The following is a 57,103-nucleotide window of genomic DNA, read 5'->3' as shown; positions in this document are numbered from 1 at the left end:
AGCTGGATCGGCTTCAACAACCGGCTGTGGGACAGCTTCACGCGCACCCGCCTGCGGCTGCACTGCGACGCCGACCTGCATGCGGATGGCCACTACCTGGTGCTGGCCAACCACCAGAGCTGGGTGGACATCCTGGTGCTGCAGAAGGTGTTCAACCGGCGCATCCCCCTGCTGCGATTCTTCCTCAAGCGCCAGCTGTTCTGGGTGCCGCTGCTGGGGCTGGCGTGGTGGGCGCTGGATTTCCCGTTCATGGGCCGCTACACGCCGCGGCAGGTGGCGAAGAACCCGGCGCTGGCCGGACGCGACATCGAGGCCACGCGGCGCGCCTGCGAGAAATTCCGCGCCATCCCGGTGGCGATCATGAATTTCGTCGAGGGCACCCGCTTCACCGCCGACAAGCACGCCAAGCAGGGCTCGCCGTACCGCCACTTGCTCAAGCCGAAGTCAGGCGGGGTTGCATTCGTGCTGGACGCGATGGGCGACGGGCTGCACGCCATCCTGGACGTCACTATCGCCTATCCGGGCGGACGGCCTTCGCTGATCGACCTGCTGGCCGACCGCGTGCCCGAGGTGCGGGTACGGGTGCGCCAGCGGCGGATCCCGGCAGACCTGGCGGGCGGGGATTACCAGAACGATCGCGAGTTCCGGGTGCGCTTCCAGCAGTGGATGAACGGCTTGTGGCGCGAGAAGGACCAAGACTTGGCCGACATGCTGGCGCCGGACGCGGCTGCGGCGTCGGACGCCGGGCGAAATTGATCGGAGTCAAGATTTCCATGCCCGGTCGGCGCATAGTCCGGTCATCCACTGCAGGAGCTGCGTCATGAACGCCGTCGCCCATCCGCGTTATGCCCCCGTCCTGCGCCGCCTGCACTGGCTGATGGCGCTGCTGATCCTGGCCGCTTACCTGCTGATAGAGCAGCGTGGCCTGTTTCCGCGCGGCAGCGCGGAGCGCGCAGCGATGGTGCAGGGGCATTTCTGGGTCGGCATCAGCGTGTTCCTGCTGGTGTGGTGGCGGCTGGCCGGCCGCGTGCGCAACCCGGCGCCGCCGGTGACGCCGCCGCTGGACCGGTTCAGCGGGCTGGCCTCGAAGCTGATCCACCTGGCGCTGTACGCGTTCTTCATCGTGATGCCGCTGCTGGGCCTGGCCACCGCCTGGAGCGACGGCAAGGCGGTGATGATCCCGCTCACCGGGCTGGCCCTGCCGGCGTTGCTGCCGGAGAACGAGGAACTGGCGCATACGCTCGAAGACCTGCACGGCAGCATCGGCGAGGCGTTCTACTGGGTGATCGGCCTGCACGTGCTGGCGGCGGTGTGGCACCACGCCTTCCGCCGCGACGACACCCTCAAGCGGATGCTGTAACCGCGGCCTGCGGCTTGACCTCCGTCAGGGCAGGCCGCGGCGGCGCGGCGCAGGATGCTCCAATGGCGCCGTGGTCGGCGCGCGGTGGAGACGGGCATGGAGTTCAGGATCCGGCTGGCGGCGGATGCGCCGGACATGGCGGTCATCGACGACGCGCTGCACGAGGTCGATCCTGCGGCGATCGTGGATCGTGACCCTGCCGACGGCGCGCTGCGCGCCACGGTATGGATGAGCGGCGATGAGCTGGCAGCGGTGCTGGCGCAGGCGGGCTATCCGCCTGCGGAGATCGAGCAGCTGGCATCGCTCTGCTGCGGCGACTGCAGCGGCTGAAAGCACGCAGGAACCGCAGGTGCTGCGCTGGCGCCATCGGCCAGGCGTGCGCATGTCGCTAGACTGGCGACCCCCATCGCAGGAGCCGCCCATGCACGCACAGACTTTCCCGCCCATCGGCACCCCTGGCCAGCCCTGGGGCGACGCCGAAAAAGCGCAATGGCGCGCGCGGCAGGCGAAGAAGCGCAGCTACGCCGATGAGGTGTTGCGCCGGGTCGACGGGTTGCGCGAGCACCTCGACGTCGCCCAGTACGGCGAGCTGGACTGCGGCGCCGACGGCCGCTATCCGTTGTTTGTGCTGCGCAGTCGCGGCTGGGACGAAGCGCTGCCGGTGGCGGTGGCGACCGGCGGTGTGCACGGTTACGAGACCAGCGGCGTGCAGGGTGCGCTGCAGTTCGCGGAGCGCCATGCGGCGGACTATGCGGGCCGCGCCAACATACTGGTCGCGCCCTGCGTCAGCCCGTGGGCCTTTGAGCGCATCCAGCGCTGGAACGCGCAGGCGCTGGATCCCAACCGCAACTTCCGCGCCGCCAGCCCGGCCGTCGAATCGGCCGCGCTGTGGGCGCTGCTGCGCTCGCTGGGCGATCGCGTGCTGGTGCACATCGACCTGCACGAAACCACCGACAGCGACGAAACCGAATTCCGCCCGGCGCTGGCCGCGCGCGACGGCCGGCCCTTCGAGCCCGGCACCATCCCCGACGGCTTCTACCTTTGCGCCGACAGCGCGCGCCCGGCGCCGGCCTTCCAGCAGGCGGTCAATGCCGAGGTGGCGAAGGTGACCCACATCGCCCCGGCCGACCCGGACGGCACCATCATTGGTTCTCCGGTGGTCGCGCCGGGCGTGATCGAGTACGACTGCCGGGCGCTCGGGCTGTGCGCCGGCATCACCGACGCGCGCTTCGTCACCACCACCGAGGTCTATCCCGACAGCCCCCGCGCCAACCCGCAGCAGTGCAACGACGCCCAGGCGGCGGCGGTGCGCGCAGCGCTGGACTTCGCGCTGGCGCATCGCTGAGCGCCAGCGCGGAGAGAAGATGTCTCAGGCCGGCATCTCGCGCCGGCTCATCCGCCACAGCATCAGCGCGAACGCGGTGCAGCCGCCGAGGAAGCCCACCGCCAGCGCCAGGTCCGCGCGCGCCGGGTCGCTGGCCAGCTGGTTGACCGGGATCTGCCATGGCATCAGCACGCCGACCTTGGCCGAGGTGGCGATCACGGCGAAGAAGGTGCCGCCGATGCCCAGCGCCAGCGCCGGCACGAAGCTGGCGTGGCGCAGCGCCATCCACAGCTGCACCGCCACCATCAGCCAGGCGGCCAGGAAGATGCGCCCAAGCAGCAGCAGGTAAGCGGCGAAGTCGGGCGCATCGGCCGCCGCGGCGGCGGGCTTGGCCCAGCCAGCCGCCAGCACGGCCAGCGGCGCCAGCACCGCCAGCAGCAGGCTCATCAGCACCACCATGGCCAGCGCGCAGATGGCCTTGGCGGCGTACAGGTGCCAGCGCGGCACCGGCAGCGCGCGCAAATGCTCCCAGGTACGTGGGCCGTGTTCGGCCTGCGCCATCAGCGCGGTCAGCGCGGTGGTGCACATCGGCAGCATGAAGAAGGCCCAGATCGCGGCGGAGGACTGCAGCGCCATCGCCCAGGAGCCGGGTTTGTCGAAGCGGGTGAGGTTGAAGAACATGAACACCGCGATCAGCAGCGGCGCGATCGCGGCCAGCAGCAGCGCCAGCGAGCGGCGCAGCTTGTAGGCCTCGACCGCCAGCGCGGTGCGCAGGCGCGGCGGCGCGAATCCACAGGTGTGGGCGGACATCGGGGTCTCCTTCTCAGGCCAGGGCCGGCTGGGCGGCGTTGCGGTACAGGGTTTCCAGGCTGCACTGGCGCGGGGCGAGCGCATGCACGCGCACGCCGGCGACGCACAGGGCGCGGTTCAGCGCGGCGGTGGCGTCGCGCGGCTCCTGGTCGGCGGCGATGTACACCACCACCGCCTCGTCGGCGCGCTCGACCTCGAAGCCGTGGGCGCTGGCGATGGCCATGGCCCGCTCCGGTGCATCCGTGCCTACTTCCACCGCGGCGGCCAGCCCGGCCTTCAGGTCCGCCAGCGCACCTTCCAGCACCAAGCGGCCCTGGCTGAGGATGCCGACGTGGGTTGCGGTCTGTTCGATCTCGCCCAGCAGGTGGCTGGACAGCAGCACGGTCGCGTTGGCCCGTTCCGGCAGCGCGCGCAGGAACCGGCGCATGTCGGCGATCCCTTCCGGGTCCAGCCCGTTGGTGGGCTCGTCCAGCACCAGCACCGGCGGCGCGCCCAACATCGCCCGCGCCAGTCCCAGCCGCTGGCGCATGCCCAACGAATAATCGCCGACTCGCCGGCGCGCATGCGGCGTCATTTCCACCACCTCCAGCACGCGCTCGACCTCGGTGGCGGGCAGGCCAAGCAGACGCCGGCTCAGGTCCAGGTTCTCGCGGCCATCGAGGTGCGGGTGGAAGCCCTGCGCTTCCAGCAGCGCGCCGACCTTGCGCGCGGCCGCCATGCGGTTGCGGGCCACGTCGATGCCGGCGATCCGTGCCTGGCCGGCATCCGGGCGCAACAGCCCCAGCAGCAGGCGGATGGCGGTGGTCTTGCCGGCGCCGTTGCGGCCGAGGAAGCCGTAGATGCTGCGTTCCGGCACGTGCATGTCAATGCTGTCGACCGCGAGGCGGTCGCCGAAGCGGCGGCTCAGGCCGCGGGTTTCGATGGCAAGGGGCATGGCGGGTGGTCTCCGGCAATTTAACTCTTAGGTAAAAGTTTTTACATGGGGCGGGATTTAAGTCAAGCTTAAATTTCCTTCGTCTGCCGAGAGCCCCGCCGATGGCGCTTCCCGTCCGCTTCCGCCACCAGTGCCGCTGGCTGCGCGCCGCCACCCTGCTGGTTTTCGCCGGGCTGGCCCTGCTGCTGGGGCTGGGGGCCAGCACGCTGCCGTGGACCCGCGATGCCGGCGCCGCCGGCGGCAACCCGGCGTTGCTGATGCTGGTGCGGCTGCTGCCCGGGCTTGGCTATCTGTGGGCGCTGTGGGCCGTGCAGCGGGCGCTGGGCGATCTGGCCGCCGGCCGCCTGTTCCATGCCGCGGTGGCGCGCGCGATCCGCCACATCGGCGTGGGCGTGCTGGCCGGCGCGCTGCTCAGCGTGTTCGCCATCACCAACCTGACGCGGTTGATTGAAGGCGGGAAGGGCGGGCTGGCTTATTTAGACCTGTCCGGGATCGTGCTGGGCGTGGTCGGCGCCGCGCTGGTGCTGCTGGCGCGGGTGGTCGACAGCGCCCGCGCGCTGCAGGCCGAACTGGACGAGATCGTCTGATGCCGGTCCGGATCACGCTGGATTTGATGCTGGCCCGGCGCGGGATGACCGCGCGCGAGCTGGCGGCCACGGTGGGCATCAGCGAAACCCAGATGTCGCTGTTCCGCAGCGGCAAGGTCAAGGGCATCCGCTTCCGCACCCTCGCGCGAGTGTGCGCAGCGCTGGACTGTGCGCCCGGCGACCTGCTCGACTACGACTTCGATCCCGACGACCTGCGTGGCGCCGATGACGAGGCCGAGGGCTGACCCTGCGTTTCGCGGGGGTTGCGCGCCGCGCGGCGCTGGGCCAAGGTGCGCTCCCCGCATCGGAGACTTTCCCATGATCGAACGCATCGACGCCGGCCCGCGCATGTCCGAAGCCTGCATCCACGGTGGTATCGCCTATCTGGCCGGCCAGGTGCCGGAAACCGCCGGCGCCGACATCGAAACCCAGACCCGCGAGGTGCTGGAGGCGATCGACGCGCTGCTGGCGCAGGCCGGCAGCGACAAGACCCGGGTCCTGCGCGCGCAGGTGTACCTGGCCGACATTGCCGATTTCGCCGGCATGAACCGGGCCTGGGACGCGTGGGTGGTGCCCGGCCAGGCGCCGGCCCGCGCCACCGTGGAAGCGCGGCTGGCGAACCCCGACTGGAAGGTGGAGATCGTGGTCACCGCGGTGGTCTGAGCCCCGCCGCAGGCGTCCGCGGCCGGTCGTGCCGGCCCCGGACCGGCGGCGATCAGGCCAACCAAAGACACGCGCGCCCGCTGCGGAGCCGCGTTAACCTCGGGCCTCCTGCCGTCAGAAGACCCTACCGCATGAAGCGTTCCCTGCTTGGCCTCGGCATCGCCGGTGCCCTCGCCGTCGTGGTTTCCTCCGCCACCGCCGCCACCCCCACGGGCAAGGCCCAGCTGGGCAGTTTCGGTGTCGATCTCTCCGCGCGCGACCTGTCGGTCAAGCCGGGCGACGACTTCAACCGCTATGCCAGCGGCCAGTGGATCGACACCTACGTCCTCAAGGACTACGAGACCAACTACGGCTCGTTCAACCAGTTGCGCGACCGCGCCGAGGAGCAGACCCGCGCGCTAATGGAAGAGCTGCTGGCCAGCAAGGATCTCGCCGCGGGCAGCAATGGCCGCAAGCTGCGCGATTACTACGCCAGCTTCATGGACCGCGCCGGGCGCGATGCGGCCGGGATCAAGCCGCTGCAGCCGGTGCTGGACCGGATCGCGAAGATCGATTCGAAGGACAAGCTGATCGCCGCCTTCGGCAACGCCGGCATCGACGGCAGCAGCGCGCCGTTCGGGATGGGCGTGGGCATCGACCGCAAGGACCCGAACCAGTACCAGGTGGGCCTGGGCGTGGGCGGCCTGGGCCTGCCGGACCGCGATTACTACCTCAACCAGGACGCGCGCTTCGTCAAGATCCGCGAAGCCTACCTGGCGCACATCCAGCGCATGCTGGGCTTTGCCGGCGTGACCGGCGCCGATGCGAAGGCGCGCGCCGAGGCGGTGCTGGCGCTTGAGACCGCGCTGGCCAAGCCGCAGTGGGAGCGGGTCAAGCTGCGCGACCGCGACAAGACCTACAACCTGTTCACCTTCGCCGAGCTGCAGCAGAAGTTCCCGGGCTACGACTGGGCCGCGCAGCTGCGCGCGCAGGGACTGCCGCAGCCCGACAAGCTCAACATCACCACCCCGGACGTGATCCAGCCGGTGATCGAGATCGTCAACGCCACCCCGCTGGCGACCTGGCGCGACTACCTGGCCTTCCATGCCGTCGACGGCAACGCCGACCTGCTGAGCAGCGAGATCGATGCCGCTTCGTTCGAGTTCAACGGCAAGGTGCTGGGCGGGCAGAAGGCCCAGCGCGAGGACTGGAAGCGTGCGTTGGCGCTGGTCGGCGGTCGCGGTGGCCTCGGCGAGGCGCTGGGCGAGCTGTACGTGGCGCGCTACTTCAAGCCGGAAGCGAAGGCGGCGATGGACCAGCTGGTCGAGAACCTGCGCAGCGCGCTGCGCAGCAATATCGAGCAGATCGACTGGATGGGCGAGGCGACCAAGGCCGAGGCCTACCGCAAGCTGGCCAGCTTCCGTCCGAAGATCGGCTATCCGTCGAAGTGGAAGGACTATTCCAGCGTCGTCATCAAGGCCGACGACCTGCTGGGCAACGCGGTGGCGATGCGGCAGTTCAACCGCGCCGACCAGAACCGCCGCGTTGGCCAGAAGACCGACCGCGAGGAATGGGGCATGACCCCGCAGACGGTGAACGCCTACTACAACTCGGCGTTCAACGAGATCGTGTTCCCGGCGGCGATCCTGCAGCCGCCGTTCTTCGACGTGCATGCCGACGCAGCGGTGAACTACGGCGGCATCGGCGCGGTGATCGGCCACGAGATGGGCCACGGCTTCGACGACCAGGGCAGCAAGTCGGACGCCGACGGGATCCAGCGCAACTGGTGGACCGACGAGGATCGCGCCCGCTTCGAACAGCTGACCAAGGCGCTGGGCGCGCAGTACGACGCCTATTGCCCGCTGGAAGGGCAGTGCGTCAACGGCGGCTTGACCATGGGCGAGAACATCGGCGACCTGGGCGGCGTGTCCATGGCCTACAAGGCCTACCAGCTGAGCCTGGGCGGCAAGCCCGCGCCGGTGATCGACGGCCTGACCGGCGACCAGCGTTTCTACCTGGCGTGGGCGCAGGTGTGGAAGAGCAAGTATCGCGACGAAGCGCTGTTGCGCATGCTCAAGACGGACCCGCATTCGCCCGGCATGTACCGCGCCAACGGCCCGCTGCGCAACCTGGACGGCTGGTACAAGGCGTTCGAGGTGAAGCAGGGCGACGCCATGTACCTGGCGCCGGAGAAGCGCGTCCAGATCTGGTAAGCGCCGACGCCGGCTGCAGCACCAAACGGGCGGGCCCCAGGGACCGCCCGTTTCCGTTATTGTGCCTCCGGTAAATCCCCGGGGAATGGCGCGGAATGAAGCTGGCGTGCCGCTGCGGCCAGGTGGAGGGGCAGATCGATCCGCGCCGCGTGCATGCGCGCGCGAGCTGTTACTGCCGCGACTGTCGGGCGTTCGCACGCTGGCTGGGCAGCGCGGGGCTGCTGGACAGTGCCGGCGGTACCGACATCCTGGCGATGGCGCCGGACGGGCTTCAGATCACCCGCGGCTTCGAGAAAGTGGCGTGCATGTCGCTGGGCCCGCACGGGCTGCTGCGCTGGTACGCCAGCTGCTGCCGCACGCCGCTGGGCAACGTCCCGCGCGACCCGAAGCTGTACTACCTGGGGGTGCCCGTGCCCGCCATCGCGGCGCCGGCGGATGCCATCGAGGCCGCATTCGGGCCGCGCGGGCGCATCGCGGTCAATGCCGGCTCGGCGATCGTGCCGGTGGCGTCGCCGCGGCTGGCGGGGATCATCGGCACGCTGCGCATCGCCGTCGGCGTGATTGCAGCGCGACTGCGCGGCCGCCGCAATACGCTGCTGTTCGATGCCGATGGCCTGCCCTTGCGCGAGCCGCTGGTGCTGGACAGAGCGCAGCGTGAGGCGCTGTCGGCAGACTCGTGAAATCCAGGTCCACAACAGGAGCAAACCGATGCGCCATCGCCTGCATGGTCTGATGCTTGCCGCCGCCTCTGCCGTCGGTACCGTGCAGGCGGCCGAGCCCGCTGCCCAATCCGCCGCACCGCCCGTTGCTGCCGCCTATGACGCCGTGCTGGCGCAGCGCACCGGCGCCGACGAACGCGGCATGCGCCGCTATGTGCTGGTGATCCTGCGTACCGGGCCCACCCCGGTGAAGGATGCGGCCGCGCGCCAGGCGATGTTCGCCGGCCACATGGCCAACATCCAGCGGCTGGCGAGGGAGGGCAAGTTGGCGCTGGCCGGCCCGTTCGGAGATGCCGGCGGCGACTGGCGCGGCCTGTTCGTGTTCGCCACCGCCGATATCGAGGAAGCGAAGGCGCTGGTGGCCAGCGATCCGGTGATCCAGCAGGGCGAGATGATCGCCGACTACCACAGCTGGTACGGCTCCGCGGCGACGATGCTGATCGGCGAACTGCACGAAAAACTGGTGCGAAGGAGGCCCTGATCCCTGCGGCGCGGCCATCGCCGCGCCGCAGGATCCCGCTTCACTTGCCGGCGCGTTTCGCCTTCAGCGCGGTCACCGCGGCCAGGGTTTCCCGGACGTGCAGGTTCGGATTCATCGAATCGAAGGCGAAGACCACCTTGCCGTCCTTGCCGATCACGTAGGAGGTGCGGCTGGACAGGTCCGGCTTCATCGTCATGGTGGCGTCGTAGGACTTGGCGATCTTCGCACCCTCATCGGCGGCCACCGGGAACTTGCCTGCGCACTTTTCGGTGTCGCGGGAGAATTCCGCCAGCTGCCCGGTGTTGCCCGCGGTCATGCCCACCACACTGGCGCCCTGCGCCTTGAACTTCGCGATGGCCTGGGAGAACGCGGCGGCTTCGGCGTTGCAGCCCGGCGTGAACGCGGCCGGGAAGAAATACAGCACCACCGGGCCCTTCGCCAGCGACGCCTTGAGGTCGAAAGTGTAGGGCTGGCCCGCCAGATAGGCGGGCGCGGTGAAGGCCGGCGCCACGGCGCCGGGCTTGAGCGCGGCGAACACCGGGGTAGCGCAGGCCAGCAGGAGAAGGGAGGCGGCAATGCGGCGCATGGCAGGTTCCTGACGGAGGGGAGAGCGTCACTTTAGCGCCGCTTCGCGTGCCTGCGCGCGTGGCCGCGGCACCCGCCGGCCGCCGGTTGCCGGGCCCGTCCATCCTGCCCCTGCCAGGCAGGCGCCTGTGTGAGCGAGGTGTCGCCGCGGCGCCAGCGGGAGCTGGTGTATCGTCGGCCTTCGACGGCAGCGGAGCGATCGCAGGAGGACGGCATGGCCACCGGTTGGGCAGGCGAGGGCGCGGTGCAGCAGCAGATCGACGCCACGGTGAAGGATGGCATCGCGCGGGCGCGCAGCCGCCTGCCCAGCGGGGCGGGGCTGGAGCGCTGCGAGGCATGCGATGCGCCGATCCCGGAAGGCCGGCGCAAGGCCGTGCCCGGCGTCCGCCTGTGCGTGGCCTGCCAGGAGGCACAGGATGCCGAGGAGGCGGCTTTCACCGGCTACAACCGTCGCGGCAGCAAGGACAGCCAGCTGCGCTGAGCCGGCGCGCTTGCTGCGCTCGCTGCCGCAGGCGGGAAACAGGACGCCCGGCGCGGAGCCGGGCGTCGGGTGTGGCGGAATGCCCGCCGATCAATCGATGCTGAAGGACAGGATCATGCCCAGGATCGCCGGCAGGATGATGGCACTGCCGTTGTCGTAGCGACCGTACTGGTGGCGGCCGTAGTAGCCGTCGCGGTAGCCGCGTTCGAAGCCCTGGCGGAAGTACCAGCGGTAGTCGCTCGGGCTGATGTAACGCCCGGGGTAACCGTAGCTGCCATCGATCCAGCCGTAGTTGTTGCGGTAATCGAACTGCCAGCGATCCATGCGGTCGGCCTGGCCTGCGTACCAGCCTTCGCGGTAGCCGTCGCGCACCGCCTGGCGCAGGATCTCCGCGCCGTAGCTGTTGGTGCTGTGCCAGCGCCCGCCGTAGCTGTAGCGGTAGTTGAACGGAGTATGGAAGAACGGATCGCGGTCGTAGTCGAAGCGATGGTGGTTCCAGCGTGCCTGTGCGGCCAGCCAGCGCCGCCAGTAATCCTGCTGGTAGCGGTACTGGGCGTTGCGGCGCTGACGCTCCAGCTGGTCACGATGGCGGTCATGCTCATGGCGACGACGACCGTCGTCACGCAGCCACTGCGCATGCTGGCGACGTTGTTCCTCGATCCGGTCGCGCTGCTGCTGGCGCGAGACGCGGTCGTCGCGGCCATCGCGCCATGCCTCGCGATCGTCGCGCCAGTCGCGGCGTGCCTCGCGCTCGCGCGCTTCGGCAATCACCTTCGCCTGCGGGCTGCCGGCCTCGGCCAGCTCGCGCTGCCGATCCTCGGACTCCCGCCGACGATCGCGCTGCTCTGCAATCCGCTGCCGTTGCTCCAGTCGGCGGTACTCCGCGGGGGCACGGGTAGGCGCCTGCCGTTCGGCGATGTCCGGTGCCGGCAAAGGCGGCGTTTCGGGTTGGGGCAGCGCCCGTTCGCGCTGCTGCCACGGGCCGCGTGGCTCCTGCGCGGCCTGCCGTTCGCGCTGCCTGCGCGCCATTTCGCCCCAGTCTTCGCGACGCCCGGCTTCGCTCTCGCGCGGCGCGCCGGAGGGCGGGGCGAGACGCTCGAAGCGCTCCATGCGCCGTGGCGGCTCGCCGCGGCTTTCCGGTGCTGCCGGTGGCGTGGCATCGGCGTTGCCCCGGGCCTTCTGCAGGCGGCGTTCCAGCCGTTCCGCCCGGCGCTCATGGCCCTCCTGTGCGGCTGCGGGCTGTGCGGCGCCGATGGCCAGCGCCAGGCCAAGCAGGGCGGCGGTGAGGACGTGCGGCTTGGGAATGCGGTGCATGGTTTCGTCTCCCCGGGCGCGAACCATTCGCCGCCCTCACTTGCAGTTAACGGTTTGCGCGATGAATCGAAGCTGAGGTTTCCCCCTGGCCGAAGGGGACGCCAGCAGGGATTCAGTTTCGCCCCGGCATGACCAAAGACAGGCCCGACGCGGGGCGCGCCGTGCGATGTTAGGCGATCACCCACCGGAGGCCCTGAATGCCTGCCTACGCCCATGGTTCCGTCCTCGTTCTTGCCGTGGCCGCGGCACTCGCGCCGGTGGCCGCGATCGCGCAGCAGCCAGGATTGACGCCGACCACGGCGGCCACCGGCCTGCCGCGCACGCCCGAACAGCTGGCCTCGGTCATCGAGAAGGCCGAGCTGTCTTTCCGCGTCGATCCCGCGAAGAAACGGCTGGAAGGCGATGCCACCCTGCACCTGCGGGTTTCGCAGCAGCTGCAGCGGCTGGTGGTGGACCTGGACCGGAACTACGCCATCGAGCGGGTCGAGATCGACGGTGCACCCGTGGATGCCGGGCACTGGCGCAATCCCGAAGGCCGGATGCAGGTGGACCTGCCGCGTCCGCTGGCGGCCGGTGGCCAGACCACCCTGCGCATCCGCTATGCCGGTCAGCCGCACGAGGCGAAGAAGGCGCCGTGGGACGGCGGCATCGTCTGGGCCAAGGCCCCGACCGGCGAGCCGTGGGTCGCCACCGCGGTGCAGGGCGAGGGCTGCGACCTGCTGTGGCCCTGCATCGACCATCCCATGGGCAAGCCGCTGGAGGTGGTGCAGCACGTCACCGTGCCAAGCCTGCTGGTGGCCGCCGGCAACGGCATCGCCGAGGGCATGGACGAGCAGGACGGCTGGCGCACCTACCACTGGCGCGCGCGGATGCCCGACACCTACGCGATCGCGCTCAATATCGGCCCCTACGAACTGCTGCAGACCGACTACACCTCGCGCTTCGGCAACACCATCCCGCTGCGCTTCTGGTACCTGAAGGGCAACCAGGCCAAGGCCGAGGGGCTGTTCGCTGAGTTCGCGCCGATGCTGGATTTCTTCGAGGAAGTGATCGGCCCGTATCCGTTCGCGGACGAGAAGATGGGCGTGGTCGAAACGCCGCATCTGGGCATGGAACACCAGACCATCAATGCCTACGGCAACGACTACAAAAAGGCCGAAACCGGCTACGACTGGCTGCTGCAGCACGAGTTCGCCCACGAATGGTTCGGCAACCAGCTGACCAACGTCGACTGGGATGATTTCTGGCTGCACGAAGGTTATGGCACCTACATGCAGCCGCTGTACCTGCAGTGGCTGCGCGGCGACATGGAATACATGGCGGCGCTGATGAAGATGCGTTCCACGCTGATGCTGCGCCACCCGATCGTGGCCGGCCGCAGCATGGTCGAGAAGGACGTTGCCAACGCCGAACGCGGGCCCGGCAACGACGTCTATTACAAGGGCGCTCTGATGCTGCACACCCTGCGCGGGCTCATCGGCGATGCAGCGTTCTTCCGCGCCACCCGCGAACTGGTCTACGGCACGGATGCGCCCAGGCCGGGCAACTTCCGGCCGCGCTACGCATCCACTTCGGATTACGTCGCGCTGGTGAACCGCATCACCGGCCGCGACTACGGCTGGTTTTTCGATGTCTACCTGCGCTCCGTGAAGCTGCCGGAACTGGTCGCCACCCGCGACGCCAGTGGCCTTGCGTTGCGCTGGAAGACCGAGGGCGGCAAGCCCTTCCCCATGCCGGTGCAGGTGCGCGCGGGCGATCGCGTCGTGGACGTGCCGATGACGGATGGGCGCGGCCATGTGGCGCTGGCGGCAGGCGAAAGCTTCACGCTGGATCCGCACTCGAAGGTGCTGCGCGAGTTGCCGCACATGGCCGAGTACCAGAAGGATGCGGCGGCGCGGGCGAAAGCGGCGGCTGCGACGAAACGCTGACACGACGCGAAGCCCCTCGCGGGGCGCCCACGCCTGGAGACCATCGGCGACATGGATGTCGCCGATGAGCCTACATGGACGTATTCACGGCGTGTCTCCGGGCGTGGGCGCCCCGCGAGGGGCAACTCGGTGAATCTTGAACCCGGCGCTTGCCTACCAGTGCACCCCGCGCATCAGCGCGGCGAACGCGATCTGTTCCTGGCTGGGCGTCTGGTCGCGCAGCGCCTGCTTGTCGCCCTTGGCCGCGGCCGAGTCCGGGAACAGCTCGAAGGCGGTGCTCATCACCGCCTCGTAGGCCTTCGGCGCCACCGCGTTGACCAGCGCGGCGAAGATGCCGAGGCGCGTGGCGATGCGGCTGGGGCGTTCGATGATGCCCTTCACCACCAGGTCGGCCGCCTCGTCCGGGGTCAACGTCGGCACGCTGTCGTACATCTTGGTCGGCGCGATCATCGGGGTCTTCACCAGCGGCATGTTGATGGTGGTGAAGCTGATGCCCTTGCCCGACAGCTCCCCCTGCGCGCAGCGGCTGAACGCGTCCAGCGCGGCTTTGCTGGCGACATAGGCGGCGAAGCGCGGCGAGTTGGCCAGCACCCCGATCGAGCTGATGTTGATGATGTGGCCCTTGCGGCGCTGGGTCATCGACGGCATCAGGCCCATGATCAACCGGATGCTGCCGAAGTAGTTCAGCTGCATGGTGCGTTCGAAGTCGTGGAAGCGGTCGTAGCTGGCTTCGATCGAACGACGGATCGAGCGTCCGGCGTTGTTGACCAGCACGTCGACTTGGCCGTGCTCCTGCAGGAGCGTCGCCACCAGCCGGTCGCAGTCGGCCATGTCGGAGAGGTCGGCGGTGTAGGCGAACACCTTGCCGCCAGCGGCCTTCATCGCATCGCGCGCCTTGAACAGCTCCTCCTCGCCGCGCGCCACGATCACCGTCACCGCGCCCGCCGCCGCCACCTTCTGCGCGGTGGCCAGGCCGATGCCGGACGAGCCGCCGGTGATCACCACCACCTTGCCCTTGACCTTGCCCTTCAGGCTGCGGTCGATGAACAGGTCCGGGTCCAGGTGGCGCTCCCAGTAATCCCACAGCCGCCAGGCGTAGTCCTCCAGCCGCGGCACCGCGATCCCGCTGCCCTTGAGCGCGCGCTCGGCCTCGCGGTTGTCGAAGCGGGTGGGGTAGGTGATGAACTTCAGGGTTTCCTTCGGGATCTTGAAGTCGCGCAGGAGCATGCCGACGAAGCGGCGGACGGGCGGCAGGCTGCCCACTGCCATGCGCACGCTGCCCGGCAGGAACGCGAACATGCGGGCATCGATACGCATGGTCATCTCTGGCGCGTGGCCGGCGCGGGCGAAGGTGTTCAGCGCCTCGCCGACGCGCAGCGGCTCCGGATCGGTGAGGTGGAAGCAGTGGCCGTCAAGGCGCGGCTTGTGGGCGATGTGGTCCATCGCGTCGGCGACGAAATCCACCGGCACGATGTTGACCCGGCCGCCCTCGATGCCCAGCGTCGGCATCCACGGCGGCAGCGCCTGCCGCAGCTTCTTGAGGAAGGTGAAGAAGTAGTAGGGGCCGTCGATCTTGTCGATCTCGCCGGTCTTCGAGTGGCCCACCACCATGCCGGGGCGGTAGATCCGCCATTTGATCCGCTTCTCCGCCCGCACCAGCCCCTCGGAGTCGTGCTTGGTGCGCAGGTAGGGGTCATCCAGCCCTTCCGCCTCCTCGAACATATCCTCGCGGAACACGCCCGGGTACATGCCGGCGGCGGCGATCGAGCTGGTGTGGTGGAAGCAGCCGGCCTTGAGCGCGGCGGCCAGGTCCAGCGCGTTGCGGGTGCCGTCGATGTTGGCCGCGTGCAGGGCGTCCGGCTTGGCCGCCATGTCGTAGATCGCGGCCAGGTGGAAGAAGTGTTTCACCTTGCTGGTCAGCGCGCGCAGCTGCGCGGCGGACAGCCCGCACTTCGGCGCGGTCATCTCGCCGGCCACTGGCAGTACGCGCTTGCGGTCCCAGCCGCGCTGCTTCGCCAGCGACTCGAACTTCTTCATCGAGTCCTTGCGCACCAGCACGTAGATCGTGCCCTTGCGCCTGAGCAGGTTGTCGATCAGGAAGCGGCCGATGAATCCGGTGCCGCCGGTCACGAAATAAGCCATTGCGCGTCCCCTTCAGGCGTGTGCGGCGCGTTGCGCGCCCGCTGCCGCTACGTTGCCAGAGCCGCGCGCGCGCGACAATTCCCCTCCGTATTGACCGGTGCGGGGGCACATGTTGAGATGGCCGCCTAAACGCGAGGGGAGATCCCGATGTCCGATCTGAAGGCCCTGTTCGAGCAAGCCGCCAAGGACGTGCATGCGCTGGCGGAGCGCCCGGACAACGACACCCTGCTGCGCTTGTATGCGCTGTACAAGCAGGGCTCGGAAGGCGATGTCAGCGGCCCCAAGCCGGGGTTCTTCGATTTCGTGGGCACCGCCAAGTACGAGGCCTGGGCGAAGCTGAAGGGCACCGCGCCGGAGCAGGCGATGCAGAAGTACGTGGACCTGGTGAAGAAGCTCACCGCCTGACGGAGCCCGGCATGGCAAGGCAGACCCGCCAGCGCATCCTCGATGCGTCCCTCTCGATGTTCAATGCGCAGGGCGAGCCGAACGTCACCACCAACCACATCGCCGACGAGCTGGAGATCAGCCCGGGCAACCTGTACTACCACTTCCGCAACAAGGACGACATCATCGAGCAGCTGTTCGCCGGCTACGAGGCCCGGATGGATGCCGCGCTGACCGCGCCGGAAGGCCGCCTGCCCGGGCTGGAGGACGTCTGGCTGCAGCTGCACCTGGTGTTCGAGTGCATCTGGGACTACCGCTTCCTGTACCGCGACCTGGTCGACATCCTCAGCCGCAACCGCCGCCTGCGGCTGCGCTTCGCGCGCATCCTCAAGCGCGCCGACGAGCAGGCGCACACCGTGATGCGCGGACTGGTGCAGGCGGGGGTGATGCGGGCATCCGCGGCGGAACTGGACGCGGCCGCCACCAACGTGCTGGTGATCGCCACGTTCTGGATGAACTACGCGGCCGCGCGCGGCGATAAGGACGAGCAGGCGTCGATCCGCGACGGCATCGTGCAGGTCATGATGCTGATCGCGCCCTTCCTGCGTGATGCCGAGCGCGTCCACCTCAACACCTTGACCAGCGCCTACCTCGACTGACGCCGCGGCCGGTAAGAGCGCACTGCAAGGGCGCGAACGCTTTCGCGAAATCACGTCAAACGCATCGCGCCCTTGCAGTGCGCTCTTACCGGCGTCGCGTGTTCCGGACGGCGCGGCGCGCGGTCGCCAGCAGGCCCAGGGCGGCCAGCCACAGGTGGCGAGGGGTCGGCATGAAGAACACCGCGGGGGCGCGGCGGGAATGCGGCTTCCGGCGGGCTGGCATGGCGTGTCCCTGGGCTGAGGATGTGCGCAGGCTGGGCCGGCGCGCTCGAGCAAACACACTATCGCCCCCTTGCCAGCGGCTGCGGGTGGCGGGATGCTGGCCGCCAGACCTCAACCAGGGCATCGCCGCATGGCCAGCAAGAAATCCGTCGCTTCCACCTGGGCCGCATTTCCCCTCGACGCCAAGGCCTTTGCCTACGCCGGCGATGCGCTGAAGAAGGCCTGGCCGAAGCTGCACGCCGGCGATTGCGAGCCGTTCCCAGACGCCAAGCGCGCCGCCGCCCTGTTGAAGGCGGCCGGCAAGGCGGCGCCGAAGCTCGACGCCGGCGCCCTGGCGGAAGCACTGCAGGAGGCATGGCGCGCCTTCCATCGCGGCGACTTCAAGGCGGCATTCGAGGCGGGCGAGGCGCTGGGGCCGGTGGGCGCCTCGGTGGCGGTGAAGGCCCTCGGCATCCATGCCACGTACCTGGTCGATGACGAAGACGAGAAGCTGAAGCGCTTCGATCGCGCCGCGGACCTGGCGGAGGCCGCCATCGCGGCGCTGCCGGAAGAGGCCAACAGCCATTACCGCCATGCCTTCGCGCTGGGCCGCTACAGCCAGGGTCTGTCGATCGCCAAGGCGCTGCAGCTGGGCATCGCGGGCAAGGTGCGCGCCTCGCTGGATGCCGCGCTGGAGCTGGCGCCCAAGCACGCCGAGGCGCACACCGCGCTGGCGCTCTACCACGCCGAGATCATCGGCAAGATCGGCGCGATGATCGGCGGCCTGACCTACGGCGCCAAGGCCAGCGAGGCCGGGAAGCACATCAAGGAGGCGCTCAAGCTGACGCCGGCCTCGCCGATCGCCCACATCGAGCACGGCAACGTCCTGTTGCTGCTCGACGAGCGCCGCAACGAAGAGGCCGCCGCGGCGGCCTACGAGCAGGCCGCGCAGGCGAAGCCGCTGGACGCGATGGAAGCGCTGGATGCGGCCTACGCGCAGTCGCAGCTGGAGTAGTGCGGGGTGGCCCCGACATTGCGCGGCGCATGATCGCGTAAGCTTTGTCGCGCAGCCCGGATGGCGAAACTGGTAAACGCAAGGGACTTAAAATCCCTCGGCCGCAAGGCCATGTCGGTTCGATCCCGACTCCGGGCACCAGCCTGACGATGAAGGAGCGCCGTGATCCGATATTCCGCCTATCTCGCCAGCATCGCGCTGGCAGCACTGGCCCTGCTGCTGGCTTTCGCCCACCCGCACTGGTGGTGGGGCGTGGCCGGTTTCGGCGCGTTGGTGGCAGTGGGCACGGCCGATCTGCTGCAACGCAAGAGCACGTTGCGCCGCAATTACCCGCTGCTGGCGCACTTCCGCTACGGGCTGGAGACCATCGGCCCGGAAATGCGCCAGTACTTCATCCAGTCCGACACCGCCGAGGTGCCGTTCTCGCGCGAGCAGCGCGCGCTGGTCTACCAGCGCGCCAAGCACGTCAACGACGTGCGTCCGTTCGGCACGCTGCAGGACGTGTACGGCATCGACTACGAATGGATCAACCATTCGCTGGCGCCTACGGCGATTCCCGAGCATGACTTCCGCATCGTCATCGGCGCCGGCTGCGCCCGCCCGTATTCCGCCAGCGTGTTCAACATCTCGGCGATGAGCTTCGGCGCGCTGTCCGCCGCCGCCATCCACGCGCTCAACGCCGGCGCGAAGCTCGGCGGCTTCTACCACGATACCGGGGAAGGCTCGATTTCCCCCTATCACCGCGAGGGCGGCGGCGACCTGGTCTGGGAACTGGGCTCCGGCTACTTCGGCTGCCGCAACGACGACGGCAGCTTCAGCGAGGAGCGTTTCGCCGCGCAGGCCGTCGATCCGCAGGTGAAGATGATCGAGGTGAAGCTGTCGCAGGGCGCCAAGCCCGGCCACGGCGGCATGTTGCCGGCGGCCAAGCTGAGCGCCGAGATCGCGGCCACCCGCGGGGTGCCGATGGGGCAGGACTGCGTGTCGCCGGCGGCGCACTCGGCGTTCTCCACGCCGCTGGGCCTGCTGCAGTTCGTGGCGCGGCTGCGCACGCTGTCGGGCGGCAAGCCGGTGGGCTTCAAGCTGGCCATCGGCCACCCGTGGGAGTGGTTCGGAATCGCCAAGGCCATGCAGGAGCAGGCCGAGGCCAACCCCGAGCTGCTGCCGGACTTCATCGTCGTCGACGGTGCCGAGGGCGGCACGGGCGCGGCGCCGGCGGAGTTTGTCGACCATGTCGGCGTGCCCATGCACGAGGGCCTGATGCTGGTGCACAACACCCTGGTCGGGCTGGGCCTGCGCGACAGGATCAAGATCGGCGCCGCCGGCAAGATCGTCAGCGCCTTCGACATCGCCCGCGCGCTGGCGATGGGCGCAGATTGGTGCAACGCCGCGCGCGGCTACATGTTCGCGCTGGGCTGCATCCAGTCGCTGAGCTGCCACACCAACCGCTGCCCCACCGGCATCGCCACCCAGGACCCGGCGCGCTGGAAGCACCTGGACGTGGCCGACAAATCGGTGCGGGTCGCCACCTTCCATGCCAACACCCTGCGCGCGCTCCGCGACCTGCTGTGCGCGGCCGGCCTGGGGCATCCGGACCAGCTGGGGCCGGAACACATCCTGCGCCGCGTTTCCCAGGTCGAGGTGCGCTCGCTGTCGGCGCTGTACCGCTACCTCCAGCCGGGCGAACTGCTGGGCGGACGCCTGCCGGAACATGCGGTGTTCCGCGAGTTCTGGCAGCAAGCGCGCAGCGATGCCTTCATGCCGCCTGCGAATATCGCGCGGCTCCGGGACAGCAAGGCCAGCTGATACGCTGTGCGCCTTCGTTGACGCAGCAACACAGCCTTGAACGCAGCCTTGTCCCACCTCGACCGGCTGGAAGCCGAAAGCATCCACATCCTCCGCGAAGTCGCCGCCGGGTTCCGCAACCCCGTGTTGCTGTATTCGGTCGGCAAGGACAGTTCGGTGCTGTTGCACCTGCTGCTGAAGGCGTTCCATCCGGCGCGCCCGCCGATCCCGCTGCTGCACGTCGACACCACGTGGAAGTTCCGCGAAATGATCGACTTCCGCGACCGCCGCGCCGCCGAGACCGGCGTCACCCTGCACGTGCACACCAATCCCGACGGGCTGGCACAGGGCATCGGTCCGGTCAGCCACGGCGCCACCGTGCACACCGACGTGATGAAGACGCAGGCGCTGAAGCAGGCGCTGGACCGGTTCGGCTTCGATGCCGCCATCGGCGGTGCCCGCCGCGACGAGGAAAAGTCGCGCGCCAAGGAGCGCATCTTCAGCTTCCGCAACGCGCAGCACCGCTGGGACCCTAAGAACCAGCGCCCGGAGCTGTGGAATCTCTACAACGCGCGCATCCACAGGGGCGAGTCGGTGCGTGCGTTCCCGCTGTCCAACTGGACCGAACTGGACATCTGGCTCTACATCTACCGCGAGAGGATCCCGGTGCCTTCCCTGTATTTCGCCGCCGAGCGTCCCGTGGTGGAGCGCGACGGCGCGCTGATCATGGTTGACGACGAGCGCCTGCCGCTGCGCGAGGGCGAAGTGCCGGCCATGCGGCGCGTGCGCTTCCGCACCCTGGGCTGCTACCCGCTGACCGGCGCGATCGAGTCCGAGGCCGACACGCTGGAGAAGATCATCGCCGAAATGCTGGTGGCCACCACCTCGGAGCGGCAGGGCCGGGTCATCGATCACGACCCGTCCGCCTCGATGGAGAAGAAGAAGCAGGAGGGCTACTTCTGATGCGCATGGACGACGACGCCGCTGCGCAGGTAGCCGCCTACCTGCGGAAGCACGAAACCAAGGACCTGCTGCGTTTCATCACCTGCGGCAGCGTGGACGACGGCAAGAGCACGCTGATCGGGCGGCTGCTCCACGACACCCGGCTGCTGCTGGACGACCAGGTCAGCGCGCTGGAAGCGGACAGCCGCAGGCACGGCACGCAAGGGGACGAAATCGATTTCGCCCTGCTCGTCGATGGCCTGGCCGCGGAGCGCGAACAGGGCATCACCATCGACGTGGCCTACCGCTTCTTCGATACCGAGCGACGCAAGTTCATCGTCGCCGACTGCCCCGGCCACGAGCAGTACACACGCAACATGGCCACCGGCGCCTCCACCGCCGACGTGGCGGTGGTCCTGGTGGACGCCCGCAAGGGCCTGCTCACCCAGACCCGCCGCCACAGCTACATCGTGAAGCTGCTGGGCATCGACCGGGTGCTGCTGGCGGTCAACAAGATGGACCTGGTCGGATTCGACCAGGCCGTGTTCGACCGGATCGCCACTGAGTACCGCGCACTGGCGGCGCAGCTGGGCATCGCCCATGTCGACTGCGTCCCGCTGTCGGCGCTGCGCGGCGACAACATGGTCGCGCGCTCGCGCAACATGCCGTGGCATGGCGGCCCGGCCCTGCTGGAGCTGCTGGAAACGGTGCCGCTGGCGCGCGCAGCCGGCGGATCCGCGCTGCGGATGCCGGTGCAGTGGGTGTGCCGGCCGAACCAGGATTTTCGCGGCTTCGCCGGCACCATCGCGGCGGGCACGGTCAGGCCGGGCGACGACATCGTGGTGCTGCCATCCGGGCGGCGTTCGCGGATCGCGGCCATCGTCACCGCCGACGGCGAGTTGCCGGAAGCGGGTGCAGGGCAGGCGGTCACCCTGACCCTTAGCGACGAGATCGACGTCAGCCGCGGCGACGTGGTCGCCAGCGCCGCCAACCCGCCGGAGGTGGCCGACCAGTTCGCCGCCCACCTGCTGTGGATGGGCGATGCGCGGCTGCTGCCGGGACGTCCGTACCTGCTGCAGATCGGCAGCCGCACCGTCGGCGCCTCGGTCACCGAGATCAAGCACAAGGTGGACGTCAACACCCAGGACCAGCTGGCCGCAAAGCACCTCGAGCTGAACGAGGTCGGCTACTGCAACCTGCACCTGGACCAGCCGGTGCCGTTCGCCGCCTACGCCGAAGACCGCGCGCTGGGTGGCTTCATCCTGATCGACCGGCAGAGCAATGCCACCGTTGCCGCCGGCACGCTGGATTTCGCGCTGCGTCGCGCCGGCAACATCCACTGGCAACACCTCGACGTGGACAAGGCAGCGCGCGCCGCGGTCAAGCACCAGGCGCCGCGCTGCCTGTGGTTCACTGGCCTGTCCGGCGCCGGCAAGTCCACCATCGCCAACCTGGTTGAGAAGAAGCTGCTGGCGCAGGGACGGCACACCTATCTCCTGGACGGCGACAACGTCCGCCATGGCCTCAACAAGGACCTCGGCTTCACCGCCGAGGACCGGGTGGAGAACATCCGCCGCGTCGCCGAGGTGGCCCGGTTGATGACCGATGCCGGACTGATCGTGCTGGTCAGCTTCATCAGTCCGTTCCGCGCCGAACGCGAGATGGCCCGCGCGCTGTTCGAACCCGGCGAGTTCCTGGAGGTGTTCGTCGATACCCCGCTGGCCGAAGCGGAGCGCCGCGACGTCAAGGGCCTGTACGCCAAGGCGCGCCGCGGCGAGCTGCGCAACTTCACCGGCATCGATTCGCCCTACGAGCCTCCGCAGGCGCCGGAACTGCACCTGCATACGCTGGAGGCCGATGTGGCGGCGCTTGCGGACGAGGTCATCGCGGCGCTGGCGCTGGAGCGGTACGACCCGGCGACCTGATCCGGGCGGCCGCCTGCCGGCGATGGCGGGCGCGGTGACACGAAGTTGTCATCGCCCGCTCACAACATTCCCGGCATGTGCGCTGTCCCGCTGCCTGATCTGTCCGATGCGCTGCTCGCCGCCGCCCTGCGGCCAGGTGGGCTGCGCGCCCTGTTCCAGCCCATCGTCAGGCTGGAAGATCGCAAGGTGGTGGCGCACAAGGGCCTGATGCGCCATGCGCAGGCGGAGCTGCCGCCGCTGCGCCTGCTGGACCACGCACGCCGCGCGGGTCGACTGGGCGAACTGGAAACCCACGCCGCCAGCACGCTGGCGCAGGCGTTCGACTTCGCCCGTGGGGGGCGGCTGCTGGTCAACCTGAGCGCGCACGCGATCCTGCAGGGCGACCTGCGTCCGCAGCAGGTCCTGCGCAGCCTGCAGGCGGCCGGGCAGGACCTCAGCCGGTTCGTCATCGAGATCACCGAGCGCGACATCGTCGAGGACGTCGGCCGCCTTGCCGATGCGCTGGGCTACCTGCGTGCGGCCGGCGTGCAGATCGCGTTGGACGATTTCGGCAATGGCCATTCCAACTTCGAGCTTTGGCACGAGTTGGGGCCCGATTACGTCAAGATCGACCGCTATCTCGTGCACGACATCGCCCAGAGCCCCGGCCGCCTCAGCATCGTGCGGGCGCTGGTGCAGGTGGCGGACAGCCTGGGCACTGACCTGATTGCCGAAGGCGTCGAACGCATCCAGGACTTGGCGATCATCCAGGATCTCGGCATCCGTTACGCGCAGGGTTTCCTGCTGGGGCGCCCGCAGCCAACGGTGGCCGAGACCGTGGCCGGGGAGGCGCTGCAGGCCTCCAGCGAAAAATTGCCGGTGTGGCCGGTCAACGGACAGCGCCACGCGTTCCCCCGGGTGACCGCCGCCCACCTGCTGGTCGAAGCGCCTTCTATCAACGAGCAGGCAAGCAATTTCGAAGCCGAGCTGATGTTCCGCCAGCACCCGCACCTGCCGGCGCTTCCGGTCGTCGATCACGATGGCTTCCCGCAGGGCTTGATCAACCGCCGTGTCTTCAACGAGCGGATGGCGATGCCGTTCGCGCGCGAACTGCTGGGCCGCAAGCCCTGCATCCAGCTGATGCATCCCTCGCCGATCATGGCCGACGTTTCGCAGAGCATCGATGCGATGTCGGAGATCCTGCTGGGCGAAGACCAGCGCTACCTGGCCGATGGCTTCATCATCACCCGCGACGGGCGTTATGCCGGGGTGGGCACGGGGGAGGCGCTGGTCCGGCGGGTGACGGAGCTGCGGATCGAGGCCGCCCGGTACGCCAATCCGCTGACCCTGTTGCCCGGCAACATCCCGATCGCCGAACACATCTCCCGATTGCTCGACGCTGGGCAGCCGTTCATGGCAGCGTACTGCGATCTCAACCACTTCAAGCCGTACAGCGACCAGTACGGCTATTTTCGCGGCGACCGCATGATCCGGCTGGTGGCCAACACGCTGGTCCGACATGCGGAGCCGCGCTGGGATTTCGTCGGCCACGTCGGCGGCGACGATTTCGTGGTGCTGTTCCAGAGCGACGACTGGGAGCGCCGCTGCGCCGGCATGGTCGCCGAGTTCAATGCCGCAAGCCATGCCCTGTTCGATCCGAGCGATCTTGCCCGCGGGGTGCTGGAAGGGGAGGATCGCGCCGGGCGATACGCCACTTTTCCGTTGACGACGCTGACCATCGGCGTGGCCCCGGCGGCGCCGGGGCGCTTCGCCACGGCCGAGGAAGTGGCGAAGCAGGCCGCCGCCGCGAAGCGGCAGGCCAAGCGCTTGAACGTTGGCGTGCACCTCATGGCGGTGGCGGAGGACGACGGCACCGCCGTCGTGCCTGGCGCACCGGTGGTGCGGACCGAGGCCCCCGCGGGCGTGGATTCGGTGGCGGCGTGATCCGCGCGACGCGCGCGGTGGCGCTGCAGGCCGGTTCGACGACGTCCGCTTGGAGCGATGCGTCCGCCGTGGTTCGTCGGACTGCGCGGGCTATTGCCTAACGGCCGCGTTCATGTAGAATGCGCGGCTCCTTCGGGCGGTTAGCTCAGCGGTAGAGCATTGCCTTCACACGGCAAGGGTCGCAGGTTCGAACCCTGCACCGCCCACCAGGTTCAGATCGGAAAGCCGGCCTTGCGCCGGCTTTTTCGTAGGTGCGCATCGCCCGTTTCCCGGCCGCATGAATGGGGAACAAGGGGCCAGTCCCGCGGCCTGTGAATTCTATGTGGTTGCGCGCGCATGCCTGCTACGCATGATGCCGGTGCTATTGCTGGCGGTCGTAGTGCTCGTCGAAGACGGCGTGTCCGGCCCCGTTGGCTGGGGGGTGGCTGCTGCAGCCTTGGTGCTGCTGTTGCCGATCCTGCAGTTGCTGCCGGTCGATGTCGCCATTTCCCCGGCGCGCCAATCACTGCGTGCGGATCTGGCCAGTGCCGGGGTCGAGGCCGCGCCGTACTGGAGCCTGGCACCGTTCGCGACCGAGCAGGGGCTGTGGGCGCTGCTGCCGGCGGTGGCCGTATTCCTGGCCGCGGCGGGGCTGGGAATGCCGCAGCGTCGGCACCTGCTGCAGGCCATCGTCCTGCTATTGGCCACCAACGTGCTGTTCGCCTTCTTCCAGGCGGGACTGCCGCGCGATAGCGCCCTGCACCTGTATCAGGATTTCGATGCCGGTTTCGGCGGCCTGCTGGCCAATACCAACCACCAGGCGACCGCCTGCATCATAGGCATGGTGCTGGCAGTGGGGCTGGCGGCGGAAGCCCGGCTGCGTGCGCGGCGCGGGCAGGCCCACCCGCATCGCCACTGGTGGTATCTGGGTCTGGCGGGGTTCTTCCTCTTGATGGTGCCGCTGTCCACCTCGCGGGCCGGCATGGCGATCGCGCTGCCGGCGTTGGCGCTGGCCCTGTGGTCGACCGGGATGTTGCGGCTGCGCGAGATCGGCCGTAGCCGCCGCTCCGCGCTGCTGGCGGCGGGGGTGGCGGTACTGGCCGTGGTGGGGGTGCGGGCGGCAATGGGCTGGATGGCGGTCGACCAGGCGGAGGAGTTGCGCCACCTCATGGCGGCCGCCACGCTCAAGGCCGGCCAGGCCCAGGCGCCATTGGGCGCGGGTATCGGCGCTTTCGTCCCGGTTTTCGCGCAGGCGGCGCCACCGCAGCTCCAGTTGGCCAGCTATGTGAACCATGCACACAACGAATATGCGCAGTGGTGGCTGGCGACCGGCTGGGCCGGCATGGCTGTGCTGGCGCTGGTGCTGGGGCTGCTGGCGGTTTGCGCCTGGCGACTGGTCCGCAGCGAAGGCCGCAGCGCCGCGCTGGCGGCCGGCTGCTTTGCCGCCATCTGCGCCGTGCTGGCGCACTCCTGGGCGGACTATCCCCTGCGCACGCTTGCATTGATGGCGACGAGCGGCGCGCTGGCGGGGCTGATGCTGGCCAGTCTTGCCGACGCCCGCCCGCGTTCTTCCCGTCGCGAGGGCGCTGCGGCGATGCAAGGGTCCGATGGCACGCGCGAGCGCGCCGGCTGAAGCGAGGGGCCGGGTGGCGCCCGTTATTCGGGCAGCCGCAGGCCCGCCAGCCTCCACGAGAGCCCATCGCGGTGGAACTCGAACACCACCGGCTTTCCTTCGGCATTCGACACGGTGGCGGTGAACAGCGAGGCCGACTCGAACCGGGTCTTCGCGCCTTCCAGCGGGTCCACCACCCGCGCCTTCCCATCAGGCCCCACCTTGCCGGCCATGCCCCGCGCCAGCGCGCTGCCGCTGAGCAGGGTGGCGATGCCCTGCGGGGAGACCATGGCGTCGATCGCAGGTTGCGCGACCATCGCGGTGATCTCGCCGACGGTCTTGCCGGTCTGGCTTGATCCGACATGCCCGAGGATGCCGCGGGCTATCCGTTCCTGCACCTGCGGGCGCAGGTCTTCGCGCAGGCGCTCGAAGTCGACGAAGCGCCAGAGCTCGCCGTACTGTTTGTTGGCGACAAGGTTGCGGATGCCGTTGACGGCCAGATAGGGGCCCGCCACCGCGTAGGCGAACAGGGCCAGCAGCAGGCCGATGGCGATGACCAGGATCCACTTCAGCTTCTTCGACACGGTGCGTCTCCGAAAGGACTGCGCCAGTGTAGCGGTCACGCGCCAAGTCCGGCGGCGAGCCCCTCGCCCCAGGCCGACAGCTGGTCCAGCAGCGCCAGGCGCTCGGGGGCATCGGGGTGCGCCTCGCGCAGGCGGGCGATGTCCTCGCGGTACTGCGCCAGGGTCAACTCCGAAAGGCCGGCGTCGGTCAGCAGCCGGCGTCGGCGGTAGGCGTCCCACGCACTGCGTTCCTCCGGCAGCAGGGTTTCCGGCCAGTTGCGCGCCCGGTAGCGGAACAGCAGCTCGGGCAGGCGCGGGTCGCGGAAAGCAAAACCGGTGCGGCCCAGCAGCTGCGGCGGCGTCCCGCGCAGCTGCGCGAACCGGCGCTTGTCGCCATCGCCGAGGAACCCGTCGTACAGCGCGGCATCGGGGTCGACCGGCGCGGCCGGCCGCTCGCGCGCGTACACGCGGCGGATTTTCTCCGCCAACGCGGGGCCGGCGGCGCGCAGGCGCTGTGCGCGCGCTTCGGCCAGTTCCACGTCGACGCCCAGCCGGGCGAAGTCGTCCGGTCGCAAGTGGTCCCAGCGCACCAGCGCCGGGCATTTGTTGGTATGCACTTCCTTCAGCGGAATCCGCTGCTCGCCTTCGGGCAGGTCTTCCTGGCGGACGTACAGGCGCGCGGCGATGGCCTCCGCATCCAGCGCCAGCAGCGGCTCCGGGTCGGCCTCGAGGTCGAACACCACCACCCGCGAATCGATCTGCGGATGGCGCGCCAACGGCAGCACGGGCGCGGCGCACAGGCGCGAAGCGGGGTAGCGCTGCGATACGTGCAGCAGCGGCGACATCGCCATCGTGTCCAGCAGCGAGGCGGCAAAGCGCTTGTCGCGCAGGCGCAGGGCGTAATCCCACAGCCGCGGCTGCGCCTGCTTGAAGCGGCGCGCCACGCCGATCAGTGCGCGCACGTCGCTCAGGGCCTCGTGCGCCATGCCCTCGCGCAGGCCGTTGTCCTCCGCCAGGTGTTCGAGCCGGAAGCTGGTGCCGTTGCCGTCCTCGCGCTGCCGCCAGGTGATGCCGTCCGGTCGCAGCGCGTGCATCAGCCGCAGGGCGTCGAGCAGGTCCCAGCGCGAATTGCCACCGCGCCATTCGCGCTCGTAGGGATCGAAGAAGTTGCGGTACAGGCCGTAGCGGACGAACTCGTCGTCGAAGCGCAGTGAGTTGTAGCCGACGCTGCAGGTGCCGGGTTGGCCCATTTCGTCGGCGATGCGGGCGAACGCCGCGGCTTCGTTGACGCCGTCTCGCAGCAGGGCCTGCGGCGCCAGCCCCGTAACCATGCTGGCGCCGGGCGAGGGCAGCAGGTCTTCGGCGGGCCGCACGAGGATGTCGACCGGCGCGTCGATCTCGTTCAGGTCGAGGTCGGTGCGTATCGCGGCAAACTGCGCGATGCGGCTGCGGCGCGGGTCGGTGCCGAAGGTTTCGAGGTCGTAGAAAAGGAAGGAGGCGGCCATGGCGTCATTGTAGAAGCGCCCCGCAGTGACGCGAGGCGCTTCGCATCGTCTGGCAAACGCGTTCGCGCCCGTTCCGTGCGCCTCCAGGTGCTTGGGGAAAACGGAATTTGCGCGCGTGTGGAGTCCTGTATGAGCGCACCGCAGGGGCGCGAGGCTTTCCGCGTCGCGTTCGCGCCCGTTCCGTGTGCTCCTACAAGGGCGCGAGCTTGGCTGCCACCGCTGCGTCCACCGCGCCCCAATCCACGCCCTCAAGCGACGCCAGCCCGCGTGTCGCCTCGACCAGGATGCCGCGCTGCACCTCGCTGCGCTGCAGGGCGGTGGAATAGGGGATGCGCATGAACGTGACCATCGCGTAATGCGGCACGAAGCGGCCCGGGTGGCGTTCCTGCAGGGCCAGTTCGAGCTGGCGCTGGAGCAGGAAGTCCGCGTCGTCCACCTTGTCGCGCATCTCGATGTAGTTCTCCAGCGCCATCTGCTGGATCGCCTCGGCGTTCGGCTTGCGCTCGGCTTCGAACGCGGCGAACGCCGCGTCCAGGGAAGGCGCGCGTTCCAGCTGTTCGGCCAGCGCCACGCAGTCTTCGAACGCGCAGTTCATGCCCTGGCCGTGGAACGGCACCATCGCGTGCGCGGCGTCGCCCAGCAGCACCGCGTGGCCGCCCAGGTGCCAGCGGTCGAGATACAGGGTGGCGAGGTTGCCGACCGGGTTGGCCTCGTAGTCGCGGCGCAGCGCCGGGATCAATGGCAGCGTATCGGGGAACTGCGCCTGGAACAGCGCCAGCGCCTCGTCGCCGCTTTGCACCTGTTCGAAGCTGGGGTAGCGGCCTGCGTGCGGCATGAACAGGGTGACGGTGAAGGTGCGTTCGTCGTTGGGCAGGGCGATGCACATGTAGTGGCCGCGCGGCCAGATGTGCAGCGCGTTGGGTTCGATGCGGAAGCCGCCGTCGGCAGCCGGCGGGATTTCCAGCTCCTTGTAGCCATGGTCCAGCCATTCGGTGCGCTCGCCCAGCGGCTGCACCTTCGCCATCTCCGAACGCAGGGTGGAGCCGGCGCCGTCCGCGCCGACCAGCGTTTGGAACGGCCGCTTCACCTGCTGCTCGTGGTGGCGGAAGGTGGCGAGGCGGTCGATGAAGTCCACTCGCTCCAGCGCGTGGTCGAAATGCAGGCGCGCGCCGTGGGATTCGGCGATGGTCAGCAGCACGATGTTCAGCTCGCCGCGGTTGATCGACCAGATCACTTCCGAATCGTCGCGGCCGTAGCGTTGCAGGCCCGGTTCGCCGTGCAGTGGGTGCACGAAGCGCCCGCGCATCATCACCGCCTGCTGCAGCACCGCGTCGTCTGCGCCGGCCTGGCGCAGCGCGTGCAGGCCGCGCTCGGCCAAGGCGAGGTTGATCGAGCGGCCGCCGGCATACCCCACGGCACGCGGGTCTCCGCGCCGTTCGAACACGTCCACCGACCAGCCGCGGCGGGCCAGCAGGATGGCGAGCAGGGCGCCGGCCAGGCCGCCGCCGATGATGGTGATGTCGCGCTCAACGCCCATCCCGCCACTCCTTCACGGTCCGCGCGAAGCGCAGCACGTCGGCGAAGCTGTTGTACAGAGGCACCGGCGAGATGCGGATCACGTCCGGTTCGCGCCAGTCGCCCAGCACGCCGCGCGCGGCGAGGAAGTCGAACAGCTCACGGCCGCACGCACGGCCGCCGGTGACGCGGATGGAGAGCTGGCAGCCGCGCTGCGCGGGGTCGCGCGGCGTCGCCACCTGCAGCACGTCGCGCAGGTCGGCGTCGATCAGTTGTTCGAGGTAGCCGGTCAGCCGTTCCGACTTCGCCCGCAGCGCCGGCAAGGTGGCCCGGTCGAACTGCGCCAGCGAGGCGCGCAGCGGCGCCAGCCCGAGGATCGGCGGGTTGGACAGTTGCCAGCCGTCCGCCCCCGGCGTGGGCGAGAAATCAGGACCCATCCTGAAGCGCACGGATGCGTCATTGCCCCACCAGCCGGCGAAGCGCGGTCGGTCGCTATGGGCATGGCGTTCGTGGACAAAGCAGCCCGCCACCGCGCCCGGCCCTGCATTCATGTATTTGTAGTGGCACCAGACCGCGAAGTCGGCATCGGCGTCGTGCAGCTGCAGCGGCAGATTGCCGGCCGCGTGGGCCAGGTCGAAGCCGACCTCGGCGCCGGCCGCGTGCCCCAGTCGTGCGATTTCCTTCAGGTCGAACGCCTGCCCGGTGCGGTACTGCACGCCCGGCCAGACGATGGTGGCCAGACGCGGGCCGTGTTCGGCGATGGCGCGTTCGATGGCGGCCATCGAGAAGGTGCCGTCGGCGTTGTCCGGTTCGACTTCGACCAGCGCCTCTGCCGGGTCGAAGCCATGGAAACGCACCTGCGATTCCAGCGCGTAGCGGTCGGACGGGAACGCGCCGGCCTCCATCAGCAGCATCGGGCGTTCGCGGGTGGGGCGGTAGAAGCTGACCAGCATGAAGTGCAGGTTGGCGGTCAGCGAGTTCATCGCCACCACTTCCTGCGGCTGGGCGCCGACCACGCGGGCCAGCGGGTCGCGGACCAGCTCGTGGTAGGGCATCCACTGCGCGCTGCCGGTGAAATGGCCCTCCACCGCCTCGCGCGCCCATTTGTCCAGTACTTCCTCGACGTGGGCGCGGGCGCCCTTCGGCTGCAGGCCCAGCGAGTTGCCTACGAAATAGGCCTGCGGCGCACCGTCGTGCAGCGGCAGGTGGAACTCGTCGCGGAAGTGGCGCAGCGGATCGGCGGCGTCGAGGGCGGCGGCGCGGGCGTCGGAGTTCAGGTCAGTCATCGTTTCTCTCATCGTCATTCCCGCTCTCGCGGGAATGACGGTTGAAGGGTCATGCGAATCTGGATGCGGACAGCCCAAGCCATTCCAGCGCGGTGCCGTGGTAAAGGCGCGCGCGCTCGCCTTCGGCCAGGCCGAGCCGCTCGATGCCTGCGCCGGGCACCTGCTCGCCCAGCGGGAACGGATAGTCGGTGCCCAGCATCACCCGTTCGCTGCCGCAGGCGTCGAGCAGGTAGCGCAGCGCCGCATCGTCGGCGACCCAGGAATCGAAATACAGCCGCTTCAGATACTCGCGCGGGTTGCGGAAGTTGTCGGTGGCGACCAGATCTGGCCGCATGTTGAAGCCGTGCTCGATGCGGCCGATGGTGTAGGGGAAACTGCCGCCGCCGTGGGCCAGCGCCACGCGCAGCTTCGGCAGGCGCTCCAGCACGCCGCCGAACACCAGGCAGCAGGCGGCGCGCGACTGCTCGGCGGGCATGCCCACCAGCCACGGCAGCCAGTATTTCGGCATCGACTCGGCGCCCATCATGTCCCAGGGGTGCACCAGGATCGCCGCGCCCAGGTCACTGGCCGCCTCGAAGAACTCGAACAGCTCCGGCGCATCGAGGTTCCAGTCGCCGATGTGCGAGCCGATCTGCACGCCCTGCAGGCCCAGCTCGTCCATGCAGCGCTCCAGCTCGCGCACCGCGAGCGCGGGCGATTGCAGCGGCACCGTGCCGATGCCCGCGTAATGGCGCGGGAAGTCACGGCAGGTCTGCGCCATGTGGTCGTTGAGCGACTTGTGCAGCTCCAGCGCCTGGTGCGCCTTGGCCCAGTAGCTGAACATCACCGGCACCGTGGACAGCACTTGCACCTGCACGCCGAAGCCGGCGTAGTCGTCGATGCGGATCTGCGGGTCCCAGGTCTTCGGCCAGATCTCGCGGAAGAACTTGCCGTCCTTGTAGATGCGGTGGCGGCCGTCGTCGCCGTGGTGGATTACCGGGAAGCGGTTGTCGCCGTACTTGCCGGCGAGATCCGGCCAGTCGCGCGGCAGGTAGTGGGCGTGGGTGTCGATCTTGAGCATGGGCGGATTCTAGGCCTTACGTCAGCGGCCAACCGCCGGCGTCATGGATGGCCGCATCGATGGACTCTTGCAATTCCAACGTGCGCGCCAGCGCGGCGATCACCGATTGGTAGTGGGTCAGGTCGTCGTACGTCAGCGGCCGGCCCTTGCGGTCCTTGAGCCACTTCTCGGCCACCCGGTAGCCGCCGATGTGCATGTTCCAGACCGCAGCCGGCACCTTGCCGAAGCATTGTTCGGCGTTGATGTACACGCGCCCCGTCGCGCCTTCGGCGTCCGGCGCCCAGCGCACCTTGTCCACGGTGTTGTCGCCCGGCACGTCGAAGGTGGTGATGCGCGGCGGCACCGTGTCCATCACGTGCAGGGCAATGAGTTCCCGGCCAATGCCGACCAGTGCGTCGAACAAGGCGCGGTGCGTGGTCAACGGAATGCGCGGGAAATCGCGCTTGAGGAAGTCGGCGTAGCGCGCGCGATAGCTGGGGGCGTAAAGCACGGCGTAGATGTATGCCAGCGTGTCTTCGGGCGAAGGCGTCGCGCCGATGGCCTCGGTCAAGGCAGTGACGAACTCGGGCGCCAGGTTGGCGCGTTTTTCGCTAGGCGCGGAGTCGAGTAGATCGACTGGGGCATCCACCGGATTAAGCCAGAGAGGGAAACCCTGAGATTGAGTTGTTCGCTCCCCGCACTTTGTTTCTTGCAGCATCGTCGTCATAAAAAAATGGTCAACGCTGCTGGACTTGTTTGAGCGAGCTGTGATGAGCGAATAGTTGCGGCCGCCAAGCATATGTTCCGACAGTCGCTCACGTCGATGCACCGCGACATTGCGGTCATAGACCGTCCACCTGACATCGAAAGGGCGGTACAGAATCGGTACGATCCTTTCACGCCATGCGTTGTCGGCCAGCTCGGCTTTTGCGCGTGCATAGTTCCATTGCGTGGTCGAACAAAGTTTGAACTGTTCGCGGGCTTCGGCTTCAGTCGCTGTTGCCAGCAGGCGTTCGACCTTGTCGGCTGCTTCCTCGGCATTCCATGAGATGGCGAACTCATCGTGCGTGGTGACAATACCCGGAGCCGGGTCGCCATTTGGCGAGAACACATCGCGTAGCGACCAACCTGATTCATATTCCTTCAGTAGTCCCGCATCTTGCGCCAAGAACAGATAGGTCGGGGCCGCCGGGCGAACTGCGCGCCATTCGGTTTTGCAAACATCGGACCTGTCCAGTAGCGAATACTTTTCTCGGCGCAGGCCAAACGCATCGGCATGGAATACCTTGGCCAGATGTTCCGCGTCGCGAACGGTGTTCTCGCGTCGAACGAAAATCCCGATGGCGACACCCTGCTGGATGTCGAACACATTTTCGTCCTTGCCGCCGTCCGGGGTTGTTTCCTTTTTCTTGCTGCTGCCATGTAAGTCCAGCAGATAGAGCTCATCAAACTCGCGCAGCAGGCTGCGCCGCATGTCCATGAAGGTTGGATTGTCCAGGTAGCCGTGGTTGGTGACGAAGCCCAGCACGCCGTGGCCGGTCTGCTCGATGCGCCACTGCGCAAAGCGGATGAACTTCACGTAGTCGTCCGACAGCCACTTGGCTTGCGCAGGCTTCTTGAGCTCTGGACTTTGCTTGTAGTCCTGCATCAATTCTTCGATCCATTCGCCCTTGTTGGACGAATGCCCCGAATACGGCGGATTGCCCAGTACCACCATCACCGGCGCGTCGCGCTTGATGCTGGCTGCCGCGCGCGACTCTTCCGCCAGCCACTGGGTGAACAGCGGCAGGCCGGTGAGCTCGTGCGCTTCCTCCAGGGTGTTGGTCAGGAACACGCCCAGGCGCTCGTCACTGGCGAAGTCGTAGCCGCTTTGTTCCAGCTCCAGGCCAAGCTTCATGTGGGCCACCGCGTAGGGCGCCATCAACAGCTCGAAGCCGAACAGGCGCGGCAGCAGGTGTTCGGCCACATAACCCGGCCATGCGCCGGCATTGCCGTCGAACTGCTCACGGATTTTTGCGATCACCGCATACAGGAAGGTGCCGGTGCCAGTGGCCGGGTCCAGGATCTGCAGGCGGTGGGTCTCGTAGGTTTCCTCCCCCTTGCCCTGCGTCTTGGGGCGCTTCAGCTTGATCTTCTTGGCGTGGGCAAGGCCTTCCGGCATGCCGAAATCGCGCCGCAGGATGGCGTCGATGCTTCGCACGATGTAGCCCACCACGGGTTCCGGCGTGTAGTACACGCCGCGTGCCTCGCGCATCTTCGGGTCGTATGCAGCGAGGAAGGTTTCATAGAAATGCACCACCGGGTCTTCCTGCCGGGTGCGTTTTCCGAAGTCGGCCAGGATCGCCGCCATGTCGGCCCGCGCCAGTAGTTCCGCCAACTGGTCCACCGCCCACGCGATGCGTTCGTCCAGGTCCGGCCCCGCGATGGTGTTGAACAGCTTGCGCAGGAATGGATTGGTCTTGGGCAGGGCGCTGGCTGCCTTCTGCCGGGTAAAGCCCTGCGCGGGCGCGTTGCAGCGCGCCGCGAACAGGCCGTAGCACAGGGTCTGCGCGTACATGTCCGCGAACTGCGGCGCGGTCAGCGATTCGATCAGCACCTTTCGGAACGCCTCGAACTGGCCGTGCAGTTCGCCCTTGTCGCCTTCGGATTTGAACGTCTGTTCGATGAGGCCGCGGATCAGTTTGCCCATGCCGGCCATGCGCGTGGCCAGATCCTGCGGCGTGGCCTTCAGCGGGATGTCGGCGGCGATGAACTGGCCGAGCAATTGCGCCACTTCCGAGGCGTCGTCCGCATTCCAGCGGATGCGGCCGTTCCTGTCGGGGCGGGGCAGGCTGGCGGTCAGGCGCAGCTCGCCGTCCAGATACCAGCGGAATTCCAGGTAATCGGTCAGGACCAGGTTGCCTAGCGATTCGCGGTAGCGGCCCAGCTGTTCCGACTTTTCGGTCTTCGCGAGGTCGATGCCGACGTCCTTGGCTTCGATGTATCCCAGCGGCACCACGCCGCGTGTCACGATGAAATCCGGTGCACCGCAAGCGATCTGCTTGGGCTCGTTGGTGGCTCGTACGTCTGTGCCGCCCAGCGCCTCGATGAGGGCTTTCAACGCTGGCCGATGGGTATGTTCGGTCGCGTTGCCGGCCTTGAGCGCCTGTTCTATGGCGGAGAGGTAGTGCTTCAGCGCGTCATGCGACATCTGGCGTCATTCCGGGGTTCATTGGATGCGGCTGCGGTGTGCTCGCACACCGCGATTGCGTTTTGCTCACGCTCCACACAGGCCACCACGTGGCCATTCAATCCGCGTCCTGCACGCGCAAACCGCGCCGCGTCCAATACTCGGGCTGCCGGTGGTGGTGCGCGATGGCGATGATGTAGAGGTGGTCAGGTTCCACGGCGTAGAGCAGCTTGTATGGAAACCGGCTCAGGGTCAGCCGCCGGATGTCCCCGTGTTCCACCGGGCAGGCCAGCGGCCAGCGGCGGATACGACGCAGGGCGGTCAGCACGTCGTCGCGCCATGCGCCCCCAAGGCCCGCAACCTGCTGGTTGTAGTAGCGCTCGGCGGCAACAAACTCGTGGCGCGCCTCCGGTGCGAAGACCAGCCGCATGCCCGGTGAGGACATCAAAAGGAACCGAAGATGTCTTCGGCGGGAACGCCCTGCACCTGCCCGGCGCGATGGGCCGCCAGCCGCCTCTCCGCCTCTTGCTGCCAGATGGCATCGATTGCGGGATCGGGCTGATCCAGGCTGTGCAGGATTTCTTCCACCACCTCGAATCGCCTGGATGGATCCAGGGCAAGCGCCTGTTTGATGATGTCCTGGGCCTTCACCATGTGCGCGCTCCTGCGACGGTCATTGCATGAATTGTAGTAATCACGGGGCCTCTGGGCTTCATTGCCGGTCTTGCAGCGCTGCGATGGCGTTTTCGCTGCCCACCAGCCAGGTGTTTGGCTCCGCCAGCACGCGGGTGATGAAGCTGTTCCCCGCTGCAATGCGCTTACGCAGGTCGGCGGGGGTGTAGAGGGTGGGGTTGATTTCGCGGCCCAGGCGTTCGATCACCGGATGCAATGCGGTCATGACCTCCGGATACGTCAGATCGTCGCTCACCAGCATCAGGTCGATATCGCTGCTGGCGGTGTCGCTGCCCTTGGCGACGGAGCCATAGACGAATGCCATGTGCAGCCGGTCTGCCAGCGGCGCCAGCGCTTCGCGCAGCGGGGCGGCCAGCCCGAACGTCTTGCGCACGATGGCCGCCAGCTCGTCGTGGATCGGGGCGTCGGGATTGGCGCGGTAACGCTTCTGGTTGCCCAGCGGCGCCATCAACAGCAGGCCACTTCCGGCGAGGCGGGCGACTTCGCGCTGCACCGCGCCGCTGCCGGCGCCGGTGGTCTGGATCAATTCGCTGATGGAGAAGGTGCGTCCCGGTTCGCCGAACAGGCAACCCAGCACGCGCTGCTGGGTGGTGGTGAACAGCGCATCCGCCAGATTGGTGCTGGCGTAGAGCGCTGCGGCTTCACTGACGCGAGGACGGGGATTCATGCCCATAACGGGCAAAATAATGCCCAAATCGGGCAAACGCAAGCGAATGAAGTCAGTGGCTGTCCAGCAGCTTCTTCGCCGCGGCCCGCGCTTCCTTGCTGACATCCGCGCCGCCCACCATGCGGGCGATCTCGTCCACGCGGCCGGCGGCGTCCAGCGCGGCCACCGACGACTGGGTGATGCCGTCCTGCGCGGCCTTGCTGACGCGGTATTGCGCGTGGCCGGCGGCGGCGACCTGCGGCTGGTGGGTCACGCACAGGACCTGTTTCGATGCCCCCAGTGCGCGCAGCTTGGCGCCCACCGCCGCGGCCACCGCGCCGCCGATGCCGGCATCGACCTCGTCGAACACCAGCGTTGCGGCGGCGTCCTGGCCCTGCGTGGCCACTTCGATTGCCAGCGACACCCGCGAGAGCTCGCCGCCGGAGGCGACCTTGCGCAGCGGGCGCGGCGGCTGGCCGGGGTTGGCGGAGACCAGGAACTCGGCGCGTTCGCTGCCGTTCGGGTCGGGCTGGTCGCTGGCGTTGGCTTCCAGCGCCACTTCGAAGCGGCCGCCCTGCATGCCCAGCTCGCCGATGAGTGCGCTGATCGCCGTCCCCAGCGTGGCGCCAGCCTTGCGGCGCGAGGCGGCGAGGGCGGCGGCGGCTGTGCGCCAGTCCGCCAGCGCCACGGCGATGTCGCGGTCGAGCTGCTGCAGGCGCGCGTCGGCATCCGCCAACGACTCCAGTTCTGCGGCCAGCGCGTCGCGATGCGCGGCCAGTTTGTCCGGCGTGACGCGATGCTTGCGCGCCAGATCCTGCACGCGGACGAGCTGGCGCTCGATTTCGGCCAGCGCGTCGGGATCGAGGTCCAGGTCGTCGCGGATGCGCTGCATCAGCGCCAGTGCTTCGTCGAGCTGGATGGCGGCGGAGTCGAGCATCGCATCGACTTCCGACAGCCGCGGCTCGTGCGTGGCTTCGCGCTGCAGGCCGCTGCGCAGCTGCTGCAGGCGGCCAGGCAGGGCGTCGTCGCCGCCCAGTGCATCCAGCGCGGCATCGCAGGCGGCGATCAGCGACGCGGCGTGTGCATGGCGACGGTGGCTGGCATCCAGCTCCGCCAACACCGCGGGTTCCAGCGGCTGCGCCTGCAGTTCGTCCAGCTGGTGCTGGAGCCAGCCCTGGCGCTCGGCCACGTCGCCGCGGGCGAGCAGGGCGTCGCGTTCCTGCTGCAGCGCCTTCCAGCGCCGCGCCGATTCGCCGGTGGCGGCCAGCAGGTCCGGATGGCGGGCGAAATCATCCAGCAGGCGGGTCTGCTGCGGCCGCACCAGCAGCGCCTGCTGGGCGTGCTGGCCGTGGATTTCCACCAGCAGCGCGGCCAGTTCGGCCAGCTGCGCGATGGTCACGGCGCGGCCGTTGATCCACGCCTTGGAGCCGCCGTCGGCGCGCAGGGTGCGGCGCAGCTGGCAGGCGCCATCGTCGTCCAGCTCCGTTTCGGCAAGCCAGGCCGCGGCGGCGGGGCAGTCGTCCAGCGCGAATTCGGCGGACAATTCGGCGCGCTGCGCGCCGTGGCGCACCGCGCCGGCATCGCCGCGGGCGCCGGACAGGAAGCCCAGCGCATCCACCAACAGCGATTTGCCGGCGCCGGTTTCGCCGGACACGACGGTGAGGCCCGCGCCGAAGTCCAGTTCGGCATGGGCGACGACGGCGAAATCGCGGATCGACAGGCGGGTCAGCATGGCTGCGCATTGTGCCTGCGGCCGCGGCAGGCGAACAGGGGAGAACGCCGTGGTTGCGTGTCGATGCGGCTGCGCTTACAACCTGCGCATGGCCCGCCGTCCTGCTCCCGACATCACCCTCGACCCGCGCGCCCGCCAGCTGCTGCGCACGCTGGTGTCGCGGCACATCCGCGACGGCGAGCCGGTGGGTTCGCAGACGCTGGCGAAGCATGCGGGGCTGGACGTCAGCCCGGCCACCATCCGCAACATCCTCGCCTCGTTGGAGGACGCCGGCCTGCTGGCCGCCCCGCACAGCTCGGCAGGGCGGGTGCCCACCGCGCAGGGCTACCGGCTGTTCGTGGACTCGCTGCTTAAGGTCAAGCCGCTGGGCGCGCAGGACGTGGATCGCCTGCGCAGCGGGCTGCCGGCGGGCGCGGGCACCCAGGCGCTGCTGGGCAGCACCTCGGAGCTGCTGGCGGCGATGACCCATTTCGCCGGCATGGTCAGCGTGCCCAGCCGCGAGAGCTTCGCCTTCCGCCAGATCGATTTCGTGATGCTCGATCCACGGCGGGTGCTGGCGATCCTGGTATTCGCCGATGGCGAGGTGCAGAACCGGGTGGTGCAGGTGCGGCGGGCGTTCTCGCCGTCCGAGCTGGAGCAGGCCGCGAATTACCTCAACGCGCATTTCGCCGGGCAGTCGCTGACGCTGATCCGCGCCGCGCTGCTGCGCGAACTGCGCGATGCGCGCAGCGAGATGGAGCGGCTGCTGGCGAGTTCCGTGGAACTGGCCGAACAGGCATTCGCACCCGCGCGCGAGGACGACATGCTGGTGGCCGGGCAGACCCGGCTGCTGGGCCTGCAGGAGCTGGGGGACCTGGACCGCCTGCGCGGACTGTTCGAGGCCTTCGCCGAGAAGCGCGAGCTGCTGCAGCTGCTGGAACGCACCGCCAAGGCGCCGGGGATGCGCGTGTTCATCGGCGAGGAAACCGGGCTGGCGCCGCTGGAAGGCATGTCGCTGGTGAGCGCGCCGTACGGGCGCGACGGCCAGGTGCTGGGCGTGCTGGGCGTCATCGGTCCCAGCCGGATGGCCTACGAGCGGGTGATTCCGGTGGTCGAGGCCACCGCGGCGGCGCTGGGGGCTGCCTTGAATCCCGACGCCTGAGGCCCCATAGCCCGGTTTGGTGCGGCAGCCCGCCGCGATATCGAACCGTGGACATGAGCAACGACCCGACGCAGGAAGTGAACGAGGGGGGCGCCGCCGAAATGGCGCAGCAGGACGAGCTGGAGGCGCTGCGCGCCGAAGTCGAGCAGCTGCGGGCGCAATCGCTGCTGGAGCGCGCCGATCTTGAGAACCAGCGCAAGCGGCTGGCCCGCGACATCGACAGCGCCCGCAGGTTCGCCAACGAGCGCCTGCTGTCCGACCTGCTGCCGGTGTTCGACAGCCTGGACGCGGGTCTGGCTGCAGCTGGCGAAGATGCGGGCGCGCTGCGCCAGGGCTTGGAGCTGACCTACAAGCAGTTGCTGAAGGTCGCCGCGGACAACGGCATGGAAGTGCTGGATCCCGCCGGGCAGGCGTTCAATCCCGAGCACCATCAGGCGATCAGCCAGGGCGAATCGGAGGGCGTGGCCCCGGGCCATGTCATCACCGTGTTCCAGAAGGGCTACCTGCTCAACGGCCGGCTGCTGCGCCCGGCGCTGGTGATCGTGGCCAAGCAGGACTGAAACGGCGTGCACGCACGATGCTGCGCGGCTCTTGAAGGCCGGCGCGGCATCCCCAGATAGCAATCATCGGCGCGCGGCGCCACCAGACAACGGGATTCTAGAGGACATCGTCATGGGCAAGATCATCGGCATCGACCTGGGTACCACCAACTCCTGCGTTTCCATCATGGAAGGCGGCAAGGCCCGCGTCATCGAGAACAGCGAGGGCGACCGCACCACCCCGTCCATCGTCGCCTGGACCAAGGACGGCGAAGTGCTGGTGGGCGCCTCGGCCAAGCGCCAGGCCGTCACCAATCCGAAGAACACCTTCTACGCGGTGAAGCGCCTGATCGGCCGCAAGTTCACCGACGCCGAGGTGCAGAAGGACATCGGCGTGGTGCCGTACACCATCACCCAGCACGACAACGGCGACGCCTGGGTGGCGCTGGCCGACGGCAAGAAGCTGGCCCCGCAGGAAGTCTCCGCCAAGGTGCTGGAGAAGATGAAGAAGACCGCCGAAGCCTTCCTGGGCGAGACGGTCACCGAAGCGGTCATCACCGTGCCGGCGTACTTCAACGACAGCCAGCGCCAGGCCACCAAGGACGCCGGCCGCATCGCCGGCCTGGACGTCAAGCGCATCATCAACGAGCCCACCGCGGCCGCGCTGGCCTACGGTCTGGACAAGGGCGACACCAAGGACCGCAAGATCGCCGTGTACGACCTCGGCGGCGGCACCTTCGACGTGTCGATCATCGAGATCGCCAACGTCGACGGCGAGAAGCAGTTCGAGGTGCTGGCGACCAACGGCGACACCTTTCTGGGCGGCGAGGACTTCGACAACCGCGTCATCGACTACCTGGTGGAAGAGTTCCAGAAGTCCGACGGCGTCGACCTGCGCAAGGACCCGCTGGCCCTGCAGCGCCTGAAGGACGCGGCCGAGCGCGCCAAGATCGAGCTGTCCTCCAACCAGCAGACCGACGTTAACCTGCCGTACGTGACGGCCGACGCGTCCGGCCCGAAGCACCTGAACATCAAGCTGACCCGGGCCAAGCTGGAAGCGCTGGTCGATGACCTGGTCAAGCGCACCATCGAACCCTGCCGCGTGGCCCTGAACGACGCCGGCCTGCGCGCCTCCGACATCAGCGAGGTGATCCTGGTCGGCGGCCAGACCCGCATGCCGAAGGTGCAGGCGGCGGTGGCCGAGTTCTTCGGCAAGGAGCCGCGCAAGGACGTCAACCCGGACGAGGCCGTGGCCATCGGCGCGGCGGTGCAGGGCGGCGTGCTGGCCGGCGACGTCAAGGACGTGCTGCTGCTGGACGTGACCCCGCTCAGCCTGGGCATCGAGACCCTGGGCGGCGTGTTCACCAAGATCATCGAGAAGAACACCACCATCCCGACCAAGGCCTCGCAGGTGTTCAGCACCGCCGAGGACAACCAGTCGGCCGTGACCGTGCACGTGCTGCAGGGCGAGCGCGAGCAGGCCCGCTACAACAAGTCGCTGGCCAAGTTCGACCTCACTGGCATCGACGCGGCGCCGCGCGGCATGCCGCAGGTGGAGGTGAGCTTCGACATCGACGCCAACGGCATCGTCCACGTCACCGCCAAGGACAAGAAGACTGGCAAGGAGCAGAAGGTCGAGATCAAGGCCGGTTCCGGCCTGTCGGACGACGAGATCCAGCGGATGGTGCAGGACGCCGAGGCCAACCGCGAGGAGGACAAGAAGTTCCATGAGCTGGTCACCGCGCGCAACCAGGCCGATGCCCTGATCCACGCCACCCGCAGCACCATCAAGGACAACGGGGACAAGCTGCCGGGCGATGCCATCGGCCGCGCCGAAGGCGCCATCGCCGAGCTGGAAACGGCGATGAAGGGCGACGACAAGGGCCAGATCGAGGCCAAGGCCAAGGCGCTGGAGGAAGCCAGCCAGGCGCTGTTCGCCGCTGCTGCCGCCCAGCCGCAGGGCGAGACCGCTGATGCCGGAAAGCCGGGCGACGACGTGGTGGACGCCGAGTTCACCGAGGTCAAGGACGACGACAAGAAGGCCTGATCGCCAGGCATGCAATGCGACGGGCAGGCCGGTGGTCTGCCCGTCGCCGTGAAGGGAACAGGTTGGCCCGATGAGCAAGCGCGATTACTACGAAGTCCTGGGCGTGGCCCGCAATGCCAGCGAGGAGGATCTGAAGAAGGCCTATCGCCGCTGCGCGATGAAGCACCACCCCGACCGCAACCCCGGCGACAAGAGCGCCGAGGCCGCGTTCAAGGAGTGCAAGGAGGCCTACGAGGTGCTGAGCGACGGCGGCAAGCGCCGCCTGTACGACCAGCACGGGCACGCCGCCTTCGAGCACGGCATGGGCGGCGGCAACGCCGGCCCGGGCTTTGGCGGTTTCGGCGGCGCCGACATGGGCGACATCTTCGGCGATATCTTCGGCAACATCTTCGGTGGCGGGGCGCGCCAGCAGGGCCCGCGCCGCGGCGCCGACGTTGGCTACATGATGGAGCTGGACCTGGAGGAGGCGGTCGCCGGGGTCGAGAAGACCATCCACATTCCCACCATGGCCAACTGCGAGCCCTGCAAGGGCAGCGGTTCGGAAGACGGCAAGGTGGATACCTGCGCCACCTGCCAGGGGCGCGGCCAGGTCCGCATGCAGCGCGGTCCGTTCATGATGCAGGCGCCGTGCCCGCACTGCGATGGCGCAGGCAAGACCATCGCCAGCCCGTGCAAGCTCTGCAACGGCAATGGCCGGGTCGAGCAGGAAAAGACCTTGGCAGTGAAGATCCCGGCCGGCGTGGATAGCGGCGACCGCATCCGGCTGGCGGGCGAGGGCGAAGCCGGCCCCGCGGGGGCCCCGCCCGGCGACCTGTACGTCGAGGTGCAGGTGCGCCCGCACGAAATCTTCGAGCGCGATGGCGACGACCTCCACTGCGAGGTGCCGATACGCATCTCGCAGGCGGCGCTGGGCGACACCGTGCGGGTGCCGACGCTGGGCGGCGAGGTGGAGCTGCGCATCCCAGCCGAAACCCAGACCGGCAAGGTGTTCCGCCTGCGCGACCGCGGCGTGAAGTCGGTGCGCAGCCGCCAGCCGGGCGACCTGTATTGCAGGGCGGTGGTGGAGACGCCGGTCAACCTGACCCCCGAGCAGCGCCAGCTGCTGGAGCAGTTCGAAGCCACCTTCGTCGGCGAGGGCGCGCGCCGCCACTCGCCGAAATCCAGCACCTTCCTCGACGGCGTCAAGGGCTTCTGGGACCGCATGGTGTCCTGATCGCAGGCATACGGTGCAAGCCGGGCGGCACCAAGGGTCGATGGTGTCGCGGGCAACCAACGCCCTGCGCCGGCGCAGGCTTGCGTAGAATCCGGGCTCCTTCGCGGAGCCCGTTCCTTGTCCGGTCCCCCACAGCGCCCACGCATCGGCATCGTCGGCAGTGCCGGCGCCTACGGGCGCTGGCTGCGCACGTTCTTCGAATCCCGCATGGGGCTGGCGGTCATCGGCCACGATCCCGCGGATCCGGCTTCCGCCAGCGAAGAGGCGCTGCTGGAGCAGGCCGATGTGCTGCTGTTTTCCGCGCCGATCCGGCACACGCCCGAGCTGATCGGGCGCTACGCGCAGCGCTCTGCCGGTCGCGAGGCGGGCCGCCTGTGGCTGGACATCACCTCGGTCAAGGCCGCCCCTGTTGCCGCGATGCTGGGCTCGCAGGCGGAAGTGGCCGGCCTGCACCCGATGACGGCGCCGCCGAAATCGCCCACCCTGAAGGGACGCGTGCTGGTGGTCTGCGAAGCGCGGCTGCAGGCGTGGCGGCCGTGGCTGGAAGCGCTGCTGGCGGCGCTGGAAGCCGAATGCGTGCGGGCCACGCCGGAACGCCACGACCGGGCGATGGCGCTGGTGCAGGCAATGGTGCATGCCACTCACCTGGCCCAGGCCGGCGTGCTGCGTGAGCAGGCAGCGGCGGTGGGCGACCTGGCCGGCCTGCTGTCGCTGCGTTCGGCCTCGTTCGAGATGGACGCCGCCATCGCCGCTCGCATCCTGTCATTGAACCCCGCGATCTACGAGGACATCCAGTTCGGCAACCCACACGCGCCGGAGGCACTGCGCGCGCTGTCGGCGCAGCTGTCGCGGCTCGCGACGCTGGTTGGGCAGGGGGACGATGCCGCCCGCGCGGGCTTCCGCGCGGAGTTCCTGGAGGCCAACCGCGAGGGCCTCGGGCAAGCGGCGTTGGCCGCCGGCAATTACACCTATGAGCGCCTTGGCTATCTGCTGGCGGACCTCTCCGATGCCCACAGCCTCGGCATCCATCTGCCGGAAGATCGTCCCGGCTCGCTGCGCAGCCTGCTGCACGTGTTCGAGCGGCACGGCGTCAATATCGCCTCGCTGCATTCCTCGCGCACCCCGTCCGGCGAACTCCACTTCCGCCTGGGATTCAGCGGAGGAACACCGGCCGGGCAGCTGGCGGAGGCATTGGCAGCGCTGGCGCGGAGCGGGATCGGGCGGGTGTTGCCCGGCTGAACGGCGGGGATCGCCCGATCCATGACGGCGGTCACTCATCATGTTCCTGAACTGGGATAATGTTCGAGTTGGGCCACTCCCGGCAGGCCAAGCCATGACGTTCCGTTCCCCCGCGGAATCCCCGACCCCGACTTCCTCGCGTGCCAACGGGCCGCTGCTCGACGCGTTGCAGAAGCACGTGCTCGATCGCGCGGTGCCGGCGTTGGACCGCGCGCTGGCCGATCTCGACGATTACCTGTTCGACCGCAGCCAGTCCGGCGAGGAGTCGCTGGGGTTGATGGCCCTGCGCGACATGCGGCGTGCGCGCGGCGAAATCATCCAGCGGTTCCGCCAGGCGGTGCTGAACCGGTTCCGGGGGCTGCGCGCAGGAAGCGCGGTGGGCGATGGCGACGACGCCGGTCTCAGCCTCCTGTCCGACCAGGACCTGGAAGAGCAGTTGGCGGTGGAACAGTTGGCCGCGGCGGTCCTGCGCACGCACGCATCCGCGTTCGAAGTGGCGAGCAAGCGGTTTTCCGTGGTCGCCGGACAGGGCGAGCTGCCGCCGCTCGAAAATCCGCTTGGCCCGGTTTTCCTTGCCAGTGCGCTTGGCCAGGCGATGAGCAAGCTGGACCTCGAGCCGGATCTGCGCATCGTCGTCTTCAAGTTCTTCGAACGCGAGCTGACAAGCGCGCTCGGCGACATCTACGAGCGCTGCAACACGCTCATGGCGGCGGCTGGCATCTTGCCTGAGCTGCGGACCAGCGGCCGGGTACCGCCACGTGCTGCCCGGGCCGGGGCGGGCGCGGCGCAGGCTCCGTCCGACGCAGGCGCGCACGATGGTCCTCCTGCGAACCATGACGGCGGCTCCGCGATGCCGATCAGCGGCGCGGAGCAGGCCGAGTTCGCCAACCTGCTTGGCATGCTGCAGGGCTGGCGCTCCGCCATGGGCCTGGCCGCGCCCGCCGGTCCGGCCGCGGCCGGACCCGTCCTGCCCACCCAGGACCTGATGTCGATCCTGTCGTTGATGCAGCACGACGGCAGCGCCCGCTTCACCCCCGCGAGCGAGGCCGAGCAGTCGCTTGCCGGGCAGCTGCGCGAGCAGATGACGCAGAGCGCGCGCAAGCTGGGCGTTCGCGGCGACAACCTCAATCTGGACGGGCTGGACGGAGATGCCGTCGACCTGGTCGCCCTGCTGTTCGACGTGCTTCTGGACGGCCCGCAGTACGACACCCGGATCCGCCAGAAGATCGGTCGGATGCTGGTGCCCTATGTGAAGGTGGCGGTCAAGGATCGCCGCATGTTCATGCTCAAGGAGCATCCCGCCCGCAAGCTGCTGAACACCGTTGCCGAGGCCTGCGAGGGCAACCGCGGCGAGGCGCCGCAGGAGCGCGAGCTGCTGACCCGCGTCGACCACACCATCGACCGGCTGGTCGCCGAATTCAACGAGGACGTGGCGATTTTCGAAACGCTGGAACAGGAGCTGCGCGCCTACATGGCCCAGCATCGGAAGCGTTTCGAACTTGCCGAAAAGCGCACCGCGGAGGCGCAGCGCGGGCGCGAACGCCTGGAGCATGCGCGGCAGGCAGCCGCCGACGATCTGGCGCGGCTGCGCGGCGACCGCGTGCTGCCACCGGTGATCGGTGACTTCCTCTCGCTGCACGCCAGCCATCATTTCGCCCAGGTGGCGCTGCGCGATGGGCGCGGCGCGCCGCGTTACGAGGAAGCGCGGCACGCGGTGGCGCAATTGCTGGCCGCGTTCGACGAGGCCGCGGCTGGGGTGGTGTCCGGCGCGTCCGCGCTGCAACCGGACGACGGGCTGCGCGCCATCCTCGCCAGTGCCGGCTGTGTCGGCGAAGCCGCGCGGGACGCGCTGGATGCGCTGCGCGACGCGCTGTCGCGGCTGCTGGCGGGACAGGCGGCGCTGGAGGGCGATGCGCGCATGCCCGTGCAGGTGGCGGCGGCGGAGCCGGCGCCAGAACCTGAGCCGCAGCTGGAGGTGGTGGCCGGTTCTGCGGGGCTCGACTATGACGCCGCCATGCTGGAACGCATCCGCAAGCTGCAGATCGGCGACTGGATCCAGCTTGCCGCTGCCGACGGCCATTTCGCCCCGGCCAAGGTGTCCTGGATCAGCCCGATTTCGGCGCGGCTGCTGCTCGTCAACCGCCGCGGCATCCGCGTGCTGGTGGCGTCCGCAGAAGAACTGGCCGTGATGGCCAAGCTCGACCGGGTGATCGTGCGCGATGGCGAAACCGCCTTCGAGGACGCCATGCACCAGGTGGTCGGCCGCCTCCAGAGCGCCTCCGCGAGAGCCTGAGCCCCGCGGGGGGGGCGCGGCCGTACGCCGGTGCGTGCCGGCTTGCCGCTGCCATCGACGCGGGCTAGCCTGCAGGGATGACGACGACGCCGGTTCGACTGTTGATCCACGGGGCCACGGGCAGGATGGGGCAGGCGCTGCTGCGCCTGTGCCGGGAGCCGGGGGCCGGCTGCGAGGTCGTGGCCGCGGTGGCGCGCCAGGTCGGGACGCGGGTGGTGGACGGCGTCCCGCAGTTCGCCGCCGCCGAGCTGGCGGGCGTGCCGGCGTTCGACGTGGCGATCGATTTCAGCCTGCCGGAAGGCTTTGATGCCATCCTCGCGCTGTGCCGCGACCGCGGCGCCGCGCTGGTGTCCGGCACCACCGGGCTGTCCGCGGCCCAGGTGGCGCAGCTGGACGCGGCTTCCGCCGCGATTCCGGTCGTCTGGGCCAGCAACTTCAGCCTCGGCGTGGCGGTGCTGCACGAACTGGTGGAGCGCGCCTCGCGCCTGCTGCCTGGCTGGGACTGCGACATCGTCGAGGCCCACCACACCCGCAAGCTGGATGCGCCCTCGGGCACCGCGCTGACGTTGGGTGCCGCCGCGCAGGCGGGGGGCGCGCAGCCTCACTACGCCTCGATCCGCGCGGGCGATATCGTCGGTGAACACCTGGTGCAGTTCGCGGCCGCAGGCGAGCGCATCGAGCTGGTGCATCGCGCCAGCAGCCGCGATGTCTTTGCGCGCGGCGCTTTGCATGTCGCCGCGCGCCTGCACGGCCGCAACGCCGGGCACTACCGCGTGGCCGAGCTGCTGTAACGGCGGCCGCCGGTGCGCCGGGCGTCGCCGCCCTGCGCAGAGCGGTTGCGCGCGTCCGGCAAGCCGCCTGCGGACCTCGCGACGCTGGCGCCGACGCGGCCGCATCGGTACAATTCCCGCTCGCCTAACCCCCTCAGCTCCGAACCGGCAGCCCCGCTTCGGCGCTTTCTTGCAACCTGACGCAAGGCGATGCACTTGAATAATCCCGCCATCCTCGCGCTTGAAGACGGAACGGTCTTCGAGGGCATTTCCGTGGGCGCGCCCGGCCTGTCCGTGGGCGAAGCGGTGTTCAACACCGCGATGACCGGCTACCAGGAGATCCTCACCGATCCCTCCTATGCGCGGCAGCTGGTCATGCTGACCTATCCGCATATCGGCAACACCGGCTGCAACGACCAGGACGACGAGGCCGCGCAGGCCTGGGCGGCCGGGTTGATCGTGCGCGACGTGCCGCGTCGGCCGAGCAACTGGCGCAGCCAGGTGGCGCTGCCGGACTGGCTGCAGGCGCGCGGCATCCGCGCGATCGCCGGCATCGACACGCGCAAGCTGACCCGCATCCTGCGCGAGCGCGGCTCGCAGAACGCGGCGCTGCTGGCGGCGGCCAGCCATGACGAGGTGCTGGACGTCGAGCACGCCATCGAGGCGGCGCGCAAGTTCCCCGGCCTGAAGGACATGGACCTGGCCAAGGTGGTCAGCACCACCGAACCCTACCGCTGGAGCGAGGGCCAGCTGGATCTCGACAGCAATGCGTTCGTGCGCACCGAGCCGAAGTTCAAGGTCGTTGCCTACGACTTCGGCGCCAAACGCAACATCCTGCGCATGCTGGCCGAGCGCGGCTGCGACGTGCACGTGGTTCCGGCGCAGACGCCGGCATCCGAAGTGCTGGCGATGCAGCCCGATGGCGTGTTTCTGTCCAACGGCCCCGGCGACCCGGCGCCCTGCGACTACGCGATCGCAGCGATCCGCGAATTCATCGAGGCGAAGATCCCGCTGTACGGCATTTGCCTGGGCCACCAGCTGCTGGGCCTCGCGGTAGGCGCGCAGACCATGAAGATGCCGCACGGCCACCACGGCGCCAACCACCCGGTCCAGGACCTCGACAGCGGCCGCGTGCTGATCACCTCGCAGAACCACGGCTTCTGCATCGACGAGGCCACGCTGCCGGCGAACGCCCGGGTCACCCACCGCTCGCTGTTCGACGGCACCAACCAGGGCATCGCGCTGACCGACGCGCCGGCGTTCAGCTTCCAAGGCCATCCGGAAGCCAGCCCGGGCCCGCAGGATCTGTCGCCGCTGTTCGACCGTTTCGTTGCGTTGATGGAGAAGAACAACAATGCCTAAGCGCACCGACCTCAAGACCATCCTCATCATCGGCGCCGGCCCGATCGTCATCGGCCAGGCCTGCGAGTTCGACTACTCCGGCGCGCAGGCGTGCAAGGCGCTGCGCGAGGAGGGTTACCGGGTGGTGCTGGTGAACAGCAACCCGGCCACGATCATGACCGACCCGGACATGGCCGATGCGGTCTACATCGAGCCGATCAACTGGCAGACGGTCGAGAAGATCATCGCCAAGGAAAAGCCCGACGCGATCCTGCCGACGATGGGCGGCCAGACCGCGCTGAACTGCGCGCTGGACCTGGCCGACAACGGCGTGCTGGAGAAATACGGCGTCGAGCTGATCGGCGCCAAGCGCGACGCCATCCGGATGGCCGAGGACCGCGAGCTGTTCAAGCAGGCGATGACCGAGATCGGGCTGGAGAGCCCGCGGTCGGAAGTGGCCAAGACCTACGAACAGGCGGTGGAGATCCAGGCCAAGGTCGGCTTCCCGACCATCATCCGTCCCTCGTTCACCCTCGGCGGCACCGGCGGCGGCATCGCCTACAACCGCGAGGAGTTCGAGGAGATCGTCAAGCGCGGCCTCGAGCTGTCACCCACCAGCGAAGTCCTGGTCGAGGAGTCGGTGCTGGGCTGGAAGGAATTCGAGATGGAAGTGGTCCGCGACACCGCGGACAACTGCATCATCGTGTGCAGCATCGAGAACTTCGACGCGATGGGCGTGCACACCGGCGACAGCATCACCGTCGCCCCGGCGCAGACCCTCACCGACAAGGAATACCAGCGCCTGCGCGATGCCTCCATCGCGGTGCTGCGCAAGATCGGCGTCGATACCGGCGGCAGCAACGTGCAGTTCGGCATCAATGCCAAGGACGGCCGCGTGGTCGTCATCGAGATGAATCCGCGCGTGTCGCGGTCCTCGGCGCTGGCGTCCAAGGCCACCGGCTTCCCGATCGCCAAGGTCGCCGCCAAGCTCGCCGTCGGCTACACGCTGGATGAGCTGAGGAACGAGATCACCGGCGGACTGACCCCGGCATCGTTCGAGCCGAGCATCGATTATGTCGTCACCAAGATCCCGCGCTTCGCGTTCGAGAAGTTCCCGGCGGCGGATGCGCGCTTGACCACCCAGATGAAATCGGTGGGCGAGGTGATGGCCATCGGCCGCAGCTTCCAGGAGTCGCTGCAGAAGGCGCTGCGCGGGCTGGAGACCGGCAAGACCGGCCTCGACCCGACCGGGCTGGACTTGGCCAGCGAGGACGGCCTGCTGGCGCTGCGCCGCGAGATGAAGGAGCCCGGCCCGGAGCGGATTTTCCATATCGCGGATGCGTTCCGCGCCGGCATGAGCGTGGAAGACGTGCATGCGCTGTCCTTCGTCGATCCGTGGTTCCTCGACCAGATCGAGGAGCTGATCGACGCCGAAGTGGACGTGGTGCATCGCGGCCTGGATGGACTGGATGCGAAGCGCCTGCGCGCGCTCAAGCGCATGGGCTTCTCCGACGCCCGCATCGCGATGCTTGCCGGCACCAACGAAACCGCGGTGCGCGCGCTGCGCAAGGCGTTCGGCGTGCGCCCGGTGTACAAGCGCGTGGACTCGTGCGCCGGCGAATTCGCCACCGGCACCGCCTACCTGTATTCGACGTACGAGGACGAATGCGAGGCCGCGCCGTCCGATCGAAAGAAGATCATGGTGCTGGGTGGTGGCCCCAACCGCATCGGCCAGGGCATCGAGTTCGACTACTGCTGCGTGCACGCCGCGCTCGCCCTGCGCGAGGACGGCTATGAAACCATCATGGTCAACTGCAACCCGGAAACCGTCTCCACCGATTACGACACCTCCGACCGCCTGTACTTCGAGCCGCTGACGCTGGAAGACGTGCTGGAGATCGTGGAGCTGGAGAAGCCGCAGGGCGTGATCGTGCAGTACGGCGGGCAGACGCCGCTGAAGCTGGCGAAGGCGCTGGAAGCCAACGGCGTGCCGATCATCGGTACCTCGCCGGATTCCATCGACCTGGCCGAAGACCGCGAGCGTTTCCAGAAGCTGGTCGATGAGCTTGGCCTGAAGCAGCCGCCGAACCGCACCGCGCGCAGCGCCGAGGAAGCGTTGGCGCATGCGCGCGACATCGGCTATCCGCTGGTGGTGCGCCCCAGCTACGTGCTGGGCGGCCGCGCGATGGAAGTGGTGCATGCCGATGCCGACCTGGCGCGCTACATGCGCGAGGCGGTGAAGGTGAGCCACGATTCCCCGGTGCTGCTGGATCGCTTCCTCGACAACGCGGTGGAAGTGGACATCGACGTGATCGCCGACCGCGACGGCAACGTGCTGGTCGGCGGCGTGATGGAGCACATCGAGGAAGCCGGCGTGCACTCCGGCGACTCGTCCTGCTCGCTGCCGCCGTACTCGCTGTCCGCGCGCACCCAGCAACGCCTGCGCGAGCAGGTGGTGGCGCTGGCCAAGGCGCTGCATGTCATCGGCCTGATGAACACCCAGTTCGCGGTGCAGGTGGGCATGGCCGAAGGCGATGAAGCGGACACCATCTACCTGCTGGAAGTGAACCCGCGCGCCAGCCGCACCGTGCCGTTCGTGTCCAAGGCGACCGGCCGCCCGCTGGCGAAGATTTCGGCGCGCTGCATGGCCGGGATGACGCTGGCCGAGCAGGGCGCGACCGAGGAAGTCGTGCCGGCGTACTACTCGGTGAAGGAGGCGGTGTTCCCGTTCGCCAAGTTCCAGAACGTCGACCCGATCCTCGGCCCGGAAATGCGTTCCACGGGTGAGGTGATGGGCGTGGGCCGCAGCTTCGAGGCCGCGTTCGCGCGCGCCGAGGAGGCCGCGAATATCAAGGCGCCAGCGCCGGGCAAGGCCTTCATCTCGGTGCGCGACCCGGACAAGGCGCGCGTACTCTCAGTGGCCAAGTACATGATCGAGCGCGGATTCAGCATCGTTGCCACCAGCGGCACCGCCAGCTTCCTCAGCGCCAACGGCGTGGCCTGCGAGCAGGTCAACAAGGTGGCCGAGGGCCGCCCGCACATCGTCGACCTGATCAAGAACGGGGAGATCTGCTACATCGTCAACACCACCGAGGGGCGGCAGGCGATCTCCGATTCCTTCTCGATCCGTCGCGAGGCGCTGCAGGCGCGCGTGACGTATTCCACCACCGTGGCGGGCGCCAATGCGCTGCTGCATTCACTGGACCACCGCGGCCAGGGCGACGTGCTCTCGCTGCAGGAACTGCACAAGGAGCTGGCATGAGCCGTGCCCCCATCACCGCCAAGGGCGCGCAGCGCCTGCGCGCGGAGCTCGAGGAACTGAAGTCGGTCAAGCGTCCCGCCGTGATCGAGGCGATCGCCGAGGCGCGCGCTCACGGCGATCTCAAGGAGAACGCCGAATACCACGCGGCGCGGGAGCAGCAGGGTTTCATCGAAGGCCGCATCAAGCAGCTGGAGGCGGAGCTGTCGCACGCCCAGATCATCGACGTGTCGAAGCTGGATGCCGGCGACAAGGTGGTGTTCGGCGCCACCGTGGTGGTGGTGGACTGCGAGAACGACGAGGAAAAGACCTACCAGATCGTGGGCGACCTCGAAGCCGACATCAAGCAGGGGCTGATCGCGATCTCGTCTCCGGTGGCGCGCGCGCTGATCGGCAAGAGCGAGGGTGACACAATCACCATCGAAGCGCCGGCCGGCACCCGCGAATACGAGATCGTCTCGGTCGCCTACAAGGGCTGAACCGTGGGGCGGCTGACGCTGCTGCTGCCGGCGGCCTCGCGGTTCGCCGGCGTCGCCATGCCGCCTGCGCTGGCGAAGGCGCTCGGGCGTGCCGACCGCGCGCAGGCGGACGCCGGCGAGGCGGCGCAGTTGGCCCGCTACCTGACGCTGCTGCCGCAGGGCTGGCCGGCGGCCGCGTTGACGCGCCTGCTGGATGCGGGCGAGGACGATGCGAGAAGGAGCGCATGGCTGCGCGCCGATCCCGCCCACGTGCGCCCCGACATCAACGGCGCGCGATTGCTGGGGGTAGGCGCAACCGTCGGCATTGACCAGGCGGACGTGGATGCGCTGCTGCCGGCGCTGCGGCCGCTGTTCGGCGATGCCGGGTTACAGCTCGATGCGCCGCACCCGGCGCGCTGGTACCTGCGGCTGGCGGCAGGCACGCCGTTGCCGGCGTTCTCGTCCCCGCACGACGCGCTGGGCGACGATGTGTTCGACCACACGCCCCGCGGCGATGCCGCGCGGCGCTGGCGGGCGTTGGAGAGCGAAGTCCAGATCGTCCTGCACAACCACCCGCACAACGCGGCGCGCCTTGCCTCCGGCCGGGTGCCCATCAACAGCCTGTGGCTCTGGGGCGGCGGGACATTGCCCGACGCCGTCTCGGCGGCTGCGCCGACCGTGTATTCCGACGATCCCGCGGTGCTCGGCGCGGCGCGACTGGGCAAGCTGCAGGGCATGCCGCTGCCCGCAACTCCCGGGATCGACGGAGATGCGCTGATCGACCTGCGCGGCCAGCGCGACGTGCGCGGGCTGGTGGAGCGCTGGCTGCTGCCGGCGTTGGCGGGCGGGGAGGCGATGTTCGATTTCGCCGACGGCCTGGCATTCGCGCTGCGGCCGAGCCAGCGCTGGCGCGTCTGGCGCCGGCCACTGGCGGCTTTCCACGCATGAGCGAAGTGCGTCGCATCGTCCGGCGCCCGGCGGTGGAGCCCAGCGGCGATTGGCCCGCGCACTGGCCGGCGCTGCTGCGCCGCGTGCACGCCGCGCGCGGCAGTGACGCCCGCGCCGCGATGCCGCGTCTAGCGGACCTGCTGCCGCCCTCTGGCCTGCTGGGCATCGACGCCGCGGTGGGGCTGCTGCGCGCGGCGATCGACGCGGATGCACACATCCTCGTGGTCGGCGATTTCGACTGCGACGGCGCCACCGCCTGCGCGGTGGGCGTGCGCGGGCTGCGCCTGCTGGGTGCGCGCCGGGTCTCCCACGCGGTGCCCAACCGCATCGTCCACGGCTACGGGCTGACACCGGGGCTGGTGGAGGAGCTGGCGGCGCTACAGCCTGATCTCGTGGTCACGGTGGACCACGGCATCGCCTGCCACGCCGGCATCCACGCGGCCAAGGCCCGCGGCTGGCAGGTCCTGGTCACCGATCACCACCTGCCGGGCCCTGCGCTGCCGCCGGCCGACGCCATCGTCAACCCGAACCAGCCGGGCTGCGGCTTCGCCAGCAAGGCGCTGGCCGGCGTGGGCGTGGTGTTCTACCTGCTGCTGGCGCTGCGCGCCGCGCTGGGGTCGAAAGCTGACCTGTCCGGTCTGCTGGATCTGGTCGCGGTGGGCACCGTGGCTGACATGGTGCCGCTGGACGCCAACAACCGCGCGCTGGTCGGGGCCGGGCTGCGGCGGCTGCGGGCCGGGCAGGGCTGCGCGGGACTGCGCGCCCTGATCGAAGTCTCGGGCCGGCGCGACGCCACCCTGTCCACCGCCGACATCGGCTTCGCCATCGGCCCGCGCATCAACGCGGCAGGCCGGCTGGAGGACATGGGCATCGGCATCGAATGCCTGCTCACCGACGATGCGACGCAGGCACGCGAACTGGCCACCATCCTGCACGGCATCAACGACGAACGCCGCGCGCTACAGGCGGACATGCAGGACGTGGCCGACGGCCGCCTGGACGGCATCGACGCCACCCATGCCGCCTGCCTGTTCGACCCCGACTGGCACCCGGGCGTGGTTGGGCTGGTGGCCTCGAAAGTGAAGGAGCGCCTGCACCGGCCCGCCATCGCGTTTGCCCCGGCGGAGCCGGGCGGCGACATGCTGCGGGGCTCGGCCCGATCGATTCCCGGCTTCCACGTCCGCGACGCGCTGGCGCTGGTCGATGCCCGCCACCCCGGCCTGGTGCCGCGCTTCGGCGGCCACGCGATGGCGGCGGGCCTGAGCCTGCCGCGCGATGCGTTCCCCGCGTTCCGCGACGCCTTCGTGCAGGTCGCGCGCGAGTGGCTGGATCCGGCGCTGCTGACCGAGGAGCTGCACAGCGACGGCGAACTGCGTGCGGACGACTTGCGGGCGGATGTCGCGCTGGCGCTGCGCGACGGCGGCCACTGGGGGCAGGGCTACCCCGAGCCGCTGTTCGACGGCGAGTTCGAGGTGCTGGGCTTCCGCGTGCTGAAGGAGCGCCACCTCAAGCTGGAACTCGGCCTCGGCGGGCGCCGCTGCAACGCCATCCACTTCAACGGCTGGAACGGCGAGGAGCCGGGCCGGCGCATCCATGTCGCCTACCGGCTGATGCCGGACGACTATCGCGGCGGGGATGCTATCCAGCTCGTGGTGGTGCATCGGGAAGCGGCAGCCGCGTCGCTTCCCGCCTGAGGCCGAACAGCGGCCGCAGCACCGGCACCCGGCGGATCAGCTCGTAACCTCCGAAACACGCCGCGAAGGTCAGCACCACCAGCAGCGGGCCTTCCAGCAGCGGCGGCAGGGCCAGCGGTTTGGCCGTATGCGCCAGTGCGACGATGACGGTCTGGTGCAGGATGTAGACCGGGAACACCGCCGGCGCCAGGTAGCGCAGGACGGGGCTGTCGACATCGCGCAGGCGGTAGGCGTAACCGAACATGGCCGCGATCGCGCACCACTGGTTGATGCCCCAGATCAGCCGCAGCAGCAGGCGCAGGGCCTCGGGAGGCGGCACTTCGTCGCTGTAGCCGGAGAAGTACCAGACGCCGGCGATCACGGCGTAGCCGGCGAGGGCGATGCCCAGCGCGGCTTTGCGATGGCGCTGCAGCGCTTCCCAGAACCCGGCCGAGAACGCCAGCAGGTAGCCCAGCAGGAACATGGGCAGGTATTGCGCGTGGTTGTACCAGTCGTCCACCAGGTCGTGGGTGGATTCGAAGCGCCCCGCCAACGCCAGCCGCGCCAGCGCCAGCCAGGCCATCGGCCAGAGCAGTGCGCCGCGTCCTGACAGCCGTCTTCCGAGCCAGCCACCGAAGGACTGCATCGCCGCCGGCGCCAGCTTCAGCAGCAGCCAGAGGACGAGGGTATAGGCCCACAGGTAGGCGAGGAACCACAGGTGGTTCCAGGTGGGGCCGTCCACGCAGTCGCCCGGCGCCACGCAGTAGAAGTCGCCGCCGCGCAGGTAAGTGCCCATGAACGCAGCGTAGCCGGCGTGGAAGCTGCCCGGCACTTTTTCGACCAGCTCGTAATAGACCTGCGGCGGCACCACCACGTACATGCCGAAAAGCAGCGGCAGCAGCAGCCGCCACGAGCGCGGGCCGAGGAAGCGCCCGTCGCCCCGCTTCGCCTTGCCCAGCAGGAAGGCGGTGGCCACGCCCGAAACCACGAACAGCAGCGACATCCGCCACGGGCTGGTCAGCAGCATCAGCGGTTCCAGCGCGGGGCCGGCATGGGGGCTTTTGACGTGCCAGTCCCAGCTCACGTAGTACATGCCCACGTGGTAGAGCACCAGCAGGCCGAAGGCGAGGACGCGAACCCGGTCGATGTCGAGGCGGCGTTGCATGAGGATGGCCATTGCGAAGGAGCGGCCAGCGTCCTGTCCCGCTGGCGGGCCCGCCACTCCGGAGTGACCGTGTGACGCGGGTTTGGGACGGGCCGCGGAGCGCGGGGACGAATCGGGGACGGAGCGATCGGCCGGCCCCCTACAATGCGCGGATGCAACCGGCCGCTGCGACCCTCTACCAGCGTTACCAGCCCTGGCGCCGCGGCGTCGAGGTCGGGTTCTGGGTCGCCCAGTACCTGATATCGGCGCTGGCCAACAGCATCACCGTGAACATGGACGTGCGCCGGCTGCACCTGGGGTTCAGCGCCTGGCAGCCGGCGGTCTGGGAGACCAGCTCGGCGCTGGTCGCGCTGGCGCTGGTGCCGGCGGTGGCCTGGTTCACCCGCCGCTTCCCGCTGCGGTTCGAAGACTGGCGGCGGCTGCTCGCCCTGCACCTGCTGGGCAGCCTGGCCTGGTCGATCCTGCACGTGGCCGGGATGGTGGTCCTGCGCAAGGCGGCCTACGCCAGCGTCGGGGACAGCTACGACTTCACCCCCTGGTGGTGGGAGTTCGGCTACGAATACCTGAAGGACGTCCGCTCCTATGCCGGCGTGGTCCTGACCATCGAGGCCTACCGTCTGGTCCTGCGCCGCCTGCAAGGCGAGGCGATGCTGCTGTCGCTGCCCGACGAAGGCCCGCCGGTGGAGCCGGTGGACCGGCCCGAGCGCTTCCTGGTGCGCAAGCTGGGCCGCGAGTTCCTGGTGGCCGCCAACGACATCGAATGGCTGCAAGCCTCCGGCAACTACGTGAACCTGCGGGTGCGCGGCCACGACTACCCGCTGCGCAGCACCCTCGGCGGCATCGAGGCGAAGCTCGATCCGGCCCGCTTCGCCCGCGTCCACCGCAGCTACATGGTCAACCTCGACCGCGTCGCCTCGATCGAACCGC

Annotated in this window: 49 protein-coding genes and 2 tRNA genes (2 of these 51 only partly in view); 35 read left to right on the top strand and 16 right to left on the bottom strand. The window is 69.0% G+C overall.

Annotation, left to right across the window (positions count from 1 at the left end; genetic code table 11):
• The 4 genes from SPK54_RS01350 to SPK54_RS01335 form a co-directional block, all read left to right on the top strand.
• Positions 1-756, top strand: the 3' portion of a protein-coding gene (locus SPK54_RS01350) for an acyltransferase (RefSeq protein WP_330946143.1). Its footprint begins 156 nt before the window's first position; 756 of the gene's 912 nt are visible here — the last part of the coding sequence; its start codon lies off the left edge, out of view; its stop codon occupies positions 754-756.
• Between the two features lie 64 nt (positions 757-820).
• The gene (locus tag SPK54_RS01345; protein ID WP_330946142.1) at positions 821-1,360 is read left to right on the top strand and encodes a cytochrome b; all 540 of its coding nucleotides are present in this window, start codon (positions 821-823) and stop codon (positions 1,358-1,360) included.
• A 96-nt stretch (positions 1,361-1,456) separates the two neighbouring features.
• Positions 1,457-1,690: a hypothetical protein gene (locus SPK54_RS01340; protein ID WP_330946141.1), complete on the top strand. Its 234-nt coding sequence runs from the start codon at positions 1,457-1,459 to the stop codon at positions 1,688-1,690.
• Positions 1,691-1,781: 91 nt separating this feature from the next.
• A complete protein-coding gene (locus SPK54_RS01335) occupies positions 1,782-2,705 on the top strand; it encodes a M14 family metallocarboxypeptidase (RefSeq protein WP_330946140.1) in 924 nt (307 codons plus the stop codon).
• Between the two features lie 24 nt (positions 2,706-2,729).
• Here the strand turns inward: SPK54_RS01335 and SPK54_RS01330 are convergent, their stop codons facing one another.
• Both SPK54_RS01330 and SPK54_RS01325 read right to left on the bottom strand, forming a co-directional pair.
• On the bottom strand, positions 2,730-3,494 hold the full coding sequence (locus SPK54_RS01330) for an ABC transporter permease (RefSeq protein ID WP_330946139.1): 765 nt from the start codon (positions 3,492-3,494) through the stop codon (positions 2,730-2,732).
• 13 nt (positions 3,495-3,507) lie between these two features.
• Positions 3,508-4,428, bottom strand: coding sequence for an ATP-binding cassette domain-containing protein (locus SPK54_RS01325; protein WP_330946138.1), 921 nt, complete (start codon positions 4,426-4,428; stop codon positions 3,508-3,510).
• A 101-nt stretch (positions 4,429-4,529) separates the two neighbouring features.
• On the opposite strand from SPK54_RS01325, the gene SPK54_RS01320 reads away from it, so the two are divergent.
• The 6 genes from SPK54_RS01320 to SPK54_RS01295 all read left to right on the top strand — a co-directional run bounded on the left by SPK54_RS01320 (position 4,530) and on the right by SPK54_RS01295 (position 9,070).
• Positions 4,530-5,015 (top strand): DUF2975 domain-containing protein, encoded by a 486-nt coding sequence (locus SPK54_RS01320; protein ID WP_330946137.1) that lies wholly within the window; start codon positions 4,530-4,532, stop codon positions 5,013-5,015.
• Positions 5,015-5,260, top strand: coding sequence for a helix-turn-helix transcriptional regulator (locus tag SPK54_RS01315; protein ID WP_330946136.1), 246 nt, complete (start codon positions 5,015-5,017; stop codon positions 5,258-5,260). The genes SPK54_RS01320 and SPK54_RS01315 overlap by 1 nt, the downstream gene beginning before the upstream one ends.
• Positions 5,261-5,333: 73 nt before the next feature.
• A complete protein-coding gene (locus tag SPK54_RS01310) occupies positions 5,334-5,678 on the top strand; it encodes a RidA family protein (RefSeq protein WP_330946135.1) in 345 nt (114 codons plus the stop codon).
• Positions 5,679-5,809: 131 nt separating this feature from the next.
• Positions 5,810-7,870, top strand: coding sequence for a M13 family metallopeptidase (locus SPK54_RS01305; RefSeq protein ID WP_330946134.1), 2,061 nt, complete (start codon positions 5,810-5,812; stop codon positions 7,868-7,870).
• 95 nt (positions 7,871-7,965) lie between these two features.
• On the top strand, positions 7,966-8,550 hold the full coding sequence (locus tag SPK54_RS01300) for a DUF6151 family protein (RefSeq protein WP_330946133.1): 585 nt from the start codon (positions 7,966-7,968) through the stop codon (positions 8,548-8,550).
• 28 nt (positions 8,551-8,578) lie between these two features.
• On the top strand, positions 8,579-9,070 hold the full coding sequence (locus SPK54_RS01295) for a YciI family protein (RefSeq protein WP_330946132.1): 492 nt from the start codon (positions 8,579-8,581) through the stop codon (positions 9,068-9,070).
• 40 nt (positions 9,071-9,110) lie between these two features.
• Here the strand turns inward: SPK54_RS01295 and SPK54_RS01290 are convergent, their stop codons facing one another.
• Positions 9,111-9,656, bottom strand: coding sequence for a peroxiredoxin (locus SPK54_RS01290; RefSeq protein ID WP_330946131.1), 546 nt, complete (start codon positions 9,654-9,656; stop codon positions 9,111-9,113).
• Between the two features lie 213 nt (positions 9,657-9,869).
• Here SPK54_RS01290 and SPK54_RS01285 point away from each other — a divergent pair, with 213 nt between their 5' ends.
• Positions 9,870-10,136 (top strand): DksA/TraR family C4-type zinc finger protein, encoded by a 267-nt coding sequence (locus tag SPK54_RS01285; protein WP_330946130.1) that lies wholly within the window; start codon positions 9,870-9,872, stop codon positions 10,134-10,136.
• Between the two features lie 90 nt (positions 10,137-10,226).
• Here the strand turns inward: SPK54_RS01285 and SPK54_RS01280 are convergent, their stop codons facing one another.
• A complete protein-coding gene (locus SPK54_RS01280) occupies positions 10,227-11,450 on the bottom strand; it encodes a hypothetical protein (protein WP_330946129.1) in 1,224 nt (407 codons plus the stop codon).
• A 197-nt stretch (positions 11,451-11,647) separates the two neighbouring features.
• On the opposite strand from SPK54_RS01280, the gene SPK54_RS01275 reads away from it, so the two are divergent.
• Positions 11,648-13,378, top strand: coding sequence for a M1 family metallopeptidase (locus tag SPK54_RS01275; RefSeq protein WP_330946128.1), 1,731 nt, complete (start codon positions 11,648-11,650; stop codon positions 13,376-13,378).
• A 153-nt stretch (positions 13,379-13,531) separates the two neighbouring features.
• On the opposite strand, the gene SPK54_RS01270 is transcribed toward SPK54_RS01275, so the two are convergent.
• Positions 13,532-15,520 (bottom strand): SDR family oxidoreductase, encoded by a 1,989-nt coding sequence (locus SPK54_RS01270; RefSeq protein WP_330946127.1) that lies wholly within the window; start codon positions 15,518-15,520, stop codon positions 13,532-13,534.
• A gap of 147 nt (positions 15,521-15,667) precedes the next feature.
• On the opposite strand from SPK54_RS01270, the gene SPK54_RS01265 reads away from it, so the two are divergent.
• The 10 genes from SPK54_RS01265 to SPK54_RS01220 all read left to right on the top strand — a co-directional run bounded on the left by SPK54_RS01265 (position 15,668) and on the right by SPK54_RS01220 (position 25,963).
• A complete protein-coding gene (locus tag SPK54_RS01265; protein WP_330946126.1) occupies positions 15,668-15,925 on the top strand; it encodes an acyl-CoA-binding protein in 258 nt (85 codons plus the stop codon).
• An 11-nt stretch (positions 15,926-15,936) separates the two neighbouring features.
• Positions 15,937-16,563, top strand: coding sequence for a TetR/AcrR family transcriptional regulator (locus SPK54_RS01260; protein WP_330946125.1), 627 nt, complete (start codon positions 15,937-15,939; stop codon positions 16,561-16,563).
• Positions 16,564-16,915: 352 nt separating this feature from the next.
• Positions 16,916-17,779 (top strand): hypothetical protein, encoded by an 864-nt coding sequence (locus tag SPK54_RS01255; protein ID WP_330946124.1) that lies wholly within the window; start codon positions 16,916-16,918, stop codon positions 17,777-17,779.
• 54 nt (positions 17,780-17,833) lie between these two features.
• Positions 17,834-17,920, top strand: a tRNA-Leu gene (locus SPK54_RS01250).
• Between the two features lie 21 nt (positions 17,921-17,941).
• On the top strand, positions 17,942-19,582 hold the full coding sequence (locus SPK54_RS01245; RefSeq protein WP_330946123.1) for an FMN-binding glutamate synthase family protein: 1,641 nt from the start codon (positions 17,942-17,944) through the stop codon (positions 19,580-19,582).
• A 36-nt stretch (positions 19,583-19,618) separates the two neighbouring features.
• Positions 19,619-20,524 (top strand): sulfate adenylyltransferase subunit CysD, encoded by a 906-nt coding sequence (gene cysD / locus SPK54_RS01240; protein ID WP_330946122.1) that lies wholly within the window; start codon positions 19,619-19,621, stop codon positions 20,522-20,524.
• Positions 20,524-22,428, top strand: a complete 1,905-nt coding sequence (gene cysN, locus SPK54_RS01235) for a sulfate adenylyltransferase subunit CysN (RefSeq protein ID WP_330946121.1) — start codon at positions 20,524-20,526, stop codon at positions 22,426-22,428. Before cysD ends, cysN begins: the two co-directional genes overlap by 1 nt.
• 75 nt (positions 22,429-22,503) lie before the next feature.
• Positions 22,504-24,351: an EAL domain-containing protein gene (locus SPK54_RS01230; RefSeq protein WP_330946120.1), complete on the top strand. Its 1,848-nt coding sequence runs from the start codon at positions 22,504-22,506 to the stop codon at positions 24,349-24,351.
• A gap of 134 nt (positions 24,352-24,485) precedes the next feature.
• Positions 24,486-24,560 (top strand) — tRNA-Val (locus SPK54_RS01225).
• Positions 24,561-24,703: 143 nt separating this feature from the next.
• Positions 24,704-25,963 (top strand): O-antigen ligase family protein, encoded by a 1,260-nt coding sequence (locus SPK54_RS01220; protein WP_330946119.1) that lies wholly within the window; start codon positions 24,704-24,706, stop codon positions 25,961-25,963.
• 23 nt (positions 25,964-25,986) lie between these two features.
• Here SPK54_RS01220 and SPK54_RS01215 read toward each other — a convergent pair whose 3' ends face one another.
• From SPK54_RS01215 to recN, 10 genes are all read right to left on the bottom strand, one after another.
• Positions 25,987-26,526, bottom strand: a complete 540-nt coding sequence (locus SPK54_RS01215; protein WP_330946118.1) for a DUF2939 domain-containing protein — start codon at positions 26,524-26,526, stop codon at positions 25,987-25,989.
• Positions 26,527-26,561: 35 nt separating this feature from the next.
• Positions 26,562-28,010, bottom strand: coding sequence for an exodeoxyribonuclease I (gene sbcB, locus SPK54_RS01210; RefSeq protein WP_330946117.1), 1,449 nt, complete (start codon positions 28,008-28,010; stop codon positions 26,562-26,564).
• Between the two features lie 190 nt (positions 28,011-28,200).
• Complete coding sequence (locus SPK54_RS01205) at positions 28,201-29,547, bottom strand: NAD(P)/FAD-dependent oxidoreductase (RefSeq protein WP_330946116.1); 1,347 nt, start codon at positions 29,545-29,547, stop codon at positions 28,201-28,203.
• Positions 29,537-30,811: a kynureninase gene (gene kynU / locus SPK54_RS01200; RefSeq protein WP_330946115.1), complete on the bottom strand. Its 1,275-nt coding sequence runs from the start codon at positions 30,809-30,811 to the stop codon at positions 29,537-29,539. Before kynU ends, SPK54_RS01205 begins: the two co-directional genes overlap by 11 nt.
• A gap of 49 nt (positions 30,812-30,860) precedes the next feature.
• Entirely contained in the window at positions 30,861-31,871 is a 1,011-nt protein-coding gene (locus SPK54_RS01195; protein WP_330946114.1) for an amidohydrolase family protein, read from the bottom strand.
• A 16-nt stretch (positions 31,872-31,887) separates the two neighbouring features.
• Positions 31,888-35,040: a type ISP restriction/modification enzyme gene (locus SPK54_RS01190; protein ID WP_330946113.1), complete on the bottom strand. Its 3,153-nt coding sequence runs from the start codon at positions 35,038-35,040 to the stop codon at positions 31,888-31,890.
• A 97-nt stretch (positions 35,041-35,137) separates the two neighbouring features.
• Positions 35,138-35,464, bottom strand: a complete 327-nt coding sequence (locus SPK54_RS01185) for a hypothetical protein (protein WP_330946112.1) — start codon at positions 35,462-35,464, stop codon at positions 35,138-35,140.
• Entirely contained in the window at positions 35,464-35,673 is a 210-nt protein-coding gene (locus SPK54_RS01180; protein WP_330946111.1) for an addiction module protein, read from the bottom strand. The genes SPK54_RS01185 and SPK54_RS01180 overlap by 1 nt, the downstream gene beginning before the upstream one ends.
• Before the next feature lie 58 nt (positions 35,674-35,731).
• Positions 35,732-36,379: a nucleotidyltransferase domain-containing protein gene (locus SPK54_RS01175; protein ID WP_330946110.1), complete on the bottom strand. Its 648-nt coding sequence runs from the start codon at positions 36,377-36,379 to the stop codon at positions 35,732-35,734.
• A gap of 52 nt (positions 36,380-36,431) precedes the next feature.
• Positions 36,432-38,090 (bottom strand): DNA repair protein RecN, encoded by a 1,659-nt coding sequence (gene recN / locus SPK54_RS01170; RefSeq protein WP_330946109.1) that lies wholly within the window; start codon positions 38,088-38,090, stop codon positions 36,432-36,434.
• Between the two features lie 88 nt (positions 38,091-38,178).
• On the opposite strand from recN, the gene hrcA reads away from it, so the two are divergent.
• From hrcA to recJ, 12 genes are all read left to right on the top strand, one after another.
• Positions 38,179-39,231 carry a heat-inducible transcriptional repressor HrcA gene (gene hrcA, locus SPK54_RS01165; RefSeq protein WP_330946108.1) on the top strand — a complete coding sequence of 351 codons (1,053 nt, stop codon included), beginning with the start codon at positions 38,179-38,181 and terminating at the stop codon, positions 39,229-39,231.
• A 53-nt stretch (positions 39,232-39,284) separates the two neighbouring features.
• Complete coding sequence (grpE, locus tag SPK54_RS01160) at positions 39,285-39,791, top strand: nucleotide exchange factor GrpE (protein ID WP_330946107.1); 507 nt, start codon at positions 39,285-39,287, stop codon at positions 39,789-39,791.
• A gap of 112 nt (positions 39,792-39,903) precedes the next feature.
• Positions 39,904-41,817 (top strand): molecular chaperone DnaK, encoded by a 1,914-nt coding sequence (gene dnaK / locus SPK54_RS01155; protein ID WP_330946106.1) that lies wholly within the window; start codon positions 39,904-39,906, stop codon positions 41,815-41,817.
• Between the two features lie 70 nt (positions 41,818-41,887).
• Positions 41,888-43,030, top strand: a complete 1,143-nt coding sequence (gene dnaJ, locus SPK54_RS01150; RefSeq protein ID WP_330946105.1) for a molecular chaperone DnaJ — start codon at positions 41,888-41,890, stop codon at positions 43,028-43,030.
• A gap of 117 nt (positions 43,031-43,147) precedes the next feature.
• Positions 43,148-44,269, top strand: a complete 1,122-nt coding sequence (locus SPK54_RS01145; protein WP_330946104.1) for a prephenate dehydrogenase — start codon at positions 43,148-43,150, stop codon at positions 44,267-44,269.
• Positions 44,270-44,363: 94 nt separating this feature from the next.
• Positions 44,364-46,562, top strand: coding sequence for a DUF1631 family protein (locus SPK54_RS01140; protein WP_330946103.1), 2,199 nt, complete (start codon positions 44,364-44,366; stop codon positions 46,560-46,562).
• A 77-nt stretch (positions 46,563-46,639) separates the two neighbouring features.
• Positions 46,640-47,353, top strand: a complete 714-nt coding sequence (gene dapB / locus SPK54_RS01135) for a 4-hydroxy-tetrahydrodipicolinate reductase (protein ID WP_330946102.1) — start codon at positions 46,640-46,642, stop codon at positions 47,351-47,353.
• Positions 47,354-47,548: 195 nt separating this feature from the next.
• The gene (carA, locus tag SPK54_RS01130; RefSeq protein ID WP_330946101.1) at positions 47,549-48,694 is read left to right on the top strand and encodes a glutamine-hydrolyzing carbamoyl-phosphate synthase small subunit; all 1,146 of its coding nucleotides are present in this window, start codon (positions 47,549-47,551) and stop codon (positions 48,692-48,694) included.
• Positions 48,687-51,935 carry a carbamoyl-phosphate synthase large subunit gene (gene carB, locus SPK54_RS01125; protein WP_330946100.1) on the top strand — a complete coding sequence of 1,083 codons (3,249 nt, stop codon included), beginning with the start codon at positions 48,687-48,689 and terminating at the stop codon, positions 51,933-51,935. Before carA ends, carB begins: the two co-directional genes overlap by 8 nt.
• An 11-nt stretch (positions 51,936-51,946) precedes the next feature.
• Positions 51,947-52,411 carry a transcription elongation factor GreA gene (gene greA / locus SPK54_RS01120; RefSeq protein WP_330946206.1) on the top strand — a complete coding sequence of 155 codons (465 nt, stop codon included), beginning with the start codon at positions 51,947-51,949 and terminating at the stop codon, positions 52,409-52,411.
• Positions 52,412-52,414: 3 nt separating this feature from the next.
• Complete coding sequence (locus SPK54_RS01115; RefSeq protein ID WP_330946099.1) at positions 52,415-53,338, top strand: phosphoglycerate mutase; 924 nt, start codon at positions 52,415-52,417, stop codon at positions 53,336-53,338.
• Complete coding sequence (gene recJ, locus SPK54_RS01110) at positions 53,335-55,032, top strand: single-stranded-DNA-specific exonuclease RecJ (RefSeq protein WP_330946098.1); 1,698 nt, start codon at positions 53,335-53,337, stop codon at positions 55,030-55,032. Before SPK54_RS01115 ends, recJ begins: the two co-directional genes overlap by 4 nt.
• Here the strand turns inward: recJ and SPK54_RS01105 are convergent.
• Positions 54,977-56,176, bottom strand: a complete 1,200-nt coding sequence (locus SPK54_RS01105; RefSeq protein WP_330946097.1) for an acyltransferase family protein — start codon at positions 56,174-56,176, stop codon at positions 54,977-54,979. The genes recJ and SPK54_RS01105 overlap by 56 nt on opposite strands.
• A gap of 152 nt (positions 56,177-56,328) precedes the next feature.
• Between SPK54_RS01105 and SPK54_RS01100 the strand changes: the two genes are divergently transcribed.
• Positions 56,329-57,103, top strand: the 5' portion of a protein-coding gene (locus tag SPK54_RS01100; RefSeq protein WP_330946096.1) for a LytTR family DNA-binding domain-containing protein. 104 nt of this gene lie beyond the right edge of the window; the window shows 775 of its 879 coding nt (coding positions 1-775); its start codon is at positions 56,329-56,331; its stop codon lies beyond the right edge, outside the window.

Source organism: Thermomonas sp. LB-4 (assembly GCF_036409385.1).
Taxonomy (GTDB): Bacteria; Pseudomonadota; Gammaproteobacteria; order Xanthomonadales; family Xanthomonadaceae; genus Thermomonas.
This window is presented reverse-complemented; position numbering and strand designations above follow the sequence as displayed.

Bases quoted from the DNA above. Each gene is read 5' to 3' on its own strand.
- SPK54_RS01345 (WP_330946142.1), top strand. From the start codon at position 821: ATGAACGCCGTCGCCCATCCGCGTTATGCCCCCGTCCTGCGCCGCCTG.
- SPK54_RS01340 (WP_330946141.1), top strand. From the start codon at position 1,457: ATGGAGTTCAGGATCCGGCTGGCGGCGGATGCGCCGGACATGGCGGTC.
- SPK54_RS01335 (WP_330946140.1), top strand. From the start codon at position 1,782: ATGCACGCACAGACTTTCCCGCCCATCGGCACCCCTGGCCAGCCCTGG.
- SPK54_RS01330 (WP_330946139.1), bottom strand. From the start codon at position 3,494: ATGTCCGCCCACACCTGTGGATTCGCGCCGCCGCGCCTGCGCACCGCG.
- SPK54_RS01325 (WP_330946138.1), bottom strand. From the start codon at position 4,428: ATGCCCCTTGCCATCGAAACCCGCGGCCTGAGCCGCCGCTTCGGCGAC.
- SPK54_RS01320 (WP_330946137.1), top strand. From the start codon at position 4,530: ATGGCGCTTCCCGTCCGCTTCCGCCACCAGTGCCGCTGGCTGCGCGCC.
- SPK54_RS01315 (WP_330946136.1), top strand. From the start codon at position 5,015: ATGCCGGTCCGGATCACGCTGGATTTGATGCTGGCCCGGCGCGGGATG.
- SPK54_RS01310 (WP_330946135.1), top strand. From the start codon at position 5,334: ATGATCGAACGCATCGACGCCGGCCCGCGCATGTCCGAAGCCTGCATC.
- SPK54_RS01305 (WP_330946134.1), top strand. From the start codon at position 5,810: ATGAAGCGTTCCCTGCTTGGCCTCGGCATCGCCGGTGCCCTCGCCGTC.
- SPK54_RS01300 (WP_330946133.1), top strand. From the start codon at position 7,966: ATGAAGCTGGCGTGCCGCTGCGGCCAGGTGGAGGGGCAGATCGATCCG.
- SPK54_RS01295 (WP_330946132.1), top strand. From the start codon at position 8,579: ATGCGCCATCGCCTGCATGGTCTGATGCTTGCCGCCGCCTCTGCCGTC.
- SPK54_RS01290 (WP_330946131.1), bottom strand. From the start codon at position 9,656: ATGCGCCGCATTGCCGCCTCCCTTCTCCTGCTGGCCTGCGCTACCCCG.
- SPK54_RS01285 (WP_330946130.1), top strand. From the start codon at position 9,870: ATGGCCACCGGTTGGGCAGGCGAGGGCGCGGTGCAGCAGCAGATCGAC.
- SPK54_RS01280 (WP_330946129.1), bottom strand. From the start codon at position 11,450: ATGCACCGCATTCCCAAGCCGCACGTCCTCACCGCCGCCCTGCTTGGC.
- SPK54_RS01275 (WP_330946128.1), top strand. From the start codon at position 11,648: ATGCCTGCCTACGCCCATGGTTCCGTCCTCGTTCTTGCCGTGGCCGCG.
- SPK54_RS01270 (WP_330946127.1), bottom strand. From the start codon at position 15,520: ATGGCTTATTTCGTGACCGGCGGCACCGGATTCATCGGCCGCTTCCTG.
- SPK54_RS01265 (WP_330946126.1), top strand. From the start codon at position 15,668: ATGTCCGATCTGAAGGCCCTGTTCGAGCAAGCCGCCAAGGACGTGCAT.
- SPK54_RS01260 (WP_330946125.1), top strand. From the start codon at position 15,937: ATGGCAAGGCAGACCCGCCAGCGCATCCTCGATGCGTCCCTCTCGATG.
- SPK54_RS01255 (WP_330946124.1), top strand. From the start codon at position 16,916: ATGGCCAGCAAGAAATCCGTCGCTTCCACCTGGGCCGCATTTCCCCTC.
- cysN (WP_330946121.1), top strand. From the start codon at position 20,524: ATGCGCATGGACGACGACGCCGCTGCGCAGGTAGCCGCCTACCTGCGG.
- SPK54_RS01230 (WP_330946120.1), top strand. From the start codon at position 22,504: ATGTGCGCTGTCCCGCTGCCTGATCTGTCCGATGCGCTGCTCGCCGCC.
- SPK54_RS01220 (WP_330946119.1), top strand. From the start codon at position 24,704: ATGCCGGTGCTATTGCTGGCGGTCGTAGTGCTCGTCGAAGACGGCGTG.
- sbcB (WP_330946117.1), bottom strand. From the start codon at position 28,010: ATGGCCGCCTCCTTCCTTTTCTACGACCTCGAAACCTTCGGCACCGAC.
- SPK54_RS01205 (WP_330946116.1), bottom strand. From the start codon at position 29,547: ATGGGCGTTGAGCGCGACATCACCATCATCGGCGGCGGCCTGGCCGGC.
- kynU (WP_330946115.1), bottom strand. From the start codon at position 30,811: ATGACTGACCTGAACTCCGACGCCCGCGCCGCCGCCCTCGACGCCGCC.
- SPK54_RS01195 (WP_330946114.1), bottom strand. From the start codon at position 31,871: ATGCTCAAGATCGACACCCACGCCCACTACCTGCCGCGCGACTGGCCG.
- SPK54_RS01190 (WP_330946113.1), bottom strand. From the start codon at position 35,040: ATGTCGCATGACGCGCTGAAGCACTACCTCTCCGCCATAGAACAGGCG.
- SPK54_RS01185 (WP_330946112.1), bottom strand. From the start codon at position 35,464: ATGTCCTCACCGGGCATGCGGCTGGTCTTCGCACCGGAGGCGCGCCAC.
- SPK54_RS01180 (WP_330946111.1), bottom strand. From the start codon at position 35,673: ATGGTGAAGGCCCAGGACATCATCAAACAGGCGCTTGCCCTGGATCCA.
- SPK54_RS01175 (WP_330946110.1), bottom strand. From the start codon at position 36,379: ATGAATCCCCGTCCTCGCGTCAGTGAAGCCGCAGCGCTCTACGCCAGC.
- recN (WP_330946109.1), bottom strand. From the start codon at position 38,090: ATGCTGACCCGCCTGTCGATCCGCGATTTCGCCGTCGTCGCCCATGCC.
- hrcA (WP_330946108.1), top strand. From the start codon at position 38,179: ATGGCCCGCCGTCCTGCTCCCGACATCACCCTCGACCCGCGCGCCCGC.
- grpE (WP_330946107.1), top strand. From the start codon at position 39,285: ATGAGCAACGACCCGACGCAGGAAGTGAACGAGGGGGGCGCCGCCGAA.
- dnaK (WP_330946106.1), top strand. From the start codon at position 39,904: ATGGGCAAGATCATCGGCATCGACCTGGGTACCACCAACTCCTGCGTT.
- dnaJ (WP_330946105.1), top strand. From the start codon at position 41,888: ATGAGCAAGCGCGATTACTACGAAGTCCTGGGCGTGGCCCGCAATGCC.
- SPK54_RS01140 (WP_330946103.1), top strand. From the start codon at position 44,364: ATGACGTTCCGTTCCCCCGCGGAATCCCCGACCCCGACTTCCTCGCGT.
- dapB (WP_330946102.1), top strand. From the start codon at position 46,640: ATGACGACGACGCCGGTTCGACTGTTGATCCACGGGGCCACGGGCAGG.
- carB (WP_330946100.1), top strand. From the start codon at position 48,687: ATGCCTAAGCGCACCGACCTCAAGACCATCCTCATCATCGGCGCCGGC.
- recJ (WP_330946098.1), top strand. From the start codon at position 53,335: ATGAGCGAAGTGCGTCGCATCGTCCGGCGCCCGGCGGTGGAGCCCAGC.
- SPK54_RS01105 (WP_330946097.1), bottom strand. From the start codon at position 56,176: ATGCAACGCCGCCTCGACATCGACCGGGTTCGCGTCCTCGCCTTCGGC.